The sequence below is a fragment of the Acinetobacter sp. YH12145 genome (genome assembly GCF_013418335.1).
Classification (GTDB): domain Bacteria; phylum Pseudomonadota; class Gammaproteobacteria; order Pseudomonadales; family Moraxellaceae; genus Acinetobacter; species Acinetobacter amyesii.
On sequence record NZ_VPCE01000001.1, the window covers coordinates 1 to 57,671 of the forward strand.

A 57,671-nucleotide genomic window follows, 5' to 3' on the forward strand; every position below is an offset into this window, starting at 1 on the left:
GTTTTCTAACTTAGACCAGTGTTGATCAGTCAACATTGTACGAGGCATAGCGAGGAGTAGATTTGGTTTGGCGATTAAATTCTACTTTCTCGCTATTTTTTTGCACAGTAAATGTCAACAGACCCTAATCAAAACAAGTAGAGATAGCTGAATTGAAAGCAATTGATTGCCGAGTATGACCATGCCTAGAAGGGCAAAAATTCCGTAATAAAGGGCAATGATCTTGTGCTTTGGGTCTTGAAATTGTGTCTGATGCATCGTTATATAGTTTATTGTTAAAATTCGGAGTGCATTTTAGTTTAAAAATAGTCAAATTAACATGATGAATTTTAAAATTTAAAACTTAGATTTATTGTAAAAGAAGATAGCTAAATGTAGCTATCTTCTGAATTTATCTAAGCTGACTGCGGACGTGCCACATCACCATTCAATGCTTCAGGCAAGGCTAAAACTGTCACATCTAACTCTTCTAAAGCTTCTGGGCGTGCCACAACTAAAGCTACATAACCATTTTCTACAGCCGCGCTATTGACCACTTGTACGCCTTTATTCAGCTGTTCGCCTTGTGCAGGCGCAGTTCCTGTGCCTTGAATTGCATGCAACCAAGCTTTTGGTTTGGCTTTAAACCATAAACGTGCAATCACTTCCTGACCCAAATAACAACCTTTGTCATAGTGGACGCCTTCACGCTGATGTAGACGTAACTCTTGCGGTTGGAACACATGTTCAATGGCTTGGTCAATATAGGCCTGACCCGCTTGAATCGCTTGAACTTCCCATGCTGCAACATCCGTCGGTTCCGAAGCAAATGTCGTTTCATCACCGACTAAACTAGGAAAAACTGCACCAGTTTCTTCAAGTTTCATCTTAGAAAATGCACCATATTTTTTAATATGTTTGGCAAATTCTTCGGCTTGATCTGCTGTAGTGACAATAGAAAAACTTTCAGCACTGTGTTTGGTGAGCCATAAACCAAAATGAATACGGCCTTTGAGGTCGCAGATTGCGGTATAACGTGTTGCATTTTCTTCAAGGCGTTCAACATGCAAAGTCACTTGCCCTTGTAGAAATTTTTGTGCATCGACACCGTTGAGAGAAAAAGATGTGAATGCCATAGACGTTGTCATGACCAGCCTCAGTATAAATTTTAGATATCATTAATCATGTTATTTTGCAGCAAGCCGCAGTGTTAGGCAAACAAAAAGCCCATATTGATATGGGCTTTTGTACAGCAGAGATCGGTCTTAGTGATTGTGTGTAGGCATATCGCTTGCAGTCATATCCATAGTGGAATGATGCGAAGGCGGTTCACTATTACAATCATATTGATCGCCACAAATACGCACGGTTTCCATCATGCCTTGATCTTCATGGTCTAAAATATGGCAGTGCAGAACGAAGTCGCCTTCAAATTTTTCGTACTTACTGCGTACAAAGATTTTATAGCCCTGTTTGACGAAGAGCGTATCTTTCCAAACGCCTTTCATTCCATGATATTGCGAGTCAATATTACCCGCACCATCTTTATCTGAGCTGCCGATCGCACTGACATCGACACCATTTTCATTCAATATTTTCACGACTTGGAATGGATTGACATGAATATGGAAGGGATGACTGGCAACATTACTGCTTAACTCCCACTCTTGAGTTTGCCCGATTGGAAGCTTGCGGACATAGCTATGGTGGGTATGGTCTTCATCATGGTAGGCATCGCCAAAGCTGATCAAGGTACCTTCTTCGGCATGACGAATACCAAATTTAAAGCTGCCATCTGTATTGAACAGAATGTCAAAGTTGGTGATTTGCTTCGCCATCGTTTTGAGCATTTCATCGACTTCAGCAGTCATTAAACTCGCATGAGAGATAAAGGCTGATAAATCACCCTGTTCGAGCTGCGCAATCACTTCTGGTGCCAGTTTTAGTTGGGTGGCCTGACTTTTTAAGAAGTTAAACGGCGTTTGCTGCGGTAGTTGAGTTGCTTGCACATTGACCCAACCGAGGAGCTGTGTATTGAGTTTTTCTTCTGGTGCGCGACGAAGTAACGGACTTGATTCAGGCGCATTAATTTCATCTTCCAGATTCAGCTTGGTATCGTATACACAGTATTTATTGGTGGTCGGGAAGGAGAGCATGGCATCAAAGCGATAACCCGGCTGAAAAATTTCAATCCCGTGCTTTTGGATTTTCCCCATGGTCAAGCCGTCTTGTGCAAGGGTATATAACGGTAATGTTTTCAGCGTTTTAAACTGTGAAGACATCGACTTGCTTTGATACTTTTGACATTCGCTCAGGGTTTGCTCTGCGGTAAAGAGCGCAGAATCAGGCAGTTCTTTGATGGTCAAACCAATGGTGTCACGGATACCGCCGTGAATCATGCGCCAGCGGTGGTATTGGTTCTGATCCACCTTAATTTCACCAAACATTTTGCCATTGATACTGGTAAAACGATTTTCATCCGCCCATGAGGTTGGTATATCGAGTTTTGAATAATCTTCTAAGCTATAGATGCAGGGGGTGCCATTCACTTGGCTTAAATTGCTGTCGCAATCTTCATTGTATTGAATCTGCTGGAACAGCATGATTTTTTCATGGTCATACTGCTGGTTTTTTTGATTTTTCCATAAGATGTCCAAATCTCCAGTCTGCTGAATTTGCCCCTGACGAATGACAGGTTTCCGCTCGCCCTCAATAATCAAAGGGCCAGCCATGCCGCTTGAGACCTGAATCGCGGTTGAACCATGCACATGTGAGTGATACCAAAATGTTCCCGCAGGATGATTCGGTTCGATCTTAAATTCGTAATGAAAATCTTGCTGAGGTTTTAAGCTCAAAAATACGTTGTCACTATTTCCTTGCGGGCTAACCCAGAGACCATGTGTATGTAAATTTGTGGTGTTAAAACAGTTCCCTTGGTTAATATTGGTCACTGGACTTGGACAGGTCTCCGTCGATTCAACAGGGAGATGATTGACCAGATGAATTTTTAAATTGTCACCTTGTTTCGCACGAATTTGTGGGCCAACCAACACATCCGAAACACTGCCATCGCTATTTTTCGAGTTCCAGAGTTCAGGTTTAGTCAGATAGCCTCTGACCTGTAATAGGTCATTTTCACCCGTTTCGGGGTCGTATAAGGCTTGGCGTTTATAGGCAATCAGCAGTTCATGCTCACCTTGTGCATTGGCTTTCAAACGTGGTGGATTCGAGATGACAGTCGGTGAGTCTACTTCCTCTTCTTGAATCGTCGAATCCGTTGTCGATTGGTCGTTGTCGCCACAGGCAATGAAGCTGAGACAGCTTAAGAGGCAGCCAGCCCCAATGATGGTTTTAAATTTTGTCATGATCTTTCCCCAAAGCATAATGACGGTAGAACAGTAGTCGCTGATTTATTTAGCTAAGGTTTTGTATATATTGTGATTATTTTGGCGAGTACAGCGAATTACTGTGCTTGTATGTCGTGCTTTTATTATCTGAGAGAGGAGTGATTCGACGCTATCCCTGCAAATAGGGATAAATTGAGAATTAAGATGAAATAAATGATAAAACAGTGTTTTGATTCACATTGTGGCTTTGAGGCGCAATGAGCTAATGAAGTAATTTAATACCTTGATTATTAAATACTAAAATTGATAAGACTGATTTTTAACCAAATTGGTTGCTGTTTAGATTAAATATTATGCAGTGCAATTTTCCTTAGACTAAAGAATGAGGCGGATTTGCAGCTATTTTTCAAAAAAATTCACATTTAGAGCGAATATTCCAAAGTTAGTGTAACTAAATATTTCAAAAACCCCTGTTTTTATATTTAACTCTATGAAATATATAAGATTTGGGAAATGGGTTTTCGGCAGTGTAGTATGCCTATCGAACAAAGATGAATTGTCTATGAAAAAGACAACGCAAAAAAATGAAAGACCGAGGGCAGGAACGCTATGAACAACAACTACCGTAAACCGCTGCAAGGCACCCAGCTAGAATACTTCGATGTACGCCAAGCCGTAGAAGATATTCAGCCAGGCGCATACGCAAAACTCCCATATACATCTAAAGTCCTTGCAGAGCAGTTGGTTCGTAAATGCGACCCTGCAATCTTAGAACAGTCTTTAAAAGAACTCATCAACCGTAAGCAAGACCACGATTTCCCTTGGTACCCTGCACGTGTGGTGTGCCATGACATCTTAGGTCAAACAGCATTGGTTGACCTTGCAGGCTTGCGTGATGCGATTGCAGACCAAGGCGGCGATCCGTCAAAAGTCAATCCTGTTGTTCCAACACAGCTGATTGTTGACCATTCTCTAGCTGTAGAGTTTGGCGGTTTTGACCCAGACGCATTTGAGAAAAACCGCGCGATTGAAGACCGTCGTAATGAAGACCGTTTCCACTTCATTGAATGGACCAAAACAGCCTTTGAAAATGTCGATGTGATCCCTGCGGGCAACGGTATCATGCATCAAATCAACTTGGAGAAAATGTCTCCAGTAATTCAAAACCGTGATGGTTTAGCTTTCCCTGATACTTGCGTGGGTACAGACTCACATACGCCGCATACTGATGCATTGGGTGTAATTTCTGTTGGTGTCGGAGGACTCGAAGCTGAAAATGTGATGCTTGGCCGAGCATCTTGGATGCGTCTGCCAGACATCATTGGTGTAGAGCTTGTCGGTCAGCGTAAAGCAGGCATCACCGCAACTGATATCGTGTTAGCGCTTACAGAATTCTTGCGTAAAGAACGTGTGGTTGGTGCTTATTTAGAGTTCTTCGGTGAAGGTGCAGACAGCATGTCTGTAGGTGACCGTGCAACGATCTCGAACATGACCCCTGAATATGGCGCAACGGCTGCGATGTTCTACATCGACCAAAACACCATTGATTACCTGACATTGACAGGCCGTGAAGCGGATCAAGTGAAATTGGTTGAAACCTATGCCAAAGAAATTGGTCTTTGGGCGTCGGATATGACAGCGGCAGAATACCCGCGTGTACTGCGTTTTGATTTGTCGAAAGTGACTCGTAATATTGCAGGTCCATCGAACCCGCATGCGCGTGTATCGACGGCTGACCTAAAAGCCAAAGGCATTGCAGGCAACTTAGAAGCGGCTAAAGCTCAGGAAGCTGAAGGTTTAATGCCTGATGGCGCAATCATCATTGCAGCAATCACCTCATGTACAAACACTTCTAACCCACGCAATACCGTTGCAGCAGGCTTACTTGCACGTAAAGCGAATGAGTTAGGACTTGTGCGTAAACCTTGGGTGAAATCATCATTTGCACCGGGTTCTAAAGCAGCAGCGTTATACCTAGAAGAAGCAGGTGTACTCGGTGATTTAGAAAAACTGGGTTTTGGTATCGTGGCTTATGCATGTACCACGTGTAATGGTATGTCAGGTGCTTTAGATCCAAAAATTCAACAAGAAATTATTGATCGTGATTTGTACGCAACTGCGGTACTTTCAGGTAACCGTAACTTTGACGGACGTATCCATCCTTATGCAAAACAAGCGTTCTTGGCTTCGCCTCCGCTGGTTGTGGCGTATGCGATTGCAGGGACGATCCGTTTTGACATCGAAACTGATTCATTGGGTAATGACAAAGACGGTAATCCAATTTACCTGAAAGACATTTGGCCGTCTGATGCTGAAATTGATGCGTTGGTAAAAGAAGCGGTTAAACCTGAACAGTTTAAGAAAGTGTATATCCCAATGTTTGACTTGGGTGAGCGTGAAAAAGCGGCAAGCCCACTATACGACTGGCGTCCGCAAAGTACTTATATTCGCCGTCCGCCGTATTGGGAAGGGGCTTTGGCTGCACCGCGTACACTTGCAAATATGCGTCCGCTTGCAATCTTGCCAGACAATATCACCACAGACCATTTATCACCTTCAAATGCGATCATGATGGATTCGGCTGCAGGTGAGTATCTGCATAAAATGGGCGTGCCTGAAGAAGACTTTAACTCATACGCAACCCACCGTGGGGACCATTTGACTGCACAGCGTGCGACATTTGCCAACCCGAAATTGTTCAATGAAATGGTGGTGCGCTCTGACGGTACGATCAAGCAAGGTTCAAAAGCGCGTGTAGAGCCTGAAGGCGAAGTGATGCGTATGTGGGAAGCGATTGAAACTTATATGAATCGTAAGCAGCCACTGATCATCATTGCAGGTAAAGACTATGGTCAGGGTTCGAGCCGTGACTGGGCTGCCAAAGGTGTGCGCCTTGCAGGTGTAGAAGTGATCGTGGCAGAAGGTTTTGAGCGTATTCACCGTACTAACTTGGTGGGTATGGGTGTGTTACCGCTTGAGTTTAAAGCAGGGACTGACCGTAAAACCTTGAAGCTGGATGGTACTGAGTTGTATAGCGTGATTGGCAATATTGCGCCGCGTTCTGACCTGACTTTGGTGGTTGAGCGTTCGACGGCAGACGGCAAAAATGAAATTATTAAAGTGCCTGTGACTTGCCGTTTGGATACTGAAGAAGAAGTGCATGTGTATGAAGCGGGTGGTGTGTTACAACGCTTTGCACAGGATTTCTTGGAAGGGAATGTGGCTTGATGTAATTCTTTAAATCCTCCCCTTACGGAATATATTCCTCACCTTTGAAAAAGGAGGGAGTTCCCCTCTTTTAAAAGATGAGAAGTATTACTTCGCAAGGGGAGATTAAAGTCATTGATATTGTTTAAAAAAGACCCTACATTTATGTAGGTTTTTTTAATAGATTAATTACAATGAAAATACTTAAAGATGATTTAAATTTTTTAATAAACATATCTGAAGAATTTTTTATGCAAGAAGATATTGTTAACAAATTAAATGGGTTTGTAGAGAATCAGATTAAAGGGTGGGAAATATGGCTTCAGGTTGAATTTGCTTTGTTTTTATTTAATCATACGGATGTGTCTGAAGTTGAAAGAGAAAAACGATATGAGTTAGATAAGCGGATGTCTAAAGATAAGGATATTTGCTCTATTGACTTTATGATCAGACAGAAACGAAAGCAAAGTTCAATACCTCTAGAAATTAAACAACATGAAAATGCGTCACATTGCATTAGGTATATGTTAAAAGATATCGAAAAATATGAAAAAGTTAGAGGATCTAGTACCACAACTGGTCGTTCACTTTGGTGTTTAGGTGTGCATCCAACTGTGGAAGAGGAATATTTAAATAAATTAATTAATGAAAATAAATTTAGAGATATAAATTCTGATTATATTTTTTCAAAAAATATTGAGGGTACTGATTTTAGTTTTACTTTAATTTGATGGCATTGTTTATTGGAAAAGAAGTATCTGTGAATGAAGTGGGTGGTTACTGCAACGCTATACACAGGACTTCTTGGAAGGGGAATAGCTTGATGTGATTCTTTTAATCTACACCCTTGCGATACAATGCATCTTATCTTTGAAAAAGGAGGAAGTTTGCAATTCTTTTAAAAGAAGGGGGGAGGGAGATGAAACTTGTTGATATTGTTTAAAACGCTCTAGTGTAAATTGGGGCGTTTTTATTTTGTGGTTGAAAATGGAAAAATATCTAGATGTTGATGGGGTAACTCAGGCTTATTTGCTTATCGGATATGTGATACATAGGTATAAGAGTAAATTCGATAGCATATTTAAAATTTATATTTATAGTAATCGTAGTACAGGAGCTAATCGACTAGACAAAATTTAGTGAATAGCCAGGAATATAAGGGGTTTACACTTATATATTATGAAACATACAAAAAATGTATAAATAATTTATTAAAAATATTATAGAAGGTAATATGGGAAATAAGGAAATTTTTAAAAAAGTTTTAGAGTTAGAAGTTGCTATAAATGATTATTTTTTAAAACTAAATGAACACAGTATTTGGCTTTTTCTAGCAATAATTGGATGGCTTGGCATTCCTGAAAAATATGGAAATATAAAAATATTGGCTTTAGCTGGTATCATCATTTTCTTTTTTTCATTACTTTCTAAATCTAAAACTTGGATACTTGCTGGGAAAAAGTCTTTTAAAAATTTGATTTTGCAATATAGACGTGAAATTCAAACAAACAGTTTGTCTAAATTTAAAAAGGATAGAGTGTTATCTAAGTTGGATAACATAGAAAATCAGTATTTTAATTTTAGAAAAAAGGGTTTGAGTATTTTTTATAAAAATTATTGTTTCTTCTTTACCGTCATATTTTTGGGTTTAGTGATAATTACAGAATTTTATAGTCATAAAATTGGATGAAATTAGGATAAATTAGCATTGATTAAAATGTTTGGAAAACCAGTCTCATTTGATCAGCTATTTTAAGGTTTTGGTGCAGATGCCAGATGACTTTATTGCAAATGGATAATTGGCTCAGCAAATCTCTGTAAACCCACCAAAATTTCCATACGAAATTATGCTTTGCCTAAATGCCATTATCAATTGTCGAAATGACCAATAGACATTCATCACAAGAGAGTTATACTGGATCTACCATTTCTAAAAACACATGGAGAACAAAAATGGTTACTGCTGGTCAAAAACCCGGAACAGGCTTCTATTTTTGTGTTCAATGCGGACACCGCGTCTACTTAGAAATTGGTACTGATCGTTTACCACCGTGTACCAAATGCCAAGGCTATCAATTTAACAATAAGAATGCCTAAGCTGCAAAACACTAACAGTTATCCGCTGTTTAGAAAGAAAAGCCCTATCACTCGATAGGGCTTTTTGCTAACGTATAACACAGCATATATAAAAACAAATTGTACGTTTGACCATTCGGAGAAGCCCATGGAAACAATATTAGGACTGTGTATTGGTATTGGCTTAAGTGCTGCCTGTGGCTTCCGTGTCTTTGTACCTTTATTGGTGATGAGTGTTGCTTCCATTTTAGGACTATTCGAACCAATGAAAGGATTCGAATGGTTGTCTATGCCTGCAGTTTGTATTGGCTTAGCAATTGCGACTGTCTGTGAAATCGCCGCGTACTATATTCCTTGGGTAGACAATGCCCTCGACACCATTTCAACACCTGCAGCGATGATCGCAGGGACCATCGCTACAATGGCAGTAAGTTCAGGTGAAATGTCCCAATTTGCCAGTTGGGCTGCAGCAATTATCGTGGGTGGTGGTACAGCAACAGCAGTGCAAATGAGTACTGTCGCTGCGCGTGGTGTATCTACCGCAACCACAGGTGGCGTTGCAAACCCCATCTTATCTACAGGAGAATGGATTGGTGCTGCAGTCTTGTCAGTATTGGCCTTTTTAGTTCCATTTTTTGTTGTGATCTTAGTGATTGCAATCGTGATCTGGCTGGTTCGCCGCATTCGTCAGAAACGAACTGTACAGGTCGACACCCCTTTATAAACCAATCAACATTTCACTCTAAAATGAATCCATCTTTTAGAGTGAATGATCTGCATTTTGTTTAATAAATATAGAAATAAAAATCCGAAACCGAGTTTTTCAGCGTTTGATAAAGATTATTAAAATTATAAGAAGTGATACAAAAAAATGAACAATCAGAGGAATTTAAAAGGTTTGGGCGGGTGGCTTATTGTGTTGGGGATAAAAATTGTCCTATCACTACTATTGCTTTCATTTGATATTTATAGCCTATATCAACTTTTTCAAAATGAGGCGTTAAGTCAAATAAGTGATCAAAAATCGGAACTTTATTATCCAACTCTGATGTATTTACTCTATATAGAAAGCATCTTAAATATTGTATTTTTCTTACTTTCAGTTTGTGCTGTCTACTTATTTTTTAGTAAGCATCTTTACTTTCCAACATTCTATATTGCGTTTATGGCAAGTTTTTTATTGGTACAGTTATGTGATAGTGCCATTTTGAGTGTGCTATTCACCGATAAAAATGCATTGGATACAGAGACCATCATGCAGTTAGCGACGAGTACTATGGGTTGTCTGATTTGGACGCCGTATTTGTTGATGTCAGTTCGAGTGAAAAATACCTTTACTCAACATTCCAAGCACTCGGCTTAAGCGAAAAAAATACTATCGAGCAATTTCACTATCTGTCCTAAAAGAGCACATCATTCTGCGTTTAAGTTATCCACGAGACGGCTAAAAAAATCTTTAAATACCGATTGATTTTTGAACAATAAAGGCATAATTTTAGTATGTGATTATAAATCACATAATTTTTATATGGATTTATTAATCTTTGAATTTTATAAAAAATAATGAGGGGAATGGTAGATGATTAAATTTATAGTCGATGAAAATGCCTTAATGAATGGCTCACATTTAATTCACAATGGTACGCAAGGATGCGTAGACATGCCGCAGTTTGACCAGCAAATATTGATTGGTTATTTTGCCAATTTCGAACTCGCTTATAAGCGTGCACGAATGAGCTGGCCAACAGAAAAAGTTGTTGGTTGCGATAAATGCTGTAGTCAAAGCTAGAAATTCAACATGCATTAACTTTGAAATAATGCTGTATATCCAAGAAAAATGGCGCAGAAATTGCTAACTAAAACAGGTAATCGCGTTATGAATAGGATATACGGCATGACCACAGAAACCATCCGTTCTACAAAATATCCAGCAGAGGCGCAAGCCTATGCAGCATGGCCTTTGATCCTGATTATCATTGGTGGTGCGATTGGACTGGTATATGCCGTGATTGCATATCTGATCAATCTCAAAATATATGCATCAGACCTCAGCTGAATGAATAAAATTTTGGCCAATTTACTTTGTGGTATGGCGGCATGTAGTGGTTGGTGGTTTAGCGCACAGTGGGTACAAAGCTATTTAGTTCATTGACCAACACCACGTTGAAAAGATCAACCCTAATATCTGCAGAACATGGATAGGCTTAGATCTCTACTCAAAGGGCGGAGTTTTGTATGAAGTTAATGGATGAATGTTCAGCGGCGATATATTTTTAAATTTGACGCTGTGTTTGGACGTTTTGTCTGTTGTAAAAGAAAATTTTCTTATAATTGGGCAAATCTGCAGATAAAAAACGCTGAAATGAGCTGAAAAGATAAAATATCCTGCTAAACCTAAAATGGCTGAAAAAATTTGCTGAATTTGCAGAAAATTAGAAAAACTTAGGAAATTAATCCCGATCCTCTTTGGTTAAAGTATATCTCAAGGGTGTGATAGAGATTGAAAAGAGTAGCATGCTGTCAGTGGTGCAAAACACGTGTACAGTACTCACCCAAAAGGTCTCGATTCAGCTTAGGACGCTATAAACCAGAAGTTTATAGGCTATAAGATCATGACTTACAAAGTGATGATAGTTGAAGTAAACAATATTGTTTTCTCTTATACCACCCCAAAAATTTAAACCAAAATAAAAAAGAATAATGAATCATTACTCCTTTAATCCGCATAAAACAAACGACACCAGTTTAGTCAACATAAGCTTAAAGATCATCAGGCATCTCCCGTAAAAATAGTCCTAAGCCAAGTGTTAAATCTGAACGAATTTCATTTTCATCACATTTTCATCGCATTGAATAGCCTCTGTGCTTTTTGCTACTTTTTTTAAGCACACCTCAATTTTCAAATCTCGCTGTGGTATGCATTATTGACTCTTAATCCAGTTGGAGAACTCATTTCAATACAAGTTCTCATTGGTTAAAAGTCCTGTCTAGAATTCAAATGATCCCGATGGTTTGAGTGTTAAGCTATGGCGAAAATTCTCGGTAAAAGTCATTTATCAGATGGAAAAAATGCTAAAACATCATACAAGAAGAAAATATTTTCAATATATCTTTAAATGTGAAAAATATTTTTAAAATAAGTCAAAAATAGTAATTTTCAGGGAAACAATCCCTCATCGATACCACTACTATATATCTCAAGGGTGTGATAGAGATTGAAAAGAGTAGCATGCTGTCAGTGGTGCAAAACACGTGTACAGTACTCACCCAAAAGGTCTCGATTCAGCTTAGGACGCTATAAACCAGAAGTTTATAGGCTATAAGATCATGACTTACAAAGTGATGATAGTTGAAGTAAACAATACTGTTTTCTCTTACACCCTAAAAAATTTTTAAGAATTCAATCAATAATAAATTTTTCCATCTTTTTCAAAATTCCAAACTTCGCATTCATTCCAGACAAACTTTGATCATTGCTGATGTAAAGAATATCACGCAGAACAACTCAAACTTAATCTAAGCTTCGGATTGTCCTTTTTCACAAAGTTGTTATGCTTAACTATCTAAATCTTAAATAATTTTGATATGGGTTATCTGAACCAATTGATACAGGATTGTCTGCAGGCACAGCAGACTAAAGCTGAGCGTATATTTGAGTTTTCAAGTTTTGATGATCTTGCTCTACACGCACATTATATTTATGTGATAGAGCAGGTTGGTGGCGATATACAGCAGACATATCAGGACTATGCTGCATTTAAGGCATTGAAAACCCATGCCTGTGCCAAGTTAAATCAACCCAATCACATTCTGTATGTTGGATCATCACGGACAGGTATAAAGAATCGTTTAACACAACATTTAGGTTTTGGGCCTAAACGAACCTATGCCTTGCATTTATCGCAGTGGTTTCAGGGCGAATATCGCATCACACTACATCAGTATCCTTTAACCACGAGTGCAAGCATCTTACAGTTACTGGAGGATGATTTGTCTCATTCATTAGCACCAGCCTTTGGTAAATTGGGGACCAATAATCGTTAGGGTTAGACCTGATCGGTTAAAGTCGATTGACAGCGAATTAGTCAGTTGTTATTTTGCCGACATTCTCCCAGTACACAGTCTGTCCATGCCTTTAGATCCCAACTTTGTCTATGCGCCGCCTCAAGGTCCTCTACGTATTTTGTATGAAGATGCAGACTTGGTTGTTATCGAAAAACCAGCGGAATTGCTGTCGGTTCCGGGACGTTTGCCTGAGCATCATGACAGTGCCTATCTTCGAGTTTTGCAACAGTATCCAGCAGCAAAGATTACCCATCGTTTAGACATGGCAACATCAGGCATTTTGATGTTTGCGAAACACCGCGATGCAGAAGTGGCAGTGAGTAAAATGTTCCAAGCGAGGACGGTTCAAAAGCAATATGTGGCTTTGGTTCAAGGCAAACTTGAAGGTGAGGGTAGTGTTGAAGTGCCCCTCATTACGGACTGGGAAAATCGCCCACGTCAGATGGTGCATTTTGAATTAGGCAAACCTTCAAAAACCTTGTATCAAGCCATTAGCTATGACGCAAGCAAAGACATTAGCCGAGTATTATTAACACCAGTGACAGGGCGTTCACATCAGTTACGTGTACACATGATGCATATTGGGCACCCCATTACAGGGGATCAACTGTATCACCCGAATGCAAAGCAAAGCTCACTCGGACGGATGGCGTTACATGCTTGCGATCTGGCATTTACTCAGCCTTTAACGCAGCAAGCTGTTCATATTCATTGCGCGGCAGAATTTTAAAGCGTATTCATGTGAATGCTCACTGTTCATAAAATCTGCTGTGTTGCATTGAAATTTTTAGGCAGCTTAGCAAGCTAAGAATATTTACAGCTTTAAATAGGTTTTTCTGCTTAAAAATGAATCATGATATACACTAAATCCCCAATTCTGGGGATTTATAATTACTCCAAATATCTCTATAAAATGTATGAAATATTTACAAAGATTAATATTAAGTTTCTTTGTATCTTTTAGTAAATAAATACCATTTCTAAAGTTTTATTATATTTTCTAAAGAATATTGATTGATTATTTTTTAATATGAAAATTTTTTATTAAATTGATTTAAAACAGTATTTTAGTTGAATTGTGTGCAAGTGTGTATTTGGTCAGATAAATACGGTTTTTTGCATTTGTTCTGCTAATATGAAATGAATTATAGATTTTAACTTTTGTAACTTAGGTTTGTTTTGGGGAATAAACTTAAATTATTGAAGCTTATTTTGAGGATTAGCAAATGATCAATATTGCTTTAATCGTCCTTATCATCCTATTAATTGTGGCTCTCCTTTTTGTATATAACCGCAAATTGAAAAATGATAAAACCCTACGTTCACTGCAGGAAAACTTCGATCGTGCGCGGTTAAAACTGGCTGAAACAGAGTCTCAGCAAGATGAATTGAATTATGCAATCAGTCAATTACGTATTCAAAACTGTGGGCTCAAAATCCAAGTCGATAAAGTAGCAAAATATCAACATATTGTAGAGATTGAACAATATGTTGAGTATCGAACTTTACAGGCTGATGGTTTGGTGGAAGTCACCAAAACCAATGCCGATATCATGTTGAATGATATTCGCGCACAGATCGAACAAGTGCGTCAGTATTTGAGCAAATATCAAGAAAAAGCTAAATCACAAATACAGGAACAAGCCCGTGCCGAGTTAAAGGGTTTGTATAGCCAAGCGCTGGATCAGCAGCATTTGGAAAACATCAACCGTGCTTTGGACAACAAAATACGGGGCTATCAGTCAGCATTCTTTTTACCTTTACAGAGTATTTTAGATCAGCTGATGGATGGCATGAATGAATCTGCGGCAAAGCAAAATTTGACTGCGGTACGTTGCAAAATGATTGATGCAATGGAGCAGCAATCGACTGCAAAATGTAATTATGTTGATGAAGAACGTCGTTTGGCTGCGATGCAATTATTTACATTGGTGTTTAATAGTCGTGCTGATTTGTATTTAGCCCAATTAAATACCAAAAACTTAGGTGAGCTATTGCAGGCTTTGGTGGATGATTTCACCTTGCTCAATGCGCATGGTGTACATTTTAGTCAGGCACGGGTACTCGACAGTTATCTACAATTACGCTTAGAAGAATTGAAAATGGCAGCTTTGGTTTTACATCTTAAAGAAACTCAGGCCCACATGGATGTTGTGGTTTAATTTGAATTGTTATCAGAAAGATCACTTCGGCGGTCTATTTCTGATTAAAGAGATTTAGCTAATGCAAATTGCAACAATTATCCGTTAATCTAAGTCAACAGAATAAAATTCATAAACGATAAGGGAAAGTACAATGACTCGTGATTTTAAACAATTTCCAGATGATGATAATGGCAATGTGCTGTGGCAGATGCAGCAAGATGGTGACGATCTATCTGTGCCGCACGAAATCGAATATTCAATTGCCTTTTCGACTCAAGAGCAGGCTGAACAGTGTGCATTGTACTTATTGAAAGAAGAGCAAAAAATTTCATTGTTCCAAGATGAAGAATCAGATCGCGTGGAATGGATTATCACGGTCTATGTTTATATGGAGCCTGATTATGAAGATATCGTTGATTTAGAGCAGTGGTTTATTAAAATTGCGGAACAACATTCGGGCGAATATGACGGCTGGGGTTGTATGGCTTATATCTATGAAGATGATGATCTGGATGAAGATGAAGCACAATTGAGCTAAGTCTCACTATTGTATCGTTAGCAATAAGAACTCAGTGATTTAACTGGGTTTTTTATTATTTAAATTTTAGAAAAATTGGATTAAGTTTTGATTTTTTTAGAATTTTCTATCCAATTCGATATGAATGCAGCTCACAAAACATAACACGGCATTGCGTTAAAGTGATGGGATCAATCTGTAGGATTCGCTATAGTATTGAACAGCAATAACCTTTCTCGCACGTCTCAAAGCTGTCTCATTTAGAACGTTTCAGTGTGATAAAAATTGACGATAAAGCGAGGGTGAATGCATGTGGATGATTCAGTGAAAACAATGACAAAAGGACATCATCATGAGCAATACTGTTCGATTACATCGTGTTTTTAGTGCGCCTGTAGAGCGCGTTTATCGTGCCTTTGTGGAGCCAGATGCTTTGGTTAAATGGATGGCACCGCATGGATTTACTGCCCATGTGGAGCATTCTGATGTGCGTGTAGGTGGCTCGTACCGCATGTCGTTTCAAAATTTTTCAACGGGAACCACACACGCTTTTCATGGTGATTATCATGAAGTCGTGCCGAATCATTTACTGCACTATACAGACCAATTTGATATGCCAGAGTTGGCCGGTGAAATCGAGGTCACTGTTGAGTTTAAAGCGGTATCAGTAGGAACCGAAGTGACGATTGTACAGGCAGGGTTGCCGAGCGTTATTCCACCTGATGCCTGTTATTTGGGTTGGCAGGAGTCTTTACAGTTACTGGCTTTTTTAGTGAATCCAGCGATTCCGGATGAATAATCTGACGAATGATCGAAAAACTGCAAATAGGCGAAGGAGGGCTTAATGACTGTACACATTAAACGTATTTATGATGAGATAAGCCCAGATGACGGTAAACGCATATTGGTCGATCGCTTGTGGCCGCGTGGTATCAGTAAAGTGAGCGCAGAGCTAGATTTGTGGCCGAAGGCATTGACTCCATCGACAGATTTACGTCGTTGGTATCATCAAGATGAGGCAATGGCTTCTCGATGGGTCGAGTTTAAGCAGCGCTATTTACAAGAAATACAACCCAATCAAGCCGAGTTAGAACAACTGCGCGCATGGGAAAAAGAGGAGCCCCTGACCTTACTCACAGCGGCCAAACATATGGATAAAAATCATGCGCATATCTTAAAAGCTTTAATATTAAATACCTCATTAGAGATCTAAAATTTAAACCTTCAAGTGCTGTAGCGTTGTGAAATTTACGACCTTCACAAGGTGATTAAACCATACGAAATTTATGGTTTTTAAGTTTATGAAATACATAAAAATGTTATATTAAGTTTCTGTGGATTTTTACATCCATCTTTTTTTGAGGTCTTGTATGTCTTTACCCAATTGTCCCCAATGTAATTCTGAATATACCTATAATGATGGCGATTTACTGATTTGTCCTGAATGTTCACATGAATGGCGTGAAGGCGAAAGTGCTGCAGATGAACAGATAGTGATTAAAGATGCCAATGGCAATGTATTGATCGATGGTGACACGGTTACTGTGGTGAAAGACCTTAAAATTAAAGGTTCATCTTCAGTGGTGAAAGTTGGCACAAAAGTTAAAAATATCCGTCTTTTAGCTGATGCAACAGATGGTCATGACATTGATTGTAAAATTGATGGTATCGGAGCAATGAAACTCAAATCTGAATACGTGAAAAAAGTTTAAGTTTCGTTATTGTTCGCTTTAAAGCAATCTTCAATCATCCTAAGCGAAGGCCACACTTGGCTTGGGATGTCTACTTAAAGATGAAATAGATAACTAATCCGCTATAGATTTTATTTTTCAGCCTGCATAATAGACGCATTACGGGTTTGAAATGTCTTTACTATGCCGCATATTCATTTGGAATATTCCAATAACCTTGAGCTTGAGGCTCGTCCTTTACTTAAAGCGCTAAACACTGCCTTATTTGAATCGGGTCATGTCAGTGCCATTAATGATATTAAGAGCCGAGCTGTCGCTCAGGAAGATTTTGTTGTGGGTTTGGATGAACACGCTCAACATGCGTATATGCATGCCAAAGTTTCATTATTGACGGGTAGAACGGTTGAAGTTCAAAAGCAAATTTCATTGTTGTTATTGGACGTGTTGAAACAACATGTCACAGCTCCAGCAATAGAAGTGCAACTTTGTGTTGAAATTTTAGAAATGAATAAAGCAACATATTCAAAGCAGATCGTCAGTCCTTAAGGCCTTTATTCAATGCGTTGAGTAATGCGCCTCTATTCACAAATACATCATGATGAAAGAATGATGAAATCCGACTTCGGTCGGTTTTTTTGATTGGAATTATTTATTAAAAATCATTTTCTTAGTGATTAAATTTTAAGCCTTTACTCTGATCAAAAAAGACATTGAAAAATGTGACTGGGTTCATTTATATTTTGTAGATCAGGTTCAATTTCCAATAATAAATCCTGATCGAATAATAGATAAAAAATGAAAATGATGGGGTAACATATGTCGGAATGGTAACAGATCACTCATTCTAATGATCAGCAGTTTCGTTTTCTATTAAAAGCATGGAACGGTGAAATCATTTTAACGAGTGAATTATATAAAGTGTAAGCATCATCACAAAACGGGATTGAGTCTGTACAAAACAACAGTGCAGATGATAGTCGCTTTGAACGACTGAATGTTAATAATGGTAAACCATATTTCAATCTGAAAGCGGCAAACCATCATATTATTGGGATCAGCCAATTTTATGCCAGTGAGCAATCGCGCGATAAAGGCATTTAGTCAGTTAAAACCCATGGTGCGAATACCCGAATTAGAGAATTAACAGCTTAAATTTGAAACAACCTGATTAAGACAGCCAAAGCGAGATGAACAAACCTGAAGGCTCGTCAAAATCACAAGATCAAAAGCTATATGGTTCTCAGATAAGCGCTGTTAGGTTGGATGCTATTCAATCTAGATCAGGCTTATTTAACGGTACAAGGAAGTACCACAACTTCACTGGCTAGAGTGGTGAACGATGAATAAGCAGAATCATATTTTGTATTATGGGCTCATTGCGATCTTGATCATCGTCTTGGGTTGGATGATTGCGTCTCCGTATTGGGTGCTGTACCAAATACGTCAAGCCTATGAGCACAATCAACCTGAAAAAATTGCTCAATATATCGATTTTGCCGCAGTCAAATCGAGTCTAAAACCACAAGTTAAAGACCTCATTCAACAGAAATCTGGGCTACAGCATTTACCCGAATTCGCTCAGTCGTGGGGTGGGCAGCTCAGCACAGTCCTCAGTGCAACGCTGGTCGACAGTCTGGTCAATCCAAACAGTATCATGCTGCTTTTACAAGGCAAAGCATTAAAAGAGTCGATCCAATTACCAGAAATAACCCAACTAACCAATCCGAGCATGATTAGCTCAGGGATTGAACTATTCACTCATGCTGAAAATAAGGTCGCAGAACAACCTCATACATCAACATCATCCAAAAAGGATGCAACTCCAACTACTGTCGCTTTAAAACAAAGCCAATCACTTAAACCCAAAGCAAGCTACAGCGCTTGGAATCGATTTGATCTGTATGTGCCGCTCCAAGGCCTAAGCGAAGCAGAATATACCGTATTTAGGATGCAACGCCGCGGTTGGAGCTGGAAGATCGTTGAAATTCAACTTCCAAACGCCTCCCAGAACAATGCTTCATAAAAAATAAAGGAAATAGGTGCCAGAGATGCAAGATAAAATCAAAATAGTTGGTGACCAACAGGCCGCTGACGAAATTCTGCAATTTTTAGCCAATTGGGATGAGGTTATCTGCCAATTGAAAATTGAGAATATTGCTGAATCCTGCGCAGCAGATGTGAATTTTTTTGATGCCAGTTGTGAAATGCGCGGCTTAATGGCATATCAAAAAATGTGGGAATTTTATAGAGAGTATTTTCGTGAAGGTTTAAAGGTGTTTAGGCGGGAACTGGTCATCCATGCAGAACCTGATATTGCCTTTCTGCACTGTTATTCCAAAATTGATGATAAGAGTGGGATACCGACGCCAGGGATCTCATGGTGTCGTAACACCATTGGGATGAAAAAAACACAGACTCAATGGAAGATCGTTCATCAACATATTTCTGTTCCAGTGGATATTGTGACTCATCAAAGTAAAGTGATTACCTTTTAATTCTTCTCAAAAAGCAGTATGAAAACAGAGCCATGTCGCTCTGTTTTTTTTCTTTGCAAATCATTACATGAAATGCGTATGCAGTTCTAAAACTTCAGCCTAAATTAAAAAATAATGACCATCGTTCAGGATAAGAAAATGGATCATAAAAATAATAAATTAGCGCAAGATTTTGAATCATCACCATCAGGTCAAAAGCAAGGCTTACAAGACCTGAACGCCTCGAAGCAAATGCCTCCCGCAGATTTACATAAAGTGATTCGAATCACGGCAGGATTCATCATCTGCAGTTTGCTGATTGCGGCCTTATATCTTGGTAAAGATATTTTTATTCCATTGGCACTCGCAATCTTATCGGCTTTTTTAGTTGACCCTTTGGTGATGAAACTCCGAGGTTGGGGACTACCACAGATGCCATCGATATTTATTGTGGTCGGTTTGGCTTTGGCGATTTTGTCCGGCGCGGCCTCTTATTTGGGTTATCAACTGGGGCAATTAAGCCAAGAGTTACCGCAATATCACGGTACGATTCAAAAGAAAATGGATTCTATTCGTCAATTTGCACGCGGCCCGAGTGTTTGGGATGGCGCAAAAACCACCATAGATACTGTTGAAAACTCGATAGATGATGTGGTGCCTGAAGAGAAAAATCCTAAAGTTCAGCAAGTTGAAGTAGTGGGGCAACAACAAACCACGGCTGAAGCGGTTATGGCTTGGAGCGAGCGGGTGCTCAATCCCTTGGCAACCGCAGGTATTGTATTTTTGTTTGTGATTCTGATTTTGGTCAATCGGAAAGATTTGCATGACCGTTTCCTTAAGCTGCTGGGCGGCAATTTAAATATCGGTACAGATGCACTAGATGAAGCGGCCAATCGTATCGGTAAATATTTACGTATGCAGCTGATGGTTAATGTGACCTATGGTATTCCGATGGCCTTGGGACTTTGGTTTATTGGGGTGCCGGCAGCAATTATGTGGGGAATGGTGGCGATAGTGATGCGCTTTGTTCCCTATGTCGGCCCAATGATTTCTGCGATTTTCCCCATTGCATTGGCTTTTGCGGTAGATCCCACATGGAATATGGTGCTATGGACAGTGGGTTTAATTTTGCTCTTGGAATTGGTCAGTAATAATATTATTGAGCCTTGGTTATATGGGGAAAGTACCGGACTTTCAACCTTAGCCATTATTATTGCCGCCATGTTTTGGACGGCTGTGTGGGGGCCGATTGGTTTAATTTTATCGACGCCTTTAACCGCATGTTTATTGGTGCTTTCGAGCTATGTACCATCCTTAGGTTTTATTAAAACCCTGATCGGTAGTACACCTGCATTGGCACCGCATGAGCGCTTCTATCAGAGATTAGTCGCTGATGATGTGCAAGATGCCGTGGATGTCGCACAAAATTTTATTGCTGAAAAGTTACCGAAGGATGCGACGGATGAAATCAAGGCACGTCGGGTTAATGCGTTTTATGCCAAAGTCGCGATTCCAGCCATACGGATTTTTTCGAGAGGCCACAACACCGAGGCCAGTGCTGAACATCGACTACGTTTACATCAGGGATTAAAACTGTTTAATCATAGTTTTCAAAGGGCATATCCAGTGGCACAGCAGGATCAGAAAACTGAGGTTTTGTGTATCGGCGCACGTTGGGAAATTGATGTTCAAGTATCGGCTATGTTGGCGCATGGCCTAAGCTTAAGCGGTATTCAGGCTCAGGCTTTTAGCGACGTCTTAATTCAAAATCAGCATCAAAGTATAGGTGATATCAAAGAGGATATTCAGATCGTATGTATTTCGATTTTTCATACAGCACCAGAAGCTCAAATTCGTCTATTAAGCCATTTTTTTAAGGCGCAGTTTCCAGATAAAAAACTGATTTTTGCACTGTGGAGCTGTGATGAAGTAAAGCAATTAGATGCGATCAAAGAAAATTTCACCGTCGATGCTGTAGTCAATAATATGAATGATTTGATATTAACCATTGAAGCTTTTCAATTGAAGCAGGGTGAATCTTGGTTGGATGAGCCTAATCCTAGCGTTGAAGCGCAGCGCTTAAAAGCATTAGAAGAACTGAATGTTTTGGATGATCGGAATTTACCGATTTATGAACAATATATTGAAGAAGCCCGACAAGCCTTCGATGTGAAATATGCACAAATTTCTTGGGTCAAGCAAGACTGGGTCTATACCCCAGGTAGCCCTTTGGCTGAGGCTACCGAGCAACCGATGCAGGTGCGCCAGTCGAAGCAAGACTCAATCTGCAGCCATTTGGTCTATCAAAATGAACGCTTGATTATTGAAGACTTACAACGTGACCCACGCTTTGCGCATTTACCTGAATTGATGCATAACCGCATTCGCTTTTATGCAGGCGTTGCACTTAGAGACCGTAATGGGGTGGCCCTGGGAAGTTTCTGTGTTTTAGATCGGCAGCCGAATCAAATGACCGATGATGATATGAGTCTTTTAAAAGACCTAGCGGCAGATTTGATGAATACGCTCAGTGATGAAAATGCGAAACGAAAAAAATGTGAAGAGATACAGCAACTGAATGATTCATCTCTATAAATTTAAATCATGTAGCAGATCCATTTAAACTGGAGTTTCAGTGAAAAGCATTCTAAGATGGCTCTAATATAATTATTTTGAGCCAAAGACATGAACAAAAATAATGTCATCTGGCAACTTTTATTGGGCTACGTTGCTGCATTGGGTTGTAGTGTGAGTTTTGCTCAAATTCAAGGAAATTATTTTTCACATAAGGATTGGGAAATCGCTTGTGATAATACGGGGACTTGTCGCGTTGCAGGTTATCAGGCGGAGGGCAATCAGCCCACTATTTCTGTATTATTACAACGTGCTGCGGGCGCTCAAGCGCAAGTCAGCGCACGAGTGAAACTCGATCCTGAAACGTTAAGTGCGGCAAATAAACCACTTCAACTTTACACTTTAGGTAAAAATCAGGGAACTGTGCAGCTTGATGCCAAAACTGCGGAAGGTCAGTTAAGTGCAGCTCAAACTCAAAAACTGATTCAAGCCTTACAAGCCAATCAACCGATTGTGTGGAAAGGCAACAACAAAACATGGTTATTGTCTGTGCAGGGCGCTAGTGCGGTTTTGCTCCGTATGGATGATTTTCAAAAGCGCATAGGGACAAATTCGGCATTATTGCGTAAAGCTAATAGCAGTTCGGCCAATGTACTCAAACCGAAAAGTATTCCGAAAGTGTATATTCAAAATTATAGTAAGGGCTTACAAACACGGTATGCCGTCAATGCGCCCACAGCCAAACAATTATTTGGCTTGATTAAGAAAAAAACCATAGTGGAAGATTGTCCTCAACTCTTTGATGCAAATTTCTTAGAGGATGATCGAGTCGTGGTGTTTCCAATCAATGGAAAAAATGCCTTGGTCGAAGTGCCATGTTGGCGTGGGGCATATAACAGTGGTAATGGCTATTGGCTGATGGATCGTAACTTAAAGCAAATCAAACAATCCGTGACCTTTTCTGGAAGTGGGTTTAGTGAAGGACAAATTTTCTCCAACCAACGTGGAAGAGGGATTGGCGATTGTCAAAGTAAAGGGGAATGGTCGTGGAACGGTCAGCGCTTTATCCAAACTTATATGGCAAAAACTACACAGTGCAAAGGATTTGCTGGCGGTGCATGGGAAATTCCAACCTTAGTATATTGGGTTCAACTCGACTCTTAATTACAAAAAGCCCTGATATACAGGGCTTTTAAATCATATAAAGTAGTTTTTATCGGCTTAACATGAATAACCAACAATACTAAAAACGTTTTGGAATTTTTTGTCCGCCCACAACAGGTGATTCAGCGATTTTCAACACACCAAATAGCCATGTTTCGGCATGATGAACAGCCGCTTTGAGCTCATCACCTAAGGCTAATCGCCCAGCAATAAAACTCGCCAATGAGCAGCCAGAACCGTGATATTCCCCATCTAGTCGTGGACAACGGGTTTCAGAGACTAATTCACCCTGAATGTACAACGAGTTTTGTATATAGTCTGGCGTATTTTCATGCCCACCTTTTACTAATACCGCTTGAGCGCCCATCGCAAAAAGTTTTGCTGTAGCTTTAGATATGTCGTCTTCACCTGTGAGTGCGCGTAATTCTACTGTATTGGGTGTAAGCACAGTGGCAAGCGGAATCAATTCCGCAAAGGCTTTGACCAAAGTTGCTTGATCGCCCAAAGAACCACCACTATTGGCAACTAAAACGGGGTCGAGAACATAATGATATTCGGGATGTTCACGTAAAAACTCAGCGAGAGCCGCGATATTTTCAGTCGTTCCTAACATTCCTGATTTTACACAGCGAATAGGGAGGTCACCGACGACAGCATGTGCTTGAGCCAACAATAACTCGCGAGAGGTTGCTTCAAATGAATACACTTGTTGTGAGTTTTGAACGGTTAATGCTGTACACGCAATGGCAGCATGTGCACCACTTTGACCAATGGCTTCAATGTCCGCTTGCAGTCCTGCACCACCTGAAGGGTCAAGACCTGAAAAGCACAGTACAGTAGGGCGCACAATGATGTCCTTATTAAACAAAATTTGCGATAGTATAGGCAACTTTGAGCGAACACTCGATAGTATTTTTGCAGAAGTGAATGGATAAGGTAAAAGCTGTGATTAAGAATATATTGATCGATCTCGATGGAACATTAACAGATCCAAAAGTTGGCATTACCACTTCAGCACGCTATGGACTGGCGAAAATTGGACATCCCATTTCGGATGAGACCAATATCGATTGGATCATTGGACCACCTTTGAAAGCCTCTTTGGCCAAAATCCTCAATGTCGATGTGCATAATGTACTTGCAGATCAGGCTTTACTTGGTTATCGCGAGCGCTTTGCAGTGACCGGCTTATTTGAAAATAAAGTGTATCCTGCGGTTGCCGACACTCTAGCAACTTTACAACAGCAAGGTTTTCGCTTGTATGTTGCTACAGCAAAGCCGACGGTCTATGCCCGCCAAATTTTAGAACATTTTGATTTAGCTCAATATTTTACTATGATCTATGGCAGTGAACTAAATGGCGAGCGCACCAACAAAGGCGATTTAATTGAATACATCTTGCAGCAAGAACAGTTAGATGCAAAAGAATGTGTGATGGTGGGAGACCGTGAGTACGATATTTTAGGCGCACGCCGTAATGCAGTGGCAAGTATTGCTGTGAGCTATGGTTATGGTAGTGCAGAAGAAATTCAAACGGCTGCACCGGCTCTGGTGATTGATCGTTTTAACGATTTGATTTCGAGTATTGAGCAATTGCAGCAGCAGAAAGTATCGTAGTTTGATTTACCCTTGCGAATGAAGCTGATTATTTAAAGATAATCAGCAAAATGAGAAAGATCACCCCACAGAAAAACCATTTGAGCAAAGGAGACTCATCATTTTGGATGGTTTCTGCTTCGAGTGCGATGCCATGTTTGTCGTAAACAAATACAAAATGTGCATTTGCGCTTAGAGCCATTTCTTGAATGGCTTGTAGCTCGAGTGCGCTGACTTCTTCACTTAAGCGTTCTTTTAACTGAATAAAAATAACCGGCTGTCCAAACTCATACCACTTGAAGTGGATCTGTTGTATGAGTTGGTTGAAGCACTGTTCTGCAACATGATAGTTTCGGACAAAACTTCCGCGTTCTATAAAAGCTAAAGGGCAGTTTTGTTCGGCTACAATTTGATGATCACGCGTTAAAACTTGCATTTGATCATAATGGATCTGTACCCAAACTGCGTCAGGAAAAGACGCTAATTTTTCTTTTAACATCACTTTTAGATTTCATTATTATTTTAGTGGATAGCATTATGTCATTAAAATTTAGAGAAAAATATAGCTGAGATATAAAAAACACATCGATCTATCGAGTTTTTATCTTAAACGTCTTTCGCAGTTTTATTACTTTAAATTTTTACTTCCATAATTGAAATATCTAACGCTTAAGTAGGTTTTTAAAGCCATTATCCCTTTTCTAGAAAACTGTTTCTCATCTGATTTATGTAATCGACCTTGTAACTATTTCAGGCTTTTGAAAAAATTCAGACAGAAAACAATAAAGCTGAATGCTATGTCCAAATCATTTTTATTCCTTACTCAGTGGCTCAAACCTTTGCACCCACGTGATCCACATGAGCATCATCGTGTCGCGACCTCTTTAGAATTGCTTTTTGACTTGATCTTTGTGGTCGCGATCGCAACAGCAGGGCAGCAACTGCATCATGCCATTGTTGAAAATCATTTGGCTCAGGGTTTAACGCTGTATGGCATGGTGTTTTTTGCTTTGTGGTGGGCGTGGATGAACTTTAGTTGGTTTGCCTCGGCATATGATAATGATGATGCGCTCTATCGAATCTTAACTTTTGTACAGATTATTGGTTCTTTGGTCATTGCTGCTGGTATTCCAAGCGCATTTCAAAAGCAGGATTTTGACGTAATTGTGATTGGTTATGCCATTATGCGTCTAGGCTTAGTTACGCAGTGGTTTCGCGTTGCAAAGCATGATCTGTCCCGTCGGAAAACTGCATTACGTTATGCTTTTGGCATCATACTGGTACAAGTCGGGTGGCTGCTCTTTCATTTTTCGCCGCTGCATTTCACCGTTTATCTTTTCATTTTGCTCGCAATTGCTGAACTGTCTGTGCCAGTTTTTGCAGAGGCTGCAAGCCGTACACCTTGGCATGCGCATCATATTGCTGAGCGATATTCACTGCTCACCATTATCGTTTTAGGCGAATCTATTGTCGGATGCTCGATTGCCATAACCGATGCATTAACAAATCAGCGTTTTAGTACTGAACTGATCTTTTTGATGGTGGGCGGCCTGATGATGATGTTCACTATGTGGTGGTCTTATTTTGATACCAGTATTGCAGAGCGTTTAAATAGCCGCAAAATGGCATTTACTTGGGGGGTATGGACATTTCTTTGTCTTTATTAGTATCGCGGCGATTGGTGCTAGTTTGGCTGCCGCAGTCGATGTGGTTTCGCATGAGGCACTGATTAGTTCTGAAAAAGAAAGCTACTTTGTGGCGATCAGCCTTGTGATTTATACGACAAGTTTATATTTACTCCATGAATTGCATCATCAAAGTGGTTTTAGAAAACTTTTATATCCTTTTACCGTGGTGATTGTTTTGTGTATTCCGTTGTTTATCACACCCGCAGGTTATGCAATATTTGCGATGGCAGTGGTATATGCATTGAGGTTGATGTTTACAAAATGCTATTTGGCAAGATAAGTTAATGATATGATATTCATCAATAATTCGTTATATTGCTGATGAAAATAACGTCCAAGAATCATCAAATAAAGATAAAACATAGAGGATTATATGAAAGGGCAAATACTAGATTTTTCTGTTCAAAATAATACAGGCATCATCAGCGGAGATGATCAGAATCGTTATCAATTTTCTGGAAGCGATTGGAAAGGACAAACTGTTCCTGCTCGTGGACAATTTGTTGATTTTGAGACAAGTGGAATGGGTTACGCAACCGATATTTACTTAGTCGCTGTGCCGAATGCTTTAGGCACGCAATACGGTCAAAAGAGTCGAATTGTTGCTGCACTCTTAGCATTCTTCCTTGGTGGATTTGGTATCCATAAATTCTATTTGGGTCGTATTGGATGGGGGATTGTGTATCTACTATTCTGTTGGACCTTTATTCCATCCATTGTTGCTTTTATTGAATTTATTATTTATCTATGCACTTCAGATGAAGATTTTGCACGTAAATATGGCTAAATTTTTGTGTTAAAAGATAAGGCGCATTGTGCGCCTTATTTTATTGTTGCAGATCTCTAGCGGGTTGACCCCATTGGTTGTTCTCGGCTTTGGTGTCTGTAGCCCACCAGATAATCAGTGGGATGATCCCAATGATTGTGAGCATTAAAAGTTGCCACCAACCTGAACGTCCTGTGTCATGTAGTCGACGTGCGCCAACAGCTAAGCTAGGAATGAGTAAAACGATATTAGTAATATTTTCTAGCCAAGGTTCACTGCCAATAACGAAATCGCAAACAGAGGCAAGTATAATGACCAATATACAAAATAGCCAAAAGAACCAGAACTCTTTACGTCGAGCACGTCCTTCAAATTCAGCAAACTTTTTCAGTGGTTTGAATGACCACGCGAAAAAGTCATAGTTTTCCTCTTCTTCACTGTAGTTTGTTCGCGTATTGGTGGAAAAACTTTGTTGGCGTAATGCAATATAGACTTGAATCGCTTGCCCACTTTCATCCAAAGCAAAATCAACCTGTTCTCCACGTGTAGGTGGTCTTTGACCTCGCCATTCATGACCAGCAAATTGATAGTGTTTTCCATCTTCAGCACTAATCACCCCAGTATTAGTTTGAATCGAAAAATCTAGTATTTGTCCTTTCATATTTTTCCTGAGTTAATGTGCTGTTGATAGGGTGGCTACATAAATAGTAGCCACGATTTTTTATTTATTTTGCAGGTTGTCCCCATTGGTTTACTTCAGGTTTAGTTTCCGTTGCAAGCCAAATTAGGACTAAAATCGGTCCAACGAGTGGAATCATTTGTATTAACCAATACCAACCGGATTTATTAATATCATGTAAACGACGTACTGCAACAGAAAGGGACGGAATAACCATTGCTAAGATGAAAATACCAGTGAATATTCCTTTGGTCCTAAGCACTGAATCGACAATCAGAGTAATAATCATTGCGATAAGATAGACCAATACAAAATACCAATATTCTTTACGGCGTGCACGTCCAGTAAAGTTGGCATAATTTTTTAGACATTTGACAAACCAATCAATCATGTTGAATTGTGATTCAGCTTGGTCTTGGTTTGAAATTTTATCGAGTTGCTGTGAAATTTGTTGAATATGATTGCTGCTGCCAAGTGCATTGAATACTTGAACAGCTTGACCTTCTGGACTGATATCGAAATCTACATGATCGCCGCGTTTAGGTGTATTTTGGCCACGCCATTCTGCACCTGTAAACTCATAACGGTTTTGATCATCTCCACTGATGATGCCTGAATTAGTTTGTACTGAATAATCTAATATCTGACCTTTCATTCTGTCCTCTTTTATTATGTGATTTTTATTAATTGATGTATTTTTATACCGTTTTATATTAGCAGAATATGAATTAAATTAAATGCATAGATTTGCTTGGGTGAATGAAATTCTTCATAAAAAAAGCGGAACACTTTGGTTCCGCTTTTGATATTTCGCTGAAAAATTTATTACCAGCTTAATGCACCACCAGTTTGGTAGTCAGTTACGCGAGTTTCAAAGAAGTTCTTCTCTTTACGTAAGTCCATCATTTCTGACATCCACTGGAATGGGTTATTCACGCCAGCAAATTGTTCAGGCAAGCCCAATTGGCTTAAACGACGGTTACAGATGAACTTCAAGTATTCTTCCATCATGCCTGCATTCATACCCAATACACCGCGTGGCATCGTGTCACGTGCATATTCGATTTCAAGCATTGTACCTTCAAGAATCATTTGAATGATTTCTTCTTGGAACTCAGCAGTCCATAGGTGAGGGTTCTCGATCTTGATTTGGTTGATCATGTCGATACCAAAGTTCAAGTGCATAGATTCATCACGTAAGATGTATTGGAATTGCTCAGCAACACCATTCATCTTGTTACGACGACCCATAGACAAGATTTGGCTGAAACCACAGTAGAAGAAGATACCTTCAAGTACGCAGTAGAACGCGATCAAGTTGCGAAGCAAGATTTGGTCGTTTTCAGGTGTACCTGTTTTGAACGTAGGATCACTTAAAGATTGTGTATATTTCAGACCCCAAGCTGCTTTACGAGCCACTGAAGGAATTTCACGGTACATGTTGAAGACTTCGCCTTCGTCCATACCTAAAGATTCGATACAGTATTGGTAAGCGTGCGTGTGAATCGCTTCTTCAAATGATTGACGTAAGATGTACTGACGGCATTCAGGGTTGGTAATGTGACGGTAGATTGCAAGAACCAAGTTGTTTGCAACCAATGAATCCGCAGTCGAGAAGAAACCTAAAGAACGCATAACAATGGTACGCTCATCTTCGGTTAAGCCATTTTCAGACTTCCAAAGTGCGATGTCATGGTTCATGTTCACTTCTTGCGGCATCCAGTGGTTTGCACAACCGTCTAGATATTTTTGCCAAGCCCATTCGTATTTGAACGGTACAAGTTGGTTTAAGTCAGCGCGGCAGTTGATCATCGCTTTATCATCAACTTGAACACGCTGAGCACCCATTTCTAGCTCTTCTAAGCCCGGTGCAACGTCTAGATTTTCTAGAGCGTTAGATGCTCTTGCCAACGGATCGGTTGGATCTGTTGGTCGATTTGTACTGGTTCGAGCGGGTTGTGCAGCTGCCAAATTCGGCGATGAGTGCTGTGCATTAGATACCACTTGCGAATCAGTCGTTTTTTGCGGTTCGACGGGCGCAGGCTGGTGAGCTTGTGCAGCTTGTTTCGGTTCATCATCTTCGAAATCGTCCCAACTTAGGATAGACATAACAGTTCTCTCTTCGTTGCTTTATATCTTTTATAGACATCCAGCGTCGCTGAGATGTCCTACTATACGCTCAATTTGTGTAAGCAAAATTAAGTTTTGTCGATCACTGCTCTAAAAGTGTTCGGTAGAGCAAATATCCCCACTACTTATTTTGATTACGCGATTTATATGCCTTGAACCAGAAATAGGCGATCGGGACATAAAAAGTCAAAATAAAGGAAACCACCAAAGCAATAAGCCCTAACTGATAGTTATGCGTCATATGTGGCATGGTGGTGTCCTTTTTTTACTTCAAATAAATATTTCAGTTTCTGTGCTAAAGCCATGCATAGGTTCAACTAAGCATGGCTTTCTGAAAAAAATCAGATTAGTCACTGTCAGCTTTGATAGCGGTAATTAGAGCTGTAAGTACAGCCATAAATAGTATTGCTAAAATAAGGAAGACTAGGCCAATAACAAAGAAAACTGAGACATTCATTACTGACAAGCCTCACAATCAGGATTATCAATTGAACATGCTTGTGGCACTGGCGCTGCATTTGCAAAACCGTCTTCCTCTGCAGGAACTTCTGGTTTTGCTTCAGGTGCTGCGACCGCGGCAACAGGAGCTGCTACAGTTGCAGGTTTAACTGCATTTAACGCACCTGTGTTAATGGTTGATTTCTCAGCAGAAGTCGCACCCAATGCACGTAGGTAGTAAGTGGTTTTTAGACCACGTAACCATGCCATTTTGTACGTCATATCAAGTTTCTTACCGTTTGCACCAGAGATGTAAAGGTTAAGAGACTGAGCTTGGTCGATCCATTTTTGACGACGTGATGCAGCATCAACAATCCAACGTGGCTCAACTTCGAACGCAGTCGCGAAGATTGCTTTAAGCTCTTCAGGAATACGTGCGATTTTTTGAACCGAACCTTCGAAGTGTTTAAGGTCGTTCACCATTACAGAATCCCAAAGACCGCGATCTTTTAACGCACGTACTAGGTACGGGTTGATCACTGTGAATTCACCAGAAAGGTTAGATTTCACATACAAGTTTTGGAAAGTTGGTTCGATTGACTGTGATACGCCACAAATGTTCGAAATGGTTGCAGTCGGTGCAATCGCCATCACGTTTGAGTTACGCATACCGTCTTTTTGAACTTTAGTACGTAAAGTATCCCAGTCCAAACGTGTTGTACGGTCAACTTCGAACATACGGTCAGGACGTGCTTTTTGTACGATATCTAAAGAGTCAATTGGCAAGATACCTTGATCCCAAAGTGAACCTTTAAATGTCTCGTAAGTACCACGTTCAAGTGCCAAGTCGCTAGATGTTTGAATCGCGTAGTAAGAAATCACTTCCATCGATTCATCAGCGAACTCAACCGCAGCATCAGAACCATAAGCCAATTTCATTTCGTATAAAGCATCTTGGAAGCCCATGATACCCATACCCACTGGACGGTGTTTCAAGTTCGAGTTACGAGCTTGTGGAACAGCGTAGTAGTTGATGTCAATTACGTTGTCGAGCATTCGAACAGCAGTTTTAACTGTACGAGCAAGCTTTTCACGATCTAACACACCACCTTGAACGTGTTGTACAAGGTTGATTGAACCTAAGTTACATACTGCGATTTCATCTTCGTTAGTGTTCAGCGTAATTTCTGTACACAAGTTAGAAGAGTGAACTACACCAACGTGTTGTTGTGGTGAACGTAAGTTACATACGTCTTTGAATGTGATCCAAGGGTGACCAGTTTCAAACAACATAGACAACATTTTGCGCCATAAGTCTTTCGCACGGACTTTCTTATGTAGCATGTTGGTTTCTTTCGCAATGCCTTCATAGTAAGCATAGCGTTCAGCAAATTCTGCACCTGTTAGGTCATGCAAATCAGGTGTTTCAGATGGTGTGAACAGAGTCCATTCAGCATCTTCGAATACACGTTGCATAAACAAGTCAGGAACCCAGTTCGCTGTGTTCATGTCGTGTGTACGACGACGGTCATCACCTGTGTTCTTACGAAGTTCTAGGAATTCTTCGATGTCCAAGTGCCAAGTTTCAAGGTATGCACATACTGCACCTTTACGTTTACCACCTTGGTTGACTGCAACAGCAGTATCGTTGGCAACTTTAAGGAACGGTACAACACCTTGTGACTTACCATTTGTACCTTTGATGTACGAGTTAAGCGCACGAACTGGTGTCCAGTCATTACCTAAACCACCCGCCCATTTAGACAACATTGCGTTATCACGCATTGCGCCATAAATGTTGTAAAGGTCATCTGAAATCGTTGTTAAGTAACAGCTAGATAACTGTGGACGTAAAGTACCAGAGTTAAATAGAGTAGGCGTAGACGCCATGTAATCGAAGCTAGACAATAAGTTATAGAATTCGATTGCACGTTCTTCACGGTTTGCTTCGTTCAATGAAAGACCCATTGAAACACGCATGAAGAATAATTGTGGTAATTCGAAACGTACACCATCTGAGTGGATGAAGTAACGGTCAAATAAAGTTTGTAGACCTAAATAAGTAAATTGGTTTGAGCGTTCTGGTTGAATCGCAGCAGCCAATTTTGCAAGGTCAAAGTTAAGAAGTTCTGGAGAAAGAAGATCAAGCTCGATACCTTTCTTCAAGAAAGTTTCTAAAGCGTCGCCTTCATTCGTGTCACTATCTAAACCTAAGAACTCTAACCCTGTAGCAACAAGGTCGTTACGCAATAAACGCGCAGTCACATATGTATAGTTTGGTTCTTGTTCGATACGTGTACGAGTAGCCATCATCATGGTCGTTGAGATGTCTGACTCTTTTACGCCGTTATAAAGGTTTTTTACAGTCTCATCGATAATCGCTCGAACATCGATGCCTTCTAAACCTTCAGCTGCTTTAACAATATTTGCCTCAAGCGCGCCAAGATCAAGCGGTTTAAGCTGACCGTTTGAACCCGTTACTTGTAACGTAGGGTGGTGGTGAGCACCAGTTTGTTTACGAGCTTCGGCACGTTGTTCGCGGTAAATCACGTAAGAGCGAGCAACTTTTTGCTCACCTGTACGCATAAGCGCAAGTTCAACCTGATCCTGAATTTCTTCAATATGAATGGTACCGCCAGAAGGTAAACGACGGTTAAAGGTATTCAATACCATCTCAGTTAATTGAGAGATACGGTCATGAATACGGCTGGAGTCAGCGCTTTGCTGGCCTTCAACGGCCAAGAACGCTTTACCAATCGCCACAGAGATTTTTTCTGCATCAAAAGGTGCAACGTCACCGGTGCGTTTAATCACCTGAATTTGACCAGGGGTTGAATTCGTTACGCTCATGCTAGCATAGCTCCATTTGTCATCTATTTTTATGTTAGGACCGTTTGAACTGGGCAATTTTTATGCCACAGTGTTTGAGGTTTAAACACAAGACCTAGTGGTTTAAAAATTTATTGAACACAAGATACGGGAAAATTCAGGGTATATCAATATTGACATTTTACTAAATGCTTTGAACTTTTCTGGCAGAAATCCATCTCAAAAAATCCCTATTTTTTATCTTTGTTATATATGCCTTATCCGACAAGGGCATAGCATAGCAAAGTCGAAAAAGAGTGCTTATAGATAACATTGTGGATAACTTCAGAAAGCCTAAAAAGTTGTGAATTAATCAGTCAGTTTTTATTCGATGAAAATGTATCCAAATTTATAATTGTTGCTATTGTGAGCAATAGGGCATGGAAATGATTGGTAAATACGGCTGCAAAAATGTAGCAGGTTAAAATTTATTACAAAATACGATATTGATGTATCAGTTTGGTGAATGCCATCTTGTTTACAATGTAAACGTGTGTATATTGCAAACTATGTTTAAGCGTATCTATCGGATTTCAAATAGGATACGCCCAATCAAATAAGGGGCAATCAATGAGCCAAGAAGAAAAGTTACCTAAAATTTTAATTGTTGAAGACGATGAGCGTCTTGCTCGTTTAACTCAAGAATACTTAATCCGTAACGGACTTGAAGTTGGGGTAGAACCAGACGGTAATCGTGCGATTCGCCGTATTATCGCTGAACAACCAGATATGGTATTACTCGACGTGATGCTTCCGGGTGCAGATGGTTTAACCATTTGTCGTGAAGTTCGTCCACACTACCATCAACCAATTTTAATGTTGACTGCACGTACCGAAGACATGGACCAAGTGTTGGGTCTAGAAATGGGTGCAGATGACTATGTTGCAAAACCTGTTCAACCTCGCGTTTTACTTGCGCGTATTCGTGCATTATTACGTCGTACAGACAAAGCACCAGAAGATGAGGTTGCACAGCGCATCGAATTTGATGATCTTGTAATTGATAATGGTGGTCGTTCTGTCACACTCAATAATGAGTTGGTTGACTTTACCAGTGCAGAATATGACCTTTTATGGTTGTTGGCATCTAATGCAGGTCGCATTCTTTCTCGTGAAGATATTTTTGAGCGTCTGCGTGGTATTGAATACGATGGTCAAGATCGTTCAATTGACGTGCGTATCTCGCGAATTCGTCCAAAAATTGGTGATGATCCAGAAAACCCGAAACGCATTAAGACCGTACGTAGTAAAGGTTATTTATTCGTAAAAGAAACCAACGGCATTTAATGTAAAATACCGTCCCTTAGTTTGGCAAAGTAGGACACTTTTACGTGTTTAAACACAGTATATTTTTGCGCGTTTATGCGGGGCTACTGATTTTAGTCTTTTTAGTCGCTACATTTGGCTATTTGCTGGTGCAAATCATAAACTACCAGCGCGCGCAAGAATATCGTGAATCGCTTACTGACGGTTTGGCTTTCATTATAAGTGAAGGTATTGCACGTCAGCCAAATGAACAACAAAAGTCAGATTGGGTGTCAGATGCATCCGATCTACTTGAGTTGCCTATTTATTATGTAAAAGCTAATCAGGTTGATTTAACCCGAGCGGAAACAAAACGTATAGAAGAGCGTAAAGCTGTAGTGCGTTGGGACGCACAAACCACAGCAGCTTATATTATTATTGGCTTAAAAGATGACCCTGCACATCTACTGTATATAAAAGCTGATAATATTTCAGAACGCCAAATGAAAGCATTGCCTGTATTTATACTGGATTATTTGGTGTATTACCCAGGTCAAGAAAAACAATATCTTGAAAAAATCCAACATCATTTTTCTTATCCAATTTCAATTCAAAATGTTCAAAGTTTACCTTTAGACTCTGAGCAAATCGGCCGACTACGTTTAGATCACAGCATTATTTTGTATCGTGATAGTGCGACTGAGCGCGGCACAACTATTTCGATCGTATCACCAATTCCAAGCTCAACTTCAGAAGTCTTGGTAATGGGGCCGGTACCATTATTTAATTGGATGCCATTCCAGTTGGCAGCGGGTATTACATTACTAAGTTTGTTTGTCTTGAGCTTGGGTGTTTATGGTCTATTGGTGCCGATGCAACGTAAGCTGCGTGCTGTAAATTATGCGTTAAATAAAATGAAGGGCGGGGACTTATCTGTACGTCTGCCTGTCGAAAGTACCGATGAATTTGGTACTTTAGCATCGAGCTATAACTCAATGTCAGATCATATTGAGCGTTTAATTGAAGCTCAGCGTGAGTTAATGCGCGCGGTATCGCATGAACTGCGGACACCCGTGGCACGTATTCGCTTTGGTGTTGAAATGATGGCGGATGAAGACGACTACGATTACCGTCAGCAACAAGTTGAACAAATTGACAAAGATATCGAAGCCCTCAATACCTTGATTGATGAAATCATGACCTATGCTAAGCTCGAACAGGGTATGCCATCTTTGGAGTTTGAAGATGTCAGCTTGTTTGAAGTTTTAGATCAGGTTTTGATTGAAACCGAAGCCTTAAAGACTGGGAAAAACTTGGAATTGCAAGCACCACCAATTGGAGTGGTTGTGGAAACCGAGCGTCGCTATTTACACCGTGTTGTACAAAACTTGGTGGGGAATGCAGTGCGATATTGTGATGATAAAGTGCTGATTAGTGGTGGTGTGAATGATGAAGGTATGGCTTATATTTGTGTTGAAGATGATGGCCCCGGTATTCCAGAAGAAGATCGTAAACGTATCTTTGATGCTTTTGCACGTTTAGATGATAGTCGCACTCGTGCCTCAGGGGGCTATGGTTTAGGTTTGTCAATTGTTAGTCGCATTGCATATTGGTTTGGCGGGACTATTGATATTGATGAAAGTCCAATATTAGGCGGGGCGCGTTTCACCATGACATGGCCTGCAACTCGATTTAAGAAAAATAAACCGAAGTTAGATGTTAAAGAGCCGAGTACCAATGAAAATTAAGTAAGCTTAGATATGTAGCTGAGCTGATTTTAGTGAATGATAAGTATAAAAGCCATTCAATTTGAATGGCTTTTTGATATCAGTTTTCTACTTATTCCGTAATTGTTGCATCGGGTTCAATAATAGGTTTGCCATTTTTTAATGCGGCAAGAGCATCTGCATTAAAATCGATGAGTAAGGAGTTGTTTTTAGCATCGATAGAATAATTGCTAATAAGTTTTTGATCACCGTTTAAAGTTTCAAGTTTATATTCATCTGCAATATTCATAATCCCGTTAAGGTTGGTTGTTGCAGAAGCTAAATCTTGTCGTAACAACTCATAGATATCACGTAAATCAAAAATGGCATTTTGAGCATCAGGATGCTTATCTAAGTAGCTTTTAATATGGTGAATCACCAATTGCGCAGATAGAAAATAATCAGGTTTATGCGTAAATTCTAAAGTCATTATTGTCTCTCCGTTGTGATTGCTTTTTGTGTTTTAACTACAAATATCACACTCTTTGTGGGTCGTGTCAAAGAATTGCAAAAAAGTCACAAGAAGCTAAAAAAAGACTTTTTTCTTTGTGCTAATTCAACTTGTTTTTCATTTTAGGGGTAAGATCAAAGCTAATAGATGGAATCAAACAGGCAACCAATTTGAAACAAGATGGAATTTATTTAATAAATGATACGACCATGAAAATTTAATACATGAGCTAAAAGTTGAAGGATATGTGCATGAAACTGAACAGTCATAATTTTCTGTTAAAATCGCATAAATGTAATAATTAATAAAAAAATAAGAACTAATCTAATTAAACGATTAATCCTAAATTTAAGGGAGTAAACCCAATTTAAATGCTGAAATGATTAAAAAATCATCCTAAAGACGAATATCGATAAGCTAGCAAGAAGCCTCCTCAATCAGGTACAATTGGCGGGATTAATTTTGTGTTTGGTGTATTTGAAGGCCAATACATACATTCTTTGTTAATAAATAGGCCTGCCAGGAGTTATCCCCGCATGAGTGCCATTACTCCATACGATTGGGCAATTATTGCCTTCGTGATCGGCGTTACATTCCTTTGCGTCTTTATGCTGACCGTCCCTTTACTCCTTGGGGGTAAATCATGGGGTCGTGCTAAGCAAGAGCAGTTTGAGTCAGGTGTAGTAGGTGCTGGTGGTGCACGTATTCGCTTGTCTGCGAAATTCTATTTAGTTGCGATCTTCTTCGTGGTGTTCGATATCGAAGCACTTTACCTTTATGCATGGGCATCTTCTGTTCGTGAAACTGGGTGGGTTGGTTTTGCAGCTGCAGCAGTCTTTATTTTAGTTTTACTTGCTGGTTTGGTTTATGAATTGTCTTCTGGTGGTTTGAATTGGTCACCTTCTGACAAGCGTAAAGCGGCGGGAATTAAACCTAAAATTGGTTCGCCAAATATGGATATCGCAGAAATCACACGCTTTAACTCTATTGAAGAGTTGGTTATGGACCCTACAGGTCAAATTCCAGCGCAATCATCTGGTCGTGTGAAATCTAAGTCACCGACTGCATCATCTGACAAGGAGTAAGACGGGATGAAATATACATTAACCCGTGCGAATCCGGATGCTGATCAATATCCACTTCAAGAGCGTCAAATCGTCACCGATCCGCTTGAAGAAGAAGTGAATAAAAATGTGTTCATGACTCGTTTAGAGGATGTTGCACATACAGCAGTAAACTGGGGTCGTAAAAACTCAGTTTGGCCGTTCAACTTTGGTACATCTTGCTGCTACGTAGAGTATGCAACGACTTTAACAGGCGTGCATGACTTGTCACGTTTCGGTGCCGAGGTTATTCGTGCTTCACCACGTCAGGCTGACTTGATGATTGTTGCAGGTACATGCTTCATGAAAATGGCGCCTGTAATTCAACGTTTGTACGAGCAAATGCTTGAGCCTAAATGGGTAATCTCAATGGGCGCATGTGCAAACTCTGGTGGTATGTACGACATTTATTCAGTTGTACAAGGTGTGGATAAAATCATCCCTGTCGATGTGTATATCCCGGGTTGCCCACCACGTCCTGAAGCTTTAATTCAGGCATTGATGTTATTGCAAGACCAGATTCAACTTGAGCGCCGTCCTTTATCGGCCGTGATTGGTGATGATCTTAAGCCAGTGTATAAGCCAAAGATGATGCCAGAACGTGACCGTAAGAACGCACAGCGTATTGCAGTGAAAAACTTACGCTCAATGGATGAAATTAAATAATCACTACGACGAAATATTGATACACCCGGACTGGGTGTAATTGTCGTTTTGATTGACTGAATTTGTATTAAATAGGAAGCCAAGCCAATGGCTGAAACTGACATTGCTATGCCAGAATCAACTCCAGTTGATTCCCGCCCTGCATTTGCAATTGTAGAAGAGCTCAAAACCAAATTTGGTGAGAACTTCTACGTGCAAACGACTTTTGAAGACTTTCCAACAGTCTGGGTTGAGCGCGCACGTGTACAAGAAGTTTTAATGTTCTTGCGTACGGTGTCACGTCCATACGTGATGCTGTTTGACTTGTCTGCGGTTGATGAGCGTTTACGTACACACCGCGATGGTCTGCCTGCATCTGACTTCACTGTGTTCTATCATCTGTTATCGCTTGAGCGTAACAGTGATATTCGTATTAAAGTTGCATTGAATGAGTCAGATTTGAACATTCCAACGGCAACCAACATTTGGCCAAATGCCAACTGGTACGAACGTGAAGCTTACGACATGTTTGGTATCAACTTCGAAGGGCATCCAATGCTCCGTCGTATCTTGTTGCCAACATATTGGGAAGGTCACCCGTTACGTAAAGAATATTCTGCACGTGCGACTGAATACACGCCTTATCGCCAAAACCAAGCGAAACAGGATTACGAACAAGAACATCTTCGTTTCGTACCTGAAGATTGGGGTATGAAGCGTGGGAACGATGATGAAGACTTCATGTTCCTAAACTTGGGTCCTAACCATCCATCTGCGCACGGTGCATTCCGTGTGATCTTGCAGTTGGACGGCGAAGAAGTGAAAGACTGTGTTCCTGACATCGGCTATCACCACCGTGGCGTGGAAAAAATGGCTGAGCGTCAAACATGGCACTCATTCATCCCGTATACAGACCGTGTTGACTACTTAGGTGGTTGTGCGCAAAACATGCCTTACGTTCTTGGCGTAGAGCAAATGGCAGGGATTACCGTTCCTGATCGTGCACAATGTATCCGTGTCATGATGTCTGAATTGTTCCGTATCAATAACCACTTATTGTTCATTGGTACTGCGATTCAGGATGCCGGCGGTATGACCCCAGTATTCTATATGTTCGCTGACCGTCAAAAAATCTATGACGCGATCGAAGCGATCACGGGTTACCGTATGCACCCAGCATGGTTCCGTATCGGTGGTACAGCGCACGACTTGCCAAACAACTGGCAGCACCTCATTCGCGAAATCCTAGATTGGATGCCGAAGCGTATGAACGAGTACTACACTGCAGCACTTAAAAACTCAGTGTTTATCGGTCGTACCCGTAATGTTGCTCAGTATGATGCTAAATCTGCATTGGCTTGGGGTGTAACGGGTACTGGTCTACGTGCTACAGGTATTGATTTCGACGTTCGTAAATACCGTCCTTATAGCGGCTACGAAAACTACGACTTTGATGTGCCTTTAGAGTACGAAGGCGATGCTTATGCACGAGTTCTTGTTCACTTCCGTGAAATTGAAGAATCGCTGAAAATCATCAAGCAATGTTTAGACAACATGCCTTCTGGTGCATACAAAGCAGACCATCCACTGGCTGTTCCACCACCAAAAGATAAAACTTTACAAGACATCGAAACATTGATTACGCACTTCTTGAGCGTGTCATGGGGTCCTGTAATGCCAGCAGGCGAAAGCTCTGTAATGGCGGAAGTGGTAAAAGGTGCGTCGAACTACTACTTGACTTCAGACAAGTCAACGATGAGTTACCGTACACGTATCCGTACACCAACCTTCACGCACTTACAGCAAATGCCTTCTGTGATTAACGGCAGCTTAATGTCTGACTTAATCATTTATTTAGCGACAATTGACGTCGTAATGGCTGACGTGGATCGCTAAGGGGTAATCGCATTATGATGATTTTGACTGACAAAAAACCACGTGTGAATGTTGAAGGGATTTTAACTGCGGAAGAAATCCACGATATCGAACATCACATTGGTCACTATCCGTACCCACGCGCAGCATGTCTTGATGCTTTGAAGTGTGTACAACGCCGTAATGGCTGGGTAGATGATGCACAGATGAATGCTATTGCGCAATTGCTTAGCATGAGCCTTGCAGACCTAGAAGGTGTTGCAACTTTCTATAACCGTATTTACCGTCAACCAGTTGGTCGCCACGTAATTTTATTATGTGACTCGATTGCTTGTTTCTTGATGGGTGCGGAAACACTTGCTGAAGCATTCCAGCGTGAATTAGGCATTTCATTTGGTCAAACGACTGCAGATGGTCGCTTTACTTTATTGCCAATTTGCTGCCTAGGTAACTGTGACAAAGGTCCGACGTTAATGATTGACGAAGACACTCACGGTCTAGTTGAAGTGACTTCAATTAAACAGTTATTGGAGAAGTATGTATGAATACTGAACCAAAACCAATTTATGGCGACGGTAACCCAGAAACTCACCCATTAACTTGGCGTTTGAGCAAACAGGAACACGTTCGCAGTGCAGATGATTACGAAGCACTTGAAGGTTATGCAGGCTTTAAGAAAGCTGTTGGCATGCAACCGAAAGAAGTGCTTGAAGTAATCAAAGCTGCGACTGTAAAAGGTCGTGGTGGTGCGGGCTTCCCTGCAGGGATTAAATGGTCGCTTATGGCGCCAAATGATAACTCAGGCCCTCGTTACCTCATCTGTAATGCCGATGAAATGGAACCAGGTACCTTTAAAGACCGTCTGTTGATGGAAAAACTTCCTCATCAGTTGATCGAAGGTATGTTGATTGCTGCTTATACATTAGAAGCAACACAGGGTTATATCTTCATCCGTGGTGAATACATCGAAGCGGCTCAATACTTAAATGAAGCATTGGACCAAATTCGTGCCAAAGGTTACTTGGGTGAAAACATCTTAGGTACAGGTTGGAACTTCGAGTTACACGTGCATACTGGTGCGGGTCGTTATATCTGTGGTGAAGAAACTGCATTGATTAACTCGCTTGAAGGTCGCCGTGCGAACCCTCGTACTAAACCGCCATTCCCACAAGTTGCAGGTGCTTGGGGTCGTCCTACGATTGTTAACAACGTAGAGACTTACAACAACTTACCCGCAATTATGCTTCGTGGTCCTGAATGGTATATCGGTTTATCTGAAGGTAAGTCGAAAGATCCAGGTACTAAAATTTATGGCGCTTCAGGCAAAGTAAAATTCCCAGGTCTTTGGGAGCTTCCATTTGGTACAACTGCGCGTGAAGTGATTGAAGATCATGCGGGTGGTATGCGTGATGGTTTAAAACTCAAAGCATGGTTACCGGGTGGTGCTTCTACAGACTTCCTTGCTGCTGAACATATTGACCTTCCTATGGATGCGGAAAACATCATGAAAGCAGGTTCACGTTTAGGTACGTGTTTGCTCATGGTAGTCGATGAAACTCAGTGTATGGTTTCTGCGACACGTAACTTAGAAGAATTCTTTGCGCGTGAATCTTGCGGTTGGTGTACACCATGCCGTGATGGCTTACCTTGGGCGGTTAAAGCGCTTAAAGCCTTGGAAGATGGCACAGGTAAGAAAGAAGATATCGATCACTTACAAGAACTTACTCGTAAGCTTTGGATTGGTAAAACTTTCTGTGCGCATGCTCCAGGTGCGATGGAACCGTTAATGGGCGCACTCAAACATTTCCGTGGCGAGTTTGAAGCTAAAGTCGTAAATGCGGCAGCTCAAACTAGCAACGTAGAACAAGCTTAAGGAATTCGACTATGGCTACAATTCATGTCGATGGAAAATCGTATGAAGTCAACGGCTCAGAGAACTTGCTACAAGCATGTCTTAGCCTTGGCATCGACATCCCATACTTTTGTTGGCATCCATCCTTAGGTTCTGTCGGTTCTTGCCGTCAATGTGCTGTGACTCAATACGCGAATCCTGAAGATACTCGCGGTCGTTTAGTTATGTCATGTATGACGCCTGCATCTGACAATACCTACATCTCGATTGAAGATGACGAAGCAAAAAATTTCCGTGCTTCTGTTGTTGAATTCTTGATGACCAACCACCCACACGACTGTCCAGTGTGTGAAGAGGGTGGTCACTGTCATTTACAAGATATGACTGTAATGACTCAGCATGACCGTCGTCGTTACCGCTTCACAAAACGTACGCATTATAACCAAGAGCTAGGCTCTTTCATTTCTCATGAAATGAACCGTTGTATTGCGTGCTACCGTTGTGTGCGTTACTACAAAGATTATGCAGGTGGTACGGACTTTGGTGTGTATGCAAACGCTTCGCGTGTTTACTTTGGTCGTCCAGAATCAGGTACTTTAGAATCTGAATTCTCTGGAAACTTGACTGAAGTTTGCCCAACAGGTGTATTCACAGATAAAACACACTCTGAACGCTATAACCGTAAATGGGACATGCAGTATGCGCCAAGCGTATGCCAAGGCTGTTCTTCAGGTTGTAACATCTCTCCGGGTGAACGTTATGGCGAACTACGTCGTGTAGAAAACCGCTTTAACGGTGACGTGAACCAATACTTCCTTTGCGATAAAGGTCGTTTCGGTACAGGTTATGTGAACCGTGAAGATCGTCCACGTCAACCACAATTCCGCTCTGGTGCAAATGTGACTACAGTTTCTGTAGACCAAGCATTGGATACCGTAATTGAAAATATCCAAGGCAAAAAAGTATTGGGTATCGGTTCACCACGTGCGTCACTTGAATCAAACTTCGCGCTTCGCGAACTTGTAGGTCAAGACAACTTCTCAACAGGTATGTCTCAAAAAGAGCAAAAACTTGTTGAGCTTGCAGCTTCTATCATGCAAACCGAAGGTGTTTATAACCCAGGTATGCGTGAAATCGAAAGCTACGATGCTGTGTTGATTTTGGGTGAAGACTTAACTCAAACTGCACCACGTATGGCTCTATCTGTTCGCCAAGCTGCGAAAAATAAAGCCAAAGAAATGGCTGCAGAGCGCCGTACGCAAGAGTGGTTGGCTGAGCCTGTACAACGTATTGCTCAAGATGCGAAATCTCCGATTTACATCCTTGCTGCAACTCAAACACGTTTAGCTGATGTTGCAACAGGTGAAGTTGTTGCATCACCTAACGACATTGCACGTTTAGGTTTTGCGGTCGCAGCTGCTGTCAAAGGTGAAGTGATCTTAGGTTTGGATGACGATGCAAAAGCATTTGCACAAACCATTGCTGACACTTTAAAAGCTGCGAAAAAACCATTAATCATCTCTGGTACAAGCTTGCAAGACGCATCAATCATGGAAGCTGCTGCACAAGTTGCACAGAACCTTGGTAATGCGGGCTTAACATTGACTGTTCCTGAAGTGAACTCAATGGGCTTAGCGATCTTTGGTGGTCAAAGTTTAGAACAAGCATTCGCACAAGATTACGATACCGTGATCGTGGTAGAAAATGACCTTTATCGTCGTTTACCAGCCGCGCAGGTGAATGCTGCACTTTCTGGTAAAGAAGTGATCGTACTTGATCATTCTGAAACTGAAACTGTGAAAAAAGCCAACATCGTACTTTCTGCTGCTTCATTTGCTGAAGGTGATGGTACTGTTGTCTCTCAGGAAGGCCGTGCACAACGTTTCTACCAAGTGTATGACCCAAGCTACTACAAACCAGAACTTGCGATCAAAGAATCTTGGCGCTGGTTACATGCCATTGAAACTGGCGTGAAAGGCAAAGCGATTTCTTGGACAGTTCTTGATGACGTGATTGAGTCAGTAGCGAAAAACGTTCCTGCACTTGAAGCAATTCAAGATGTAGCACCAGATGCTGGCTTCCGTGTACATGGTCTGAAAGTGGCACGTGAACCACGTCGTTACTCAGGTCGTACTGCGATGCGCGCACCACTTTCTATTCATGAACCAAAACAACCAGTCGATAAAGACTCTGCGTTGACGTTCTCTATGGAAGGTTATGTAGGTAACCAAACTCCAGCTTCACTTGTACCATTTGCTTGGTCTGCAGGTTGGAACTCACCACAAGCTTGGAACAAATTCCAAGACAACGTGGGTGGTCACTTAAAAGGTGGTGATGCAGGCGTTCGTTTATTTGATCGTTTAGCGAAACGTCCAGCACGTACATTCGTTGCACCTGCACCTGTTGCGGTTAATGGTGAAAGCTTCCGTCTTGTACCGATGCATCACATCTTCGCTTCTGGTGAATTTACAGTGAAAACACCTGCGATGGAATCACGTATTCCTGAAGCAATGTTTGCTGTGGGTGAACAAGATGCAGCACGCTTAAATGTTCAAGATGGTCAACGTATCGCTGTGAAAGCAGGGGATGTTGAAATCGTCCTTCCAGTTCAAGTGATTGAATACTTACCTACAGGTTATATCGGTTACCCAGTGGGTCTAGCACCTACAGTATCGCTTGCAGAACCTGTTTCAGTCGCGGTAGGAGTGTAATTCATGGAACAAGAATTAATCCGTCAAACGCCGCTGTGGGCTGAAAACTGGCCAATCGCCTATTCAGTTCTTCAAGCAATTGTGATCTTACTGGTTGTGGTATTGATCGCTGCGTTGATGTCTTTTATTGAACGTCGTTTACTCGGCTTGTGGCAAGACCGTTACGGTCCGAACCGTGTAGGTCCGGGCGGTATGTTCCAGATTGTTGCCGACATGCTGAAAATCATGTTCAAAGAAGACTGGACACCAAAATTTGCTGACAAATTGACTTTCCGTATGGCTCCAGCAGTTGCGATGGCAACTGCGGTGCTATCGTTCATGGTTATTCCTGTTTCACCTTATTTAGGTGTTTCAGACATGAGCATCGGTCTATTGTTCTTTATGGCAATGGCTGGTATTGCGGTATACGCAGTATTGTTCGGTGGTTGGTCATCAAATAACAAATACGCATTACTTGGTGGTTTACGTTCTGCTGCTCAAACCATTTCTTATGAAGTGTTCTTGGGTATTTCACTAATGGGTGTGGTTGCGATTGCAGGCTCATTCAACATGCGTGAAATTGTTGAAGCTCAACGTGATGTTTGGTTTGTTATTCCTCAGTTCTTAGGTTTCTTGATCTTCGTAGTTGCGGGTGTTGCGGTAACTCACCGTCATCCATTTGACCAACCAGAAGCAGAACAAGAATTGGCGGAAGGTTACCATGTCGAATACGGCGGTATGAAATGGGGTATGTTCTTCGTTGCGGAATACGTCAACGTCGTACTGATTTCTGCATTAATCGTGACTTTATTCTTCGGTGGTTGGTTAGCGCCTTTCAACCTAGATATTCCATTCATTCCAGCTGCGTTCTGGTTCATTATTAAAACAGCATTCTTTGTAATGATGTTTGTCTTGGCTCGTGGCTCTTTAATGCGTCCACGTTATGACCAAGTCATGAACTTTGGTTGGAAAATTTGCTTGCCATTGGCGTTGGTTAACCTTCTGGTAACTGGTGCTGTGATTCTGATGAATCAGGCCTAAGACAGCAGGGAGAATAAAATGTTTAAATTTCTAGCTGGATTTGGGTCAATTGTACGTTCGTTGTGGATGGTATTCTCACACGCGACACGTAAACGTGACACTATTTTATATCCAGAGGTTAAAGCGGAAGACATCGTACCACCACGTTTCCGTGGTCGTATCGTGTTAACGCGTGACCCTGATGGTGAAGAGCGCTGCGTTGCATGTAACCTTTGTGCGGTTGCATGTCCAGTCGGCTGTATTTCACTACAAAAAGCTGAAAAAGAAGATGGTCGTTGGTATCCGGAATTTTTCCGTATCAACTTCTCACGTTGTATTTTCTGCGGTATGTGTGAAGAAGCATGTCCTACGACTGCGATTCAAATGACACCTGACTTTGAGTTAGGTGAGTATGTTCGTCAGGACTTAGTATATGAGAAAGAAAACCTTCTTATCTCAGGTCCTGGTAAATACCCAGACTATAACTTCTACCGCGTAACAGGTATGGCTGTTGCTGGTAAAGATAAAGGTCAGGCTCAACGCGAAAGCACACCAGTTGATGTACGGAGTCTATTACCATGATGTGGCCATTTTATTTGATGGCGCTTGTGGCCATCGTCTCTACCGTTCGTGTTGTAACTAACACGAACCCAGTACACGCTTTATTAAGCTTGATTATCTCTTTACTTGCAGTTGCAGGTATCTTCATGATCGTGGGTGCGCCGTTTGCCGGTGCCCTCGAAATTATCGTTTACGCTGGCGCAATCATGGTGCTATTCGTATTCGTCGTGATGATGCTGAATCTTGGTCAAAATACAGTTGAACAAGAAAGCAAATGGCTGACTTCTTCAGCGTGGGCATATCCTGCGTTGATGAGCTTCTTAATGGGTCTAATCCTTGTTTGGATGTTGAAGTCAGACTACACAACTGCTGGCACTGTCATGGGTGCTCAAGTTGTCGGTCCGAAAGAAGTGGGTACTTCACTCTTTACTCAGTACTTATTGCTGGTTGAAGTTGCTGCGATGTTATTGCTTGGCGCACTTGTCGCTGCATTCCATCTTGGCAAACGTGAGCCAGGTGCAGAAGAGGACAAAGAATAATGGGCAACATCCCTTTAGAACATGGTTTGATCGTTGCAACCATTCTTTTTGCACTGGGTTTTTACGGTGTGATGGTTCGACGCAACCTACTATTTATTTTAATGAGCCTTGAAATCATGATGAACGCAGCTGCTTTAGCGTTCGTTTTGGCAGGAAGCGCATGGGCACAGCCAGATGGTCAAGTGATGTTTATCTTGATCTTAACGCTTGCTGCAGCAGAGGCTTGTATCGGTCTTGCGATCGTCCTTCAGTTCTATCATCGCTTCCATCATCTGGATGTGGATGCTGCTAGTGAGATGCGCGGATGAGTTATTTATATTTAACAGTACTATTCCCGCTAATTGGTTTTATCCTGTTGGCGGCAGGTCGTAAAAATCTTCCTGAATCAGTTGCTGCAATTATTGGTGCAGGTTCAGTTGGTCTTTCAGCTTTATTTGCATTAATTGCCGGTATCGACTTTGTTAATAATGGTTCAGTTGCAACAACTCAGCATCTTTGGACTTGGTTCAGTGCAGGTAACTTAGCACCGGGCTTCACGCTTCATTTAGATGGCTTATCATTATTGATGATGGGCATGATCACAGGTGTGGGTTTCTTAATTCACATCTTTGCAACATGGTACATGCGTGGCGAAGAAGACTTTGCACGTTTCTTCTCATACTTCAACCTATTCGTAGCAAGCATGCTGCTTTTAGTGTTGGGTGACAACTTAGCGTTGTTATTCTTGGGTTGGGAAGGTGTAGGTCTATGTTCATACCTATTGATTGGTTACTACTACCAAACACCTGCAAACGGTTTTGCTGCAATTAAAGCATTCACCGTGACACGTGTGGGTGACGTATTCTTACTGATCGCATTGTTCTTGATCTACCAACAATTCGGCACTTTAAACATTGCAGAAGTTGTAGCTGCTGCGCCAACAGTTTTGGCTCAGAGTTCTTCAATTGCGATTTGGACTGCATTGATGTTGTTCTTGGGGGCTGCAGGTAAATCTGCTCAGATCCCATTACAAACATGGTTGGCAGATGCGATGGCTGGTCCTACACCAGTATCTGCATTGATCCACGCAGCAACAATGGTAACAGCGGGTGTTTACCTATGTAGCCGTATGTTCAGCGTGTTTGAACAAGCGCCAGAAGTGATGATGTTCATCTCAATCACGGGTGCAGTGACATTGTTGGTAGCAGGCTTTGCTGCATTGGTACAAACAGACATCAAACGTATTCTTGCTTACTCAACTATGAGTCAGTTGGGTTATATGTTTATGGCTGTAGGTGCTGAAGCTTACCAAGCTGGTCTATTCCACATGCTGACTCACGCATTCTTCAAGGCATTATTATTCTTGTCTTCTGGTGCAGTGATTTTGGCTTACCATCATGAACAAAACATCTTCAAGATGGGTGGTCTATTCCACAAAAACAAATTCTTGTTTGCTTGTTTCGCGATTGGTGGCGGTGCATTGGCTGCGATTCCATTCATCACGATCGGCTTCTTCTCGAAAGATGCGATTCTTGGTGCGGTATGGGTGAAAGGTCAAGCAATAGCAGTTTATGACTGCTTGTACTGGACTGGTGTAGCAGGTGCGTTCTTAACTTCAATTTATACATTCCGTCTTATTTGGGTTGTATTCTTTGGTAAAGAAAACACGCCTTACCATGAAATCAAAGGTGTTACTTACTGGGGGCCATTGGCGATTCTTGCAGTGCTTTCAACTGGTTTAGCTTATGTATTAAAAGCACCAGTAACGAATATTTTAAATGCTGCACAAATCCCAGCGTTTAATATTCCAGAAGCGCTAGAACATGGTATGCATAGCGCTGAATACACAGCTGTTGGTATTGCACTTGCAGGTCTTGTAGTCGGTGTTGTTTTATTTGCATTTGCTTATGGTGCAGTGAAATCGTTCGCGAAAACTTCACTGGGCGCGGGTCTTGCAAATATCTGTCGTAATGCACTTGGTTTCGATGCTTTGTATAACATTGTTTTCGTTAAGCCTTATTTGCTACTGGCTAAAATCTTTGGTCGTGATCCAATTGACGGCTTATGGCTTGTATTGCCTGCACTTGTTAAAGGCGGTAATAGCTTTACAAGTTCACGTCAAACAGGTTCATTGCGTGAATACGCATCTAGTATGGCATTCGGTACGTTTGCATTACTATTGATCCTGGTCGTGATTCAGGTCGTGGGGAAATAAAATGGAAACTCCAAACAATTTAATTCTACCCGCTCTGATCCTTATTCCGTTCATTGCAGGTTTTGTATGCTGGCTTGTCGATAAACTCGACAAGCACTTACCACGCTATATTGCCTTAATTGGTATGCTATTAACGTTGGTGTTAACCGTCGTTTTATGGCAAAGCGGTACTTATAACTACGAGTTGGGTACACAAGCTCCACAGTGGGCCGCTCAATTTAACCTACCGTGGATTACCACTTTAGGGATTAACATTCACCTTGCAGTGGATGGTCTTTCACTGCTTATGGTAGGTTTAACTGCATTACTGGGTGTACTTGCGGTCGGCTGTTCATGGGGTGAGATTCAAAAGAACGTTGGTTTCTTCCACTTAAACCTACTGTGGTCTTTAGGTGGTGTGATCGGTGTATTCTTAGCGATTGACATGTTCCTATTCTTCTTCTTCTGGGAGATGATGTTGGTACCAATCTACTTCTTGATCGCACTTTGGGGTCATAAAGGGGCAGAAGGTAAGTCACGCGTTTACGCTGCAACTAAATTCTTTATCTATACTCAGGTTGCGGGTCTGATCATGTTGATCGGTATCTTGGGTCTAGTGGTTGTTGGCTTCCAACTTCACGGTCAAATCAGCTTTAACTATGACTTCTTGATGAGTGTTGCACACACTGTTGAGGCGAAAGCTCCAGCACTTGCCTATGCATTCATGATCTGTATGTTCATTGGTTTTGCGGTAAAACTTCCAGTTTTCCCATTACACGGCTGGTTACCAGATGCACATGCGCAAGCACCTACAGCGGGTTCTGTCGACCTTGCAGGTATCTTGATTAAAACTGCGGCTTATGGTCTTTTACGTTTCGTAATACCATTCTTCCCAGTAGCATCTGCTCAGTTTGCTGACATCGCGATCATTCTTGGTCTAATCGGTATTTTCTACGGTGCATGGTGTGCATTCCAACAAACAGACATGAAACGTCTGCTTGCGTACACATCTATTTCGCACATGGGCTTCGTACTTCTTGCCTTGTATGCAGGTAACATCCTGACATTCCAAGGCTTGATGATTATGATGCTGGCTCACGGTCTATCTTCTGCTGCATTGTTCATTATGTGTGGTCAGGTTTACGAACGTCTGCATACACGTGACATGCGTTTGATGGGCGGTATTCGTGGTCAGTTCCAATACCTTTCATTCTTCTTAATGTTCTTTGTTGCGGCACTTGTAGGTATTCCGGGTCTAGGTAACTTCATCGGTGAATTCCTGATCTTGATGGGTTCTTATGACAAGTTCCCTGTGTATACAATCCTTGCTGCAGTAAGCTTAGTATTTGCCGGTCTTTACGGTTTAATCCTGATCCACAAAGCGTTGTTTGGTACACCAAACGAAGAACAAAAACAGCATTACGCAAATCCGTTGAAAGACTTAAATGCGCGTGAAGTTGTGATTCTTTTAATCTGTGCTCTTGGTCTAGTATGGCTTGGTCTATTCCCACAAAGCTTCCTTGATATTTCAAATTCAAGCATGGCGTGGATTGCAAATAGCTATATCCCAGTTCAAGAAGTCGTTGATGTTGTGCAGCAGATTGCTGTACAACCTGAAAATGTGGAGATGCAATAAGCCATGGACTTCACAATGTCATTTTCTGAGCTTATGCCATTAGCTCCTGTGATGATCGTGGCTTTAACTGCGATCGTCGTGATGTTGCTAATTGCAATCAAGCGTAACCACAATTTAGTTGCAACGACTTCCGTTATCGGTCTGAACCTTGCAGCCTTTTATATTATTTTTGTTTTCGTTGCAGGGCAGTATGCACCTGCAAACGTAATGAATTTGTTCATCGTAGATCCATTTACGATGTTGTACCAATTCGTGATTTTGATTGCAGCACTTGCTTGCTGCACATTGTCACATGCGTATATCGAAACCTATAAAGATAACCGTGAAGAACTTTATATCTTGATGCTGTGCTCTGTAACAGGTGCATTGTTAATGGTTGCAAGTTCTCACTATGCGTCATTCTTTATCAGCCTTGAGTTAATGTCGATTCCTGTATACGGCCTATTGGCTTATACACACCAACGTTCACAGTCGCTTGAAGCGGGTGTGAAATACTTGGTGCTTTCAGCAACCGCTTCTGCGATGTTGTTGATGGGTATGGCTTATGTATATGCGTATACAGGTACAATGGCATTCGTTGCTGAACCAGGCAAAATGTTCACAACATTCAGCCAACCGGGTGTAGTCCTTGGTCTTGCACTGATTGTATTTGCTGTTGCATTTAAATTGTCTCTTGCGCCATTCCACAAATGGACACCAGACGTGTATGCAGGTGCGCCAGCGCCAATCGCGACATTCTTAGCGACTGTGGCTAAAGTGGCAATGATCGGTCTATTCGTTCGTTACTTCTTGGCTTCTGGCTTAATCCTTTCTGACAGCTTCATCACGATCGTGACCATCATTGCAGTATTGTCTATCCTTGCGGGTAACTTACTAGCAGTACGTCAAGTGAACTTGAAACGTATCCTTGCATACTCTTCAATCGCTCACTTTGGTTACTTACTTGTTGCGATTGTCAGTGCACGTAATACTGACTTTGTTCAAGTACAAGGCTTTGCAACATTCAGCAGCGTCAACGTTTATGTGATTACTTATGTATTAACAACGATTGGTGCGTTCGGTGTTGTGACACTGATGTCTAGCCCTTACAACAACAAAGACGAAGCAGGTAGTCTTGCTGAGTACCGTGGTTTGTTCTGGCGTCGTCCAGTGTTGACTGCAACACTCACTGTCATGATGTTATCTCTTGCAGGTATCCCATTAACAGCGGGCTTTATTGGTAAGTTCCTTGTGATCAAAACAGCAGTTGCTGGTGGTTCATGGTTCTTAGCTGCAATGGTGATCCTTGGTTCAGGTATCGGTTTGTACTACTACCTACGTGTGATGGTTGTGATGTACATGACTCCACCGGAAAACCCACGTATCGACGCTGTCGATCATTGGGGTCAAAAAGTGGGTGGTATTATGGTGCTTGGTGCAGCTGCTCTTGTGTTGTTGATCGGTGTATATCCAGATCCAATCATTGCAGTTTCTCAAGTGGCATACTTTGCGATCTCACCTGAATTACAACAGTTCATTTTTAGCTTAATTCAAAGTGGTTTTAACTAATGAATTAAGCAATTAATTTGCTTATTACAAAAAAGCCTCCTGTAAAGGGGGCTTTTTTATTTTTATCATTTGTTAAATAGCTTTATAATGGTTGAAATTTTATCTTAACCTTTTAGGTGTTCTCCCGTGGCTATCCATGAAATCCGTCATCCGCTTATTCGACATAAACTCGGCTTACTTCGTCGTGCAGATATTAGTACTAAAAACTTCCGTGAGCTTGCTCAAGAAGTGACTATGCTTCTGACTTATGAAGCAACGAAAGATTTACCGATGGTCGATCATGAAATTGATGGTTGGAATGGTAAAGTAACTGTAGATCGTATTGCCGGTAAAAAAATAACAGTCGTACCGATTTTACGTGCAGGTATTGGTATGTTGGATGGTTTCTTAAACCTGATTCCAAGTGCGAAAGTATCTGTATTGGGTTTAGAGCGTGATGAAGAAACTTTAGAAGCGCGTACTTACTACAAAAAATTAGTACCAGACGTACAAAACCGTTTAGCGATGATTATTGACCCAATGCTTGCAACAGGTTCATCGCTCGTTGCTGCTATTGACGTTCTAAAAGCCAGTGGTTGTAAAGATATTCGTGTCATGGTGCTTGTTGCCGCTCCAGAAGGCATTAAACGTGTAAATGAAGCTCACCCAGATGTGATCATTTACACAGCATCTGTAGACCAAGGTTTAAATGAAAACGGTTATATCGTTCCTGGTCTTGGCGATGCAGGCGATAAAATTTTCGGTTCAGTTCAAAAAGACTAATTTTTGCATCATGAACAGAAAAGGGGCTTTTATAGCCTCTTTTTTATATACTAAAGACATTGGAATAAATGGAATAGGGTACTTTATGAAGTCCGAACAATATAAAGGTAAAGTGAAGCAGTACAATCCTGAAAAGGGCTTTGGCTTTCTTTCATGTGAAGAAGGTGATGTATTTTTCCATATCTCTGACTTTCCCGCAGATGGTGTCGAGCCAAAACGTAATGATCGTGTGAAATTTAATGTGGTGAAAAATGGTGATCGTTATAAAGCCATAAACATTGAGCGTGAAGAAGACAAATCTGCAAAAGCTAAAAAATCTAAAGTAGTGGCAAATAACCAGTCAATTACTTCAGCTTTGCTTTCGAATTTGCGTAAATAATGTGATTGTAAGATTTCATTGAAATCTTTGAAATTGAAAAAGAGGTCTATAGGGCCTCTTTTTTTATTATCATAAGAGTATTAAAAGAAAAGATGAGAGACAATTTTTATGTTTAAAGAGGGGAAAATCAAAAGCTATAACGTTGAGCGCGGCTTTGGATTTATACAACAAGATCAAGCACAGGATTTATTTTTTCATATTAGTGATTTTCCTAGCCGACACATCGAACCACGTGTTGGAGAAAATCTCAAATACAGGATTGAAGCAGATCGAGGTAAATTTAAAGCGGTAAATATCATCCGTTTAGATTTGAAAAAAGAGCAGTCCACTCATGAACAGATAAATCCGTCATTTGAATCAAGGTCGGATCGAGTGAATGACCAAGCTACTCCTCACGATACAGCCAAAGGCACAGTTTGGGGCAGTAAAATCTTCAGCATGATTGGACTCATTGTAATTCTAGTATTAGCTGTGGCTGTTTATGGGAAATATCAGCAGTACCAAGAACAGAAGCAGCTACATTTACAACAGCTCATGCAAGAAAATGAAAACATTGTAAAAGAACAACGTAAAGCTCAGGGGGATTTACCCGATCGGGTGCTGACTGAGCAAGGTGAAAAAAATCTATACGGCACAGCTTCAACGCAAGCTCAGTCTGTTGTTCAATACACTGCGCAGGCACCTTCTTCAAGTGATACGCCAAGGGTAGTAGATAAAGCACAGTTTAGTTGTGATGGGCGTACGCATTGTAGTCAGATGCGTTCATACGAAGAAGCAGTGTTCTTTAATAATAATTGTCCAAATACGAAAATGGACGGCAATAATGATGGCGAACCATGTGAACGCCAATTTAAAAATAGATAAAAAAGCGCCTTAAGGCGCTTTTTTTATTTTTCACAAAATTGCATAAAGGCTTTGAGACCCGGTCCTTGGTATTTCTGACGATGTACCAACATAAATAATGGACGGGCAAGTTGCCAAAACGGCGTATCTAAAACCACCAATTGCCCTTTTTCACGTAAAGGCTCAATTGCCAGTTTAGAAATACATGACATACCAAGACCACCTGCCACGATTTTTAAAATGGCTTCGTTATGACCCAAGGTTAAACGTATATTGGCATCTGGCAGGTCTTTTAAAATTGCGTTGTCAAATACTTCACGTGTGCCTGAACCTTCTTCACGTAAGATCCATTCTACGTTATCAAAGTCAGCTGCAGTGAGTGCACGATCCAACTTCGCTAAAGGGTGCTCTGGTGAACAGCACACGGCAAGTTCATCGTCACGCCAGTGAATACATTGCAACTGTGGCAGATGGCATGAACCTTCAATTAAGGCCAAATCCAACTGAAATTGGTTCACCGCTTCAATCATTTGGCGGGTATTGCCGACTTGAAGTTGTAAATGTGCTTGAGGCTGAATTTGTAAGAAATCTGCCATGAGGTCTGGCATCAAGTAGTCACTGATGGTTAGGGTCGCACCTAAACGCAGATCAATGCTTTGTAGTTCGCCTTTGGCTGCTTGTTCAAAAGCTTCGCAGCGCCCTAAAATTTCCAAAGCTTGTGGCAATAAAAAACGACCCAAGTCATTCAATTGCAAGCGTTTACCAAGTCGGTCAAACAGTGGAGCACCGAGACCATCTTCGAGGTCTGCCAATGCCATACTTGCTGCACTTTGAGTAAGTTTGACAGCATCACTGGCTTTGGTAACGGTACCTTCTTGAGCGACTGCTACAAAAACAGCCAACTGGCGTAAAGTCATGCGCATGAATCGGGCCTTAACATTTAAAAAATATTAATAAATTATGCTGTCATGCTAACATGAGCACAGTCTGTCACGCCACGTTCAAATCATGTCAATTGAAAAATTTAGCTTAGAAAAGGTTTTATCTGTACACCGTTGGACCAATACTTTGTTCAGTTTTACCATGACACGCCCTGCGCATTTTAAATTTACCGCTGGTCAGTTCGCACGAATCGGCTTGAAAGTGGGCGATGAATTGGTGGTTCGTGCCTATTCTGTGGTGTCGTCCCCTTTTGATGAAACTTTAGAGTTTTTTTCTATCGTTGTTCCAGATGGTGCGTTTACTTCAAATTTGCAGCATCTACAAGTGGGCGATGAGCTGTATTTAGAAAAAGTCCCTTATGGATTCCTCACCTTGGCGCGTTATCAGTTGCCATTGCCCAAGGACTTATGGCTGTTGGGGACAGGAACGGGTCTTGCACCGTTTTTATCAATGTTACAAGACTTTGAAACGTGGTCTAAATACGAAAAAATTAATCTAGTCTACAGTGTGCGCACCGTATCAGAACTGGCTTATGTAGAGCGGATTCAAGAAATCGCTGAGACCTTTGGTGAAGGGCATACGGGCTTCAAATTTATTCCTATTGTGACACGTGATCCAAATGCACCATTGCATGACCGTTTACCAGTTTTAATTGAAAATGGCGAGTTAGAACAGGCGGCAGGCTTAGCGTTTAATGTTGATACGACGCATGTCATGCTGTGTGGTAATCCACAAATGGTTGATGACACCAAGGCGGCCTTAAAAGCGCGTGGTTTGACTATGAACCGTCGTGGTGAAGGAAATATTGCTGTAGAAAATTATTGGTAATCTGCCATGAAAAAAAGCTCATCGATGGATGAGCTTTTTTATTTTCGGAAATTAAATAACTGATGTTATGCATGCAAAAGTAATTTTGCATTTTTAAAATGATTGTTAAGCCAATTCGATGGAGTCTTACATCAAGGGAATGAATAAAGTGATTAGCCTTCGGCTGGAGGTACTCTTACGAAGCACGCTTCTCATTAGGCAAAATGAGAAGCGTGCTTCGCAAGGAAACCATCTTGCGGTGCAATGCACTCACCGACAAAACTCGTTCACTAGCATCTAATTATCTAAAGTATCGCAAAAACATTTTTGATTAGAAGAAGTCCTATCTCAAACACTTGCGGATGACGTTACCGCATATCGTACTTTTATTTGAATCAAATTACGCTTCTGATGTTACTGCGTAAAATCAGTTAAATAAACGTTTTGATATTAATGCAGAATTTTATTTAAGAACTGCTGCGCTCGTTCACCACGAGGGGCATTAAAGAAATCATCTTTACTGCAGTCTTCCACAATTTTTCCTTGATCCATAAAGATCACACGGTCCGCAACCTGACGCGCGAAACCCATCTCATGGGTTACACACATCATGGTCATACCTTCTTTGGCAAGACCCACCATCACATCAAGCACTTCGTTAATCATCTCTGGATCAAGTGCCGAAGTCGGTTCATCAAACAGCATGGCAATCGGGTCCATACTGAGCGCACGTGCAATCGCAACACGTTGTTGTTGTCCACCTGATAACTGTGCAGGGAATTTAGCGGCATGCGCACTTAAACCCACACGGTCTAAATAAGCCAAACCTTTTTTCTTGGCTTCGGCTTCTGATCGACCCAAGACTTTAACCTGCGCAATAGTCAGGTTTTCGGTAATGGATAAATGTGGAAACAATTCAAAGTGCTGGAATACCATGCCGACACGACTACGCAATTTATTTAAATCGGTTTTTGGGTCATTAATGGAAATACCGTCGACTAAAATCGTCCCGGCCTGAAAAGGCTCAAGCCCATTAACGGTTTTAATGAGTGTTGATTTCCCTGAACCTGAAGGCCCACACACCACAACCACTTCACCTTGTTTAATTTGAGTCGTGCAATCGGTAAGCACTTGAAAATCTTTATACCATTTACTGACATTTTGGAGGTCAATCATCGTTTTTTGATCGGTCATACACTTAACCTCCGTTGTAATTTTTTAACTGCATAGGTAGCGATCATACTAATAGTGAAATACACCAAACCAGCAAACAGAATGTATTGAGTTAACAATGACATAAGGTCGCCTCGAACATAGTTGGTGCGGAAAAAGTCTAACAGTCCGATGGCATAAACCATGGTTGAATCTTGGAACAGAATGATGGTTTGTTGTAAGAGAAGTGGCGTCATTTTGCGAAAAGATTGCGGCAAA

General features: G+C 41.1%; 52 protein-coding genes and 3 pseudogenes (1 of these 55 running past the window's edge). 43 read left to right on the top strand and 12 right to left on the bottom strand.

Translation table 11 applies throughout. From position 1 onward, the window contains the following. Positions 1 to 395: 395 nt before the first annotated feature. Together FTU80_RS00005 and FTU80_RS00010 are read right to left on the bottom strand one after the other, a co-directional pair. Positions 396 to 1,127, bottom strand: coding sequence for a folate-binding protein YgfZ (locus tag FTU80_RS00005; RefSeq protein WP_257221365.1), 732 nt, complete (start codon positions 1,125 to 1,127; stop codon positions 396 to 398). 117 nt (positions 1,128 to 1,244) lie between these two features. Further along, positions 1,245 to 3,344, bottom strand: coding sequence for a multicopper oxidase family protein (locus FTU80_RS00010; protein ID WP_180083498.1), 2,100 nt, complete (start codon positions 3,342 to 3,344; stop codon positions 1,245 to 1,247). 591 nt (positions 3,345 to 3,935) lie between these two features. Between FTU80_RS00010 and acnD the strand changes: the two genes are divergently transcribed. The 21 genes and pseudogenes from acnD (at position 3,936) to FTU80_RS00115 (ending at position 23,238) form a co-directional block, all read left to right on the top strand. Beyond that, positions 3,936 to 6,554 (top strand): Fe/S-dependent 2-methylisocitrate dehydratase AcnD, encoded by a 2,619-nt coding sequence (gene acnD / locus FTU80_RS00015; protein ID WP_180083501.1) that lies wholly within the window; start codon positions 3,936 to 3,938, stop codon positions 6,552 to 6,554. Between the two features lie 173 nt (positions 6,555 to 6,727). Then, positions 6,728 to 7,264 (top strand): hypothetical protein, encoded by a 537-nt coding sequence (locus tag FTU80_RS00020; protein ID WP_218948978.1) that lies wholly within the window; start codon positions 6,728 to 6,730, stop codon positions 7,262 to 7,264. A gap of 503 nt (positions 7,265 to 7,767) precedes the next feature. Further along, complete coding sequence (locus FTU80_RS00025) at positions 7,768 to 8,223, top strand: hypothetical protein (protein ID WP_180083504.1); 456 nt, start codon at positions 7,768 to 7,770, stop codon at positions 8,221 to 8,223. Between the two features lie 191 nt (positions 8,224 to 8,414). Continuing rightward, positions 8,415 to 8,630, top strand: a complete 216-nt coding sequence (locus FTU80_RS00030; protein WP_180083507.1) for a hypothetical protein — start codon at positions 8,415 to 8,417, stop codon at positions 8,628 to 8,630. Positions 8,631 to 8,757: 127 nt separating this feature from the next. Then, positions 8,758 to 9,333 carry a DUF4126 domain-containing protein gene (locus FTU80_RS00035; protein ID WP_111884815.1) on the top strand — a complete coding sequence of 192 codons (576 nt, stop codon included), beginning with the start codon at positions 8,758 to 8,760 and terminating at the stop codon, positions 9,331 to 9,333. 147 nt (positions 9,334 to 9,480) lie between these two features. Then, positions 9,481 to 9,972 (top strand): DUF2569 domain-containing protein, encoded by a 492-nt coding sequence (locus FTU80_RS00040; protein ID WP_180083510.1) that lies wholly within the window; start codon positions 9,481 to 9,483, stop codon positions 9,970 to 9,972. 216 nt (positions 9,973 to 10,188) lie between these two features. After that, entirely contained in the window at positions 10,189 to 10,398 is a 210-nt protein-coding gene (locus FTU80_RS00045; protein ID WP_078192324.1) for a hypothetical protein, read from the top strand. A gap of 105 nt (positions 10,399 to 10,503) precedes the next feature. After that, positions 10,504 to 10,761, top strand: a pseudogene (locus FTU80_RS00050) (hypothetical protein). Between the two features lie 1,433 nt (positions 10,762 to 12,194). Next, on the top strand, positions 12,195 to 12,653 hold the full coding sequence (locus FTU80_RS00055; RefSeq protein ID WP_180083513.1) for a GIY-YIG nuclease family protein: 459 nt from the start codon (positions 12,195 to 12,197) through the stop codon (positions 12,651 to 12,653). Positions 12,654 to 12,738: 85 nt separating this feature from the next. Beyond that, complete coding sequence (locus FTU80_RS00060) at positions 12,739 to 13,404, top strand: pseudouridine synthase (RefSeq protein ID WP_111884818.1); 666 nt, start codon at positions 12,739 to 12,741, stop codon at positions 13,402 to 13,404. Positions 13,405 to 13,900: 496 nt separating this feature from the next. Then, the gene (locus tag FTU80_RS00065) at positions 13,901 to 14,836 is read left to right on the top strand and encodes a hypothetical protein (protein WP_180083516.1); all 936 of its coding nucleotides are present in this window, start codon (positions 13,901 to 13,903) and stop codon (positions 14,834 to 14,836) included. A gap of 133 nt (positions 14,837 to 14,969) precedes the next feature. Beyond that, positions 14,970 to 15,356, top strand: coding sequence for a ribonuclease E inhibitor RraB (locus FTU80_RS00070; RefSeq protein WP_078191123.1), 387 nt, complete (start codon positions 14,970 to 14,972; stop codon positions 15,354 to 15,356). A gap of 331 nt (positions 15,357 to 15,687) precedes the next feature. Beyond that, on the top strand, positions 15,688 to 16,134 hold the full coding sequence (locus FTU80_RS00075; protein ID WP_111884821.1) for an SRPBCC family protein: 447 nt from the start codon (positions 15,688 to 15,690) through the stop codon (positions 16,132 to 16,134). 45 nt (positions 16,135 to 16,179) lie between these two features. Continuing rightward, entirely contained in the window at positions 16,180 to 16,548 is a 369-nt protein-coding gene (locus FTU80_RS00080) for a DUF488 domain-containing protein (RefSeq protein ID WP_180083519.1), read from the top strand. Positions 16,549 to 16,705: 157 nt separating this feature from the next. After that, entirely contained in the window at positions 16,706 to 17,047 is a 342-nt protein-coding gene (locus tag FTU80_RS00085; protein ID WP_180083522.1) for a zinc ribbon domain-containing protein YjdM, read from the top strand. Positions 17,048 to 17,209: 162 nt separating this feature from the next. Further along, complete coding sequence (locus FTU80_RS00090; protein ID WP_180083525.1) at positions 17,210 to 17,572, top strand: 5-carboxymethyl-2-hydroxymuconate Delta-isomerase; 363 nt, start codon at positions 17,210 to 17,212, stop codon at positions 17,570 to 17,572. Positions 17,573 to 17,860: 288 nt separating this feature from the next. After that, positions 17,861 to 18,127 (top strand): annotated as a pseudogene (locus tag FTU80_RS00095) (YegP family protein). 238 nt (positions 18,128 to 18,365) lie between these two features. Further along, the gene (locus FTU80_RS00100; protein WP_180083528.1) at positions 18,366 to 19,049 is read left to right on the top strand and encodes a DUF2939 domain-containing protein; all 684 of its coding nucleotides are present in this window, start codon (positions 18,366 to 18,368) and stop codon (positions 19,047 to 19,049) included. A gap of 25 nt (positions 19,050 to 19,074) precedes the next feature. Further along, positions 19,075 to 19,521: a nuclear transport factor 2 family protein gene (locus FTU80_RS00105; protein ID WP_218948979.1), complete on the top strand. Its 447-nt coding sequence runs from the start codon at positions 19,075 to 19,077 to the stop codon at positions 19,519 to 19,521. A gap of 138 nt (positions 19,522 to 19,659) precedes the next feature. Then, a complete protein-coding gene (locus FTU80_RS00110; protein WP_257221367.1) occupies positions 19,660 to 22,095 on the top strand; it encodes an AI-2E family transporter in 2,436 nt (811 codons plus the stop codon). Positions 22,096 to 22,185: 90 nt separating this feature from the next. Then, a complete protein-coding gene (locus FTU80_RS00115; RefSeq protein ID WP_180083531.1) occupies positions 22,186 to 23,238 on the top strand; it encodes a DUF1176 domain-containing protein in 1,053 nt (350 codons plus the stop codon). Positions 23,239 to 23,317: 79 nt separating this feature from the next. On the opposite strand, the gene FTU80_RS00120 is transcribed toward FTU80_RS00115, so the two are convergent. Next, entirely contained in the window at positions 23,318 to 24,085 is a 768-nt protein-coding gene (locus tag FTU80_RS00120; protein WP_078192312.1) for a hydroxymethylpyrimidine/phosphomethylpyrimidine kinase, read from the bottom strand. Between the two features lie 98 nt (positions 24,086 to 24,183). Between FTU80_RS00120 and FTU80_RS00125 the strand changes: the two genes are divergently transcribed. Then, positions 24,184 to 24,855 carry an HAD-IA family hydrolase gene (locus FTU80_RS00125; RefSeq protein WP_180083807.1) on the top strand — a complete coding sequence of 224 codons (672 nt, stop codon included), beginning with the start codon at positions 24,184 to 24,186 and terminating at the stop codon, positions 24,853 to 24,855. Positions 24,856 to 24,883: 28 nt separating this feature from the next. Here FTU80_RS00125 and FTU80_RS00130 read toward each other — a convergent pair whose 3' ends face one another. After that, a complete protein-coding gene (locus FTU80_RS00130) occupies positions 24,884 to 25,336 on the bottom strand; it encodes a hypothetical protein (protein WP_180083534.1) in 453 nt (150 codons plus the stop codon). A 295-nt stretch (positions 25,337 to 25,631) separates the two neighbouring features. Between FTU80_RS00130 and FTU80_RS00135 the strand changes: the two are divergent. Together FTU80_RS00135 and FTU80_RS16340 are read left to right on the top strand one after the other, a co-directional pair. Beyond that, positions 25,632 to 26,802 (top strand): annotated as a pseudogene (locus FTU80_RS00135) (low temperature requirement protein A). Positions 26,803 to 26,895: 93 nt separating this feature from the next. Further along, on the top strand, positions 26,896 to 27,309 hold the full coding sequence (locus FTU80_RS16340; RefSeq protein WP_228144741.1) for a TM2 domain-containing protein: 414 nt from the start codon (positions 26,896 to 26,898) through the stop codon (positions 27,307 to 27,309). 40 nt (positions 27,310 to 27,349) lie between these two features. On the opposite strand, the gene FTU80_RS00145 is transcribed toward FTU80_RS16340, so the two are convergent. The 4 genes from FTU80_RS00145 to FTU80_RS00160 form a co-directional block, all read right to left on the bottom strand. Further along, on the bottom strand, positions 27,350 to 27,949 hold the full coding sequence (locus FTU80_RS00145) for a DUF805 domain-containing protein (RefSeq protein ID WP_180004738.1): 600 nt from the start codon (positions 27,947 to 27,949) through the stop codon (positions 27,350 to 27,352). A gap of 64 nt (positions 27,950 to 28,013) precedes the next feature. After that, the gene (locus FTU80_RS00150) at positions 28,014 to 28,622 is read right to left on the bottom strand and encodes a DUF805 domain-containing protein (protein WP_180078221.1); all 609 of its coding nucleotides are present in this window, start codon (positions 28,620 to 28,622) and stop codon (positions 28,014 to 28,016) included. Positions 28,623 to 28,792: 170 nt separating this feature from the next. Next, positions 28,793 to 30,076 (bottom strand): ribonucleotide-diphosphate reductase subunit beta, encoded by a 1,284-nt coding sequence (locus tag FTU80_RS00155; protein ID WP_078191110.1) that lies wholly within the window; start codon positions 30,074 to 30,076, stop codon positions 28,793 to 28,795. A gap of 477 nt (positions 30,077 to 30,553) precedes the next feature. Beyond that, complete coding sequence (locus FTU80_RS00160) at positions 30,554 to 33,385, bottom strand: ribonucleoside-diphosphate reductase subunit alpha (protein ID WP_180083537.1); 2,832 nt, start codon at positions 33,383 to 33,385, stop codon at positions 30,554 to 30,556. Between the two features lie 588 nt (positions 33,386 to 33,973). Between FTU80_RS00160 and bfmR the strand changes: the two genes are divergently transcribed. Together bfmR and bfmS are read left to right on the top strand one after the other, a co-directional pair. Then, complete coding sequence (gene bfmR, locus FTU80_RS00165) at positions 33,974 to 34,690, top strand: response regulator transcription factor BfmR (RefSeq protein WP_067764711.1); 717 nt, start codon at positions 33,974 to 33,976, stop codon at positions 34,688 to 34,690. Positions 34,691 to 34,734: 44 nt separating this feature from the next. Next, complete coding sequence (gene bfmS, locus FTU80_RS00170; protein WP_180083540.1) at positions 34,735 to 36,396, top strand: sensor histidine kinase BfmS; 1,662 nt, start codon at positions 34,735 to 34,737, stop codon at positions 36,394 to 36,396. Between the two features lie 91 nt (positions 36,397 to 36,487). Here bfmS and FTU80_RS00175 read toward each other — a convergent pair whose 3' ends face one another. Beyond that, positions 36,488 to 36,844, bottom strand: a complete 357-nt coding sequence (locus tag FTU80_RS00175; RefSeq protein ID WP_078192296.1) for a hypothetical protein — start codon at positions 36,842 to 36,844, stop codon at positions 36,488 to 36,490. 557 nt (positions 36,845 to 37,401) lie between these two features. Here FTU80_RS00175 and ndhC point away from each other — a divergent pair. The 16 genes from ndhC to FTU80_RS00255 all read left to right on the top strand — a co-directional run bounded on the left by ndhC (position 37,402) and on the right by FTU80_RS00255 (position 54,512). Continuing rightward, complete coding sequence (gene ndhC, locus FTU80_RS00180; protein ID WP_078192295.1) at positions 37,402 to 37,950, top strand: NADH-quinone oxidoreductase subunit A; 549 nt, start codon at positions 37,402 to 37,404, stop codon at positions 37,948 to 37,950. 6 nt (positions 37,951 to 37,956) lie between these two features. Then, positions 37,957 to 38,634 carry an NADH-quinone oxidoreductase subunit B family protein gene (locus tag FTU80_RS00185; RefSeq protein ID WP_078191105.1) on the top strand — a complete coding sequence of 226 codons (678 nt, stop codon included), beginning with the start codon at positions 37,957 to 37,959 and terminating at the stop codon, positions 38,632 to 38,634. An 87-nt stretch (positions 38,635 to 38,721) separates the two neighbouring features. Further along, positions 38,722 to 40,509 carry an NADH-quinone oxidoreductase subunit C/D gene (nuoC, locus tag FTU80_RS00190; RefSeq protein ID WP_078192294.1) on the top strand — a complete coding sequence of 596 codons (1,788 nt, stop codon included), beginning with the start codon at positions 38,722 to 38,724 and terminating at the stop codon, positions 40,507 to 40,509. Positions 40,510 to 40,523: 14 nt separating this feature from the next. Continuing rightward, positions 40,524 to 41,033: an NADH-quinone oxidoreductase subunit NuoE gene (nuoE, locus tag FTU80_RS00195; RefSeq protein ID WP_078191103.1), complete on the top strand. Its 510-nt coding sequence runs from the start codon at positions 40,524 to 40,526 to the stop codon at positions 41,031 to 41,033. Continuing rightward, positions 41,030 to 42,361: an NADH-quinone oxidoreductase subunit NuoF gene (gene nuoF, locus FTU80_RS00200; RefSeq protein ID WP_180083543.1), complete on the top strand. Its 1,332-nt coding sequence runs from the start codon at positions 41,030 to 41,032 to the stop codon at positions 42,359 to 42,361. The genes nuoE and nuoF overlap by 4 nt, the downstream gene beginning before the upstream one ends. Positions 42,362 to 42,372: 11 nt before the next feature. Continuing rightward, entirely contained in the window at positions 42,373 to 45,051 is a 2,679-nt protein-coding gene (gene nuoG / locus FTU80_RS00205; RefSeq protein WP_078192292.1) for an NADH-quinone oxidoreductase subunit NuoG, read from the top strand. A gap of 3 nt (positions 45,052 to 45,054) precedes the next feature. Further along, positions 45,055 to 46,071, top strand: a complete 1,017-nt coding sequence (gene nuoH / locus FTU80_RS00210) for an NADH-quinone oxidoreductase subunit NuoH (RefSeq protein WP_078191100.1) — start codon at positions 45,055 to 45,057, stop codon at positions 46,069 to 46,071. 18 nt (positions 46,072 to 46,089) lie between these two features. Next, positions 46,090 to 46,632: an NADH-quinone oxidoreductase subunit NuoI gene (gene nuoI, locus FTU80_RS00215; protein ID WP_078191099.1), complete on the top strand. Its 543-nt coding sequence runs from the start codon at positions 46,090 to 46,092 to the stop codon at positions 46,630 to 46,632. Next, positions 46,632 to 47,150 (top strand): NADH-quinone oxidoreductase subunit J, encoded by a 519-nt coding sequence (nuoJ, locus tag FTU80_RS00220; RefSeq protein ID WP_171262661.1) that lies wholly within the window; start codon positions 46,632 to 46,634, stop codon positions 47,148 to 47,150. Before nuoI ends, nuoJ begins: the two co-directional genes overlap by 1 nt. Further along, positions 47,150 to 47,458: an NADH-quinone oxidoreductase subunit NuoK gene (nuoK, locus tag FTU80_RS00225; protein ID WP_067665227.1), complete on the top strand. Its 309-nt coding sequence runs from the start codon at positions 47,150 to 47,152 to the stop codon at positions 47,456 to 47,458. Before nuoJ ends, nuoK begins: the two co-directional genes overlap by 1 nt. After that, entirely contained in the window at positions 47,455 to 49,344 is a 1,890-nt protein-coding gene (nuoL, locus tag FTU80_RS00230) for an NADH-quinone oxidoreductase subunit L (RefSeq protein ID WP_180059312.1), read from the top strand. Before nuoK ends, nuoL begins: the two co-directional genes overlap by 4 nt. A 1-nt stretch (position 49,345) precedes the next feature. Further along, positions 49,346 to 50,959, top strand: a complete 1,614-nt coding sequence (gene nuoM, locus FTU80_RS00235) for an NADH-quinone oxidoreductase subunit M (RefSeq protein ID WP_078192291.1) — start codon at positions 49,346 to 49,348, stop codon at positions 50,957 to 50,959. A gap of 3 nt (positions 50,960 to 50,962) precedes the next feature. After that, positions 50,963 to 52,507, top strand: coding sequence for an NADH-quinone oxidoreductase subunit NuoN (nuoN, locus tag FTU80_RS00240; RefSeq protein WP_078192290.1), 1,545 nt, complete (start codon positions 50,963 to 50,965; stop codon positions 52,505 to 52,507). A 126-nt stretch (positions 52,508 to 52,633) separates the two neighbouring features. After that, positions 52,634 to 53,269, top strand: a complete 636-nt coding sequence (upp, locus tag FTU80_RS00245) for a uracil phosphoribosyltransferase (RefSeq protein WP_078192289.1) — start codon at positions 52,634 to 52,636, stop codon at positions 53,267 to 53,269. A gap of 85 nt (positions 53,270 to 53,354) precedes the next feature. Further along, positions 53,355 to 53,648 carry a cold shock domain-containing protein gene (locus tag FTU80_RS00250; RefSeq protein WP_078192288.1) on the top strand — a complete coding sequence of 98 codons (294 nt, stop codon included), beginning with the start codon at positions 53,355 to 53,357 and terminating at the stop codon, positions 53,646 to 53,648. A gap of 108 nt (positions 53,649 to 53,756) precedes the next feature. Continuing rightward, positions 53,757 to 54,512, top strand: coding sequence for a cold shock domain-containing protein (locus tag FTU80_RS00255; RefSeq protein ID WP_180083547.1), 756 nt, complete (start codon positions 53,757 to 53,759; stop codon positions 54,510 to 54,512). A gap of 23 nt (positions 54,513 to 54,535) precedes the next feature. Here FTU80_RS00255 and gigC read toward each other — a convergent pair whose 3' ends face one another. Next, on the bottom strand, positions 54,536 to 55,414 hold the full coding sequence (gene gigC / locus FTU80_RS00260; protein WP_111884894.1) for a LysR family transcriptional regulator GigC: 879 nt from the start codon (positions 55,412 to 55,414) through the stop codon (positions 54,536 to 54,538). An 85-nt stretch (positions 55,415 to 55,499) separates the two neighbouring features. Between gigC and FTU80_RS00265 the strand changes: the two genes are divergently transcribed. After that, positions 55,500 to 56,261 carry a ferredoxin--NADP reductase gene (locus FTU80_RS00265; RefSeq protein ID WP_180004746.1) on the top strand — a complete coding sequence of 254 codons (762 nt, stop codon included), beginning with the start codon at positions 55,500 to 55,502 and terminating at the stop codon, positions 56,259 to 56,261. 429 nt (positions 56,262 to 56,690) lie between these two features. Here the strand turns inward: FTU80_RS00265 and FTU80_RS00270 are convergent, their stop codons facing one another. Then, positions 56,691 to 57,434, bottom strand: coding sequence for an amino acid ABC transporter ATP-binding protein (locus tag FTU80_RS00270; RefSeq protein ID WP_078191089.1), 744 nt, complete (start codon positions 57,432 to 57,434; stop codon positions 56,691 to 56,693). Further along, positions 57,431 to 57,671, bottom strand: the 3' end of a protein-coding gene (locus FTU80_RS00275) for an ABC transporter permease subunit (protein WP_180083550.1). Its footprint extends 443 nt past the window's final position; 241 of the gene's 684 nt are visible here — the last part of the coding sequence; its start codon lies off the right edge, out of view; its stop codon occupies positions 57,431 to 57,433. The genes FTU80_RS00270 and FTU80_RS00275 overlap by 4 nt, the downstream gene beginning before the upstream one ends.

Excerpts from the sequence above, each read along its gene's own strand:
- FTU80_RS00005 (WP_257221365.1), bottom strand. The coding sequence starts at position 1,127 with ATGACAACGTCTATGGCATTCACATCTTTTTCTCTCAACGGTGTCGAT.
- FTU80_RS00010 (WP_180083498.1), bottom strand. The coding sequence starts at position 3,344 with ATGACAAAATTTAAAACCATCATTGGGGCTGGCTGCCTCTTAAGCTGT.
- acnD (WP_180083501.1), top strand. The coding sequence starts at position 3,936 with ATGAACAACAACTACCGTAAACCGCTGCAAGGCACCCAGCTAGAATAC.
- FTU80_RS00020 (WP_218948978.1), top strand. The coding sequence starts at position 6,728 with ATGAAAATACTTAAAGATGATTTAAATTTTTTAATAAACATATCTGAA.
- FTU80_RS00025 (WP_180083504.1), top strand. The coding sequence starts at position 7,768 with ATGGGAAATAAGGAAATTTTTAAAAAAGTTTTAGAGTTAGAAGTTGCT.
- FTU80_RS00030 (WP_180083507.1), top strand. The coding sequence starts at position 8,415 with ATGACCAATAGACATTCATCACAAGAGAGTTATACTGGATCTACCATT.
- FTU80_RS00035 (WP_111884815.1), top strand. The coding sequence starts at position 8,758 with ATGGAAACAATATTAGGACTGTGTATTGGTATTGGCTTAAGTGCTGCC.
- FTU80_RS00040 (WP_180083510.1), top strand. The coding sequence starts at position 9,481 with ATGAACAATCAGAGGAATTTAAAAGGTTTGGGCGGGTGGCTTATTGTG.
- FTU80_RS00045 (WP_078192324.1), top strand. The coding sequence starts at position 10,189 with ATGATTAAATTTATAGTCGATGAAAATGCCTTAATGAATGGCTCACAT.
- FTU80_RS00055 (WP_180083513.1), top strand. The coding sequence starts at position 12,195 with ATGGGTTATCTGAACCAATTGATACAGGATTGTCTGCAGGCACAGCAG.
- FTU80_RS00060 (WP_111884818.1), top strand. The coding sequence starts at position 12,739 with ATGCCTTTAGATCCCAACTTTGTCTATGCGCCGCCTCAAGGTCCTCTA.
- FTU80_RS00065 (WP_180083516.1), top strand. The coding sequence starts at position 13,901 with ATGATCAATATTGCTTTAATCGTCCTTATCATCCTATTAATTGTGGCT.
- FTU80_RS00070 (WP_078191123.1), top strand. The coding sequence starts at position 14,970 with ATGACTCGTGATTTTAAACAATTTCCAGATGATGATAATGGCAATGTG.
- FTU80_RS00075 (WP_111884821.1), top strand. The coding sequence starts at position 15,688 with ATGAGCAATACTGTTCGATTACATCGTGTTTTTAGTGCGCCTGTAGAG.
- FTU80_RS00080 (WP_180083519.1), top strand. The coding sequence starts at position 16,180 with ATGACTGTACACATTAAACGTATTTATGATGAGATAAGCCCAGATGAC.
- FTU80_RS00085 (WP_180083522.1), top strand. The coding sequence starts at position 16,706 with ATGTCTTTACCCAATTGTCCCCAATGTAATTCTGAATATACCTATAAT.
- FTU80_RS00090 (WP_180083525.1), top strand. The coding sequence starts at position 17,210 with ATGCCGCATATTCATTTGGAATATTCCAATAACCTTGAGCTTGAGGCT.
- FTU80_RS00100 (WP_180083528.1), top strand. The coding sequence starts at position 18,366 with ATGAATAAGCAGAATCATATTTTGTATTATGGGCTCATTGCGATCTTG.
- FTU80_RS00105 (WP_218948979.1), top strand. The coding sequence starts at position 19,075 with ATGCAAGATAAAATCAAAATAGTTGGTGACCAACAGGCCGCTGACGAA.
- FTU80_RS00110 (WP_257221367.1), top strand. The coding sequence starts at position 19,660 with ATGGATCATAAAAATAATAAATTAGCGCAAGATTTTGAATCATCACCA.
- FTU80_RS00115 (WP_180083531.1), top strand. The coding sequence starts at position 22,186 with ATGAACAAAAATAATGTCATCTGGCAACTTTTATTGGGCTACGTTGCT.
- FTU80_RS16340 (WP_228144741.1), top strand. The coding sequence starts at position 26,896 with ATGAAAGGGCAAATACTAGATTTTTCTGTTCAAAATAATACAGGCATC.
- FTU80_RS00145 (WP_180004738.1), bottom strand. The coding sequence starts at position 27,949 with ATGAAAGGACAAATACTAGATTTTTCGATTCAAACTAATACTGGGGTG.
- FTU80_RS00150 (WP_180078221.1), bottom strand. The coding sequence starts at position 28,622 with ATGAAAGGTCAGATATTAGATTATTCAGTACAAACTAATTCAGGCATC.
- FTU80_RS00155 (WP_078191110.1), bottom strand. The coding sequence starts at position 30,076 with ATGTCTATCCTAAGTTGGGACGATTTCGAAGATGATGAACCGAAACAA.
- FTU80_RS00160 (WP_180083537.1), bottom strand. The coding sequence starts at position 33,385 with ATGAGCGTAACGAATTCAACCCCTGGTCAAATTCAGGTGATTAAACGC.
- bfmR (WP_067764711.1), top strand. The coding sequence starts at position 33,974 with ATGAGCCAAGAAGAAAAGTTACCTAAAATTTTAATTGTTGAAGACGAT.
- FTU80_RS00175 (WP_078192296.1), bottom strand. The coding sequence starts at position 36,844 with ATGACTTTAGAATTTACGCATAAACCTGATTATTTTCTATCTGCGCAA.
- ndhC (WP_078192295.1), top strand. The coding sequence starts at position 37,402 with ATGAGTGCCATTACTCCATACGATTGGGCAATTATTGCCTTCGTGATC.
- FTU80_RS00185 (WP_078191105.1), top strand. The coding sequence starts at position 37,957 with ATGAAATATACATTAACCCGTGCGAATCCGGATGCTGATCAATATCCA.
- nuoC (WP_078192294.1), top strand. The coding sequence starts at position 38,722 with ATGGCTGAAACTGACATTGCTATGCCAGAATCAACTCCAGTTGATTCC.
- nuoE (WP_078191103.1), top strand. The coding sequence starts at position 40,524 with ATGATGATTTTGACTGACAAAAAACCACGTGTGAATGTTGAAGGGATT.
- nuoF (WP_180083543.1), top strand. The coding sequence starts at position 41,030 with ATGAATACTGAACCAAAACCAATTTATGGCGACGGTAACCCAGAAACT.
- nuoG (WP_078192292.1), top strand. The coding sequence starts at position 42,373 with ATGGCTACAATTCATGTCGATGGAAAATCGTATGAAGTCAACGGCTCA.
- nuoH (WP_078191100.1), top strand. The coding sequence starts at position 45,055 with ATGGAACAAGAATTAATCCGTCAAACGCCGCTGTGGGCTGAAAACTGG.
- nuoI (WP_078191099.1), top strand. The coding sequence starts at position 46,090 with ATGTTTAAATTTCTAGCTGGATTTGGGTCAATTGTACGTTCGTTGTGG.
- nuoJ (WP_171262661.1), top strand. The coding sequence starts at position 46,632 with ATGTGGCCATTTTATTTGATGGCGCTTGTGGCCATCGTCTCTACCGTT.
- nuoK (WP_067665227.1), top strand. The coding sequence starts at position 47,150 with ATGGGCAACATCCCTTTAGAACATGGTTTGATCGTTGCAACCATTCTT.
- nuoL (WP_180059312.1), top strand. The coding sequence starts at position 47,455 with ATGAGTTATTTATATTTAACAGTACTATTCCCGCTAATTGGTTTTATC.
- nuoM (WP_078192291.1), top strand. The coding sequence starts at position 49,346 with ATGGAAACTCCAAACAATTTAATTCTACCCGCTCTGATCCTTATTCCG.
- nuoN (WP_078192290.1), top strand. The coding sequence starts at position 50,963 with ATGGACTTCACAATGTCATTTTCTGAGCTTATGCCATTAGCTCCTGTG.
- FTU80_RS00250 (WP_078192288.1), top strand. The coding sequence starts at position 53,355 with ATGAAGTCCGAACAATATAAAGGTAAAGTGAAGCAGTACAATCCTGAA.
- FTU80_RS00255 (WP_180083547.1), top strand. The coding sequence starts at position 53,757 with ATGTTTAAAGAGGGGAAAATCAAAAGCTATAACGTTGAGCGCGGCTTT.
- gigC (WP_111884894.1), bottom strand. The coding sequence starts at position 55,414 with ATGCGCATGACTTTACGCCAGTTGGCTGTTTTTGTAGCAGTCGCTCAA.
- FTU80_RS00265 (WP_180004746.1), top strand. The coding sequence starts at position 55,500 with ATGTCAATTGAAAAATTTAGCTTAGAAAAGGTTTTATCTGTACACCGT.
- FTU80_RS00270 (WP_078191089.1), bottom strand. The coding sequence starts at position 57,434 with ATGACCGATCAAAAAACGATGATTGACCTCCAAAATGTCAGTAAATGG.